Annotated in this window: 45 protein-coding genes and 1 riboswitch; of the genes, 9 read left to right on the top strand and 36 right to left on the bottom strand. The window is 48.2% G+C overall.

Annotated elements, in window-relative coordinates:
- The coding region (locus tag Q6A92_RS01510) for a hypothetical protein (RefSeq protein WP_332236807.1) at window positions 1–235 on the bottom strand (235 nt) is incomplete at its 3' end.
- Between the two features lie 1006 nt (window positions 236–1241).
- Between Q6A92_RS01510 and yidC the strand changes: the two genes are divergently transcribed.
- The gene (yidC, locus tag Q6A92_RS01505; RefSeq protein ID WP_274397895.1) at window positions 1242–1934 is read left to right on the top strand and encodes a membrane protein insertase YidC; all 693 of its coding nucleotides are present in this window, start codon (window positions 1242–1244) and stop codon (window positions 1932–1934) included.
- Between the two features lie 264 nt (window positions 1935–2198).
- Here the strand turns inward: yidC and Q6A92_RS01500 are convergent, their stop codons facing one another.
- Complete coding sequence (locus tag Q6A92_RS01500; protein WP_274397894.1) at window positions 2199–2468, bottom strand: phosphocarrier protein HPr; 270 nt, start codon at window positions 2466–2468, stop codon at window positions 2199–2201.
- A gap of 372 nt (window positions 2469–2840) precedes the next feature.
- Complete coding sequence (locus tag Q6A92_RS01495) at window positions 2841–3200, bottom strand: 3D domain-containing protein (protein ID WP_274397893.1); 360 nt, start codon at window positions 3198–3200, stop codon at window positions 2841–2843.
- 210 nt (window positions 3201–3410) lie between these two features.
- Here Q6A92_RS01495 and Q6A92_RS01490 point away from each other — a divergent pair, with 210 nt between their 5' ends.
- Both Q6A92_RS01490 and Q6A92_RS01485 read left to right on the top strand, forming a co-directional pair.
- Window positions 3411–3617, top strand: coding sequence for a hypothetical protein (locus Q6A92_RS01490; RefSeq protein WP_332236806.1), 207 nt, complete (start codon window positions 3411–3413; stop codon window positions 3615–3617).
- 780 nt (window positions 3618–4397) lie between these two features.
- Complete coding sequence (locus Q6A92_RS01485; protein WP_274397891.1) at window positions 4398–4601, top strand: hypothetical protein; 204 nt, start codon at window positions 4398–4400, stop codon at window positions 4599–4601.
- Between the two features lie 65 nt (window positions 4602–4666).
- Here the strand turns inward: Q6A92_RS01485 and Q6A92_RS01480 are convergent, their stop codons facing one another.
- The 26 genes from Q6A92_RS01480 to Q6A92_RS01355 all read right to left on the bottom strand — a co-directional run bounded on the left by Q6A92_RS01480 (window position 4667) and on the right by Q6A92_RS01355 (window position 27398).
- The gene (locus Q6A92_RS01480; protein WP_332236805.1) at window positions 4667–4981 is read right to left on the bottom strand and encodes a hypothetical protein; all 315 of its coding nucleotides are present in this window, start codon (window positions 4979–4981) and stop codon (window positions 4667–4669) included.
- 185 nt (window positions 4982–5166) lie between these two features.
- The gene (locus tag Q6A92_RS01475; protein WP_332236804.1) at window positions 5167–5529 is read right to left on the bottom strand and encodes a DUF4236 domain-containing protein; all 363 of its coding nucleotides are present in this window, start codon (window positions 5527–5529) and stop codon (window positions 5167–5169) included.
- Between the two features lie 217 nt (window positions 5530–5746).
- Window positions 5747–6562: a sporulation transcription factor Spo0A gene (gene spo0A, locus Q6A92_RS01470; protein WP_274400356.1), complete on the bottom strand. Its 816-nt coding sequence runs from the start codon at window positions 6560–6562 to the stop codon at window positions 5747–5749.
- A gap of 228 nt (window positions 6563–6790) precedes the next feature.
- Window positions 6791–8074 (bottom strand): SpoIVB peptidase, encoded by a 1284-nt coding sequence (spoIVB, locus tag Q6A92_RS01465; protein ID WP_332236803.1) that lies wholly within the window; start codon window positions 8072–8074, stop codon window positions 6791–6793.
- Between the two features lie 126 nt (window positions 8075–8200).
- Window positions 8201–9901 carry a DNA repair protein RecN gene (recN, locus tag Q6A92_RS01460; RefSeq protein WP_274400352.1) on the bottom strand — a complete coding sequence of 567 codons (1701 nt, stop codon included), beginning with the start codon at window positions 9899–9901 and terminating at the stop codon, window positions 8201–8203.
- Between the two features lie 125 nt (window positions 9902–10026).
- Window positions 10027–10854, bottom strand: coding sequence for a TlyA family RNA methyltransferase (locus Q6A92_RS01455; RefSeq protein ID WP_274400369.1), 828 nt, complete (start codon window positions 10852–10854; stop codon window positions 10027–10029).
- A complete protein-coding gene (gene dxs, locus Q6A92_RS01450) occupies window positions 10851–12767 on the bottom strand; it encodes a 1-deoxy-D-xylulose-5-phosphate synthase (RefSeq protein ID WP_274400368.1) in 1917 nt (638 codons plus the stop codon). Before dxs ends, Q6A92_RS01455 begins: the two co-directional genes overlap by 4 nt.
- Before the next feature lie 14 nt (window positions 12768–12781).
- Window positions 12782–13399, bottom strand: coding sequence for a hypothetical protein (locus Q6A92_RS01445; protein ID WP_274400350.1), 618 nt, complete (start codon window positions 13397–13399; stop codon window positions 12782–12784).
- A 750-nt stretch (window positions 13400–14149) separates the two neighbouring features.
- The gene (locus tag Q6A92_RS01440) at window positions 14150–15034 is read right to left on the bottom strand and encodes a polyprenyl synthetase family protein (RefSeq protein ID WP_332236802.1); all 885 of its coding nucleotides are present in this window, start codon (window positions 15032–15034) and stop codon (window positions 14150–14152) included.
- Window positions 15031–15288 (bottom strand): exodeoxyribonuclease VII small subunit, encoded by a 258-nt coding sequence (gene xseB / locus Q6A92_RS01435; RefSeq protein ID WP_274400346.1) that lies wholly within the window; start codon window positions 15286–15288, stop codon window positions 15031–15033. Before xseB ends, Q6A92_RS01440 begins: the two co-directional genes overlap by 4 nt.
- Complete coding sequence (xseA, locus tag Q6A92_RS01430; RefSeq protein WP_274400345.1) at window positions 15272–16636, bottom strand: exodeoxyribonuclease VII large subunit; 1365 nt, start codon at window positions 16634–16636, stop codon at window positions 15272–15274. Before xseA ends, xseB begins: the two co-directional genes overlap by 17 nt.
- Complete coding sequence (gene folD / locus Q6A92_RS01425) at window positions 16626–17498, bottom strand: bifunctional methylenetetrahydrofolate dehydrogenase/methenyltetrahydrofolate cyclohydrolase FolD (protein WP_332236801.1); 873 nt, start codon at window positions 17496–17498, stop codon at window positions 16626–16628. Before folD ends, xseA begins: the two co-directional genes overlap by 11 nt.
- Window positions 17499–17727: 229 nt before the next feature.
- Window positions 17728–18120 (bottom strand): transcription antitermination factor NusB, encoded by a 393-nt coding sequence (gene nusB, locus Q6A92_RS01420; protein ID WP_274400343.1) that lies wholly within the window; start codon window positions 18118–18120, stop codon window positions 17728–17730.
- Between the two features lie 186 nt (window positions 18121–18306).
- Window positions 18307–18714 (bottom strand): Asp23/Gls24 family envelope stress response protein, encoded by a 408-nt coding sequence (locus Q6A92_RS01415; RefSeq protein WP_332236800.1) that lies wholly within the window; start codon window positions 18712–18714, stop codon window positions 18307–18309.
- A gap of 18 nt (window positions 18715–18732) precedes the next feature.
- The gene (gene accC / locus Q6A92_RS01410) at window positions 18733–20085 is read right to left on the bottom strand and encodes an acetyl-CoA carboxylase biotin carboxylase subunit (RefSeq protein WP_274400341.1); all 1353 of its coding nucleotides are present in this window, start codon (window positions 20083–20085) and stop codon (window positions 18733–18735) included.
- A gap of 13 nt (window positions 20086–20098) precedes the next feature.
- The gene (gene accB, locus Q6A92_RS01405) at window positions 20099–20554 is read right to left on the bottom strand and encodes an acetyl-CoA carboxylase biotin carboxyl carrier protein (protein ID WP_274400340.1); all 456 of its coding nucleotides are present in this window, start codon (window positions 20552–20554) and stop codon (window positions 20099–20101) included.
- Between the two features lie 214 nt (window positions 20555–20768).
- Entirely contained in the window at window positions 20769–21314 is a 546-nt protein-coding gene (locus Q6A92_RS01400) for a SpoIIIAH-like family protein (protein ID WP_274400338.1), read from the bottom strand.
- 15 nt (window positions 21315–21329) lie between these two features.
- Window positions 21330–21989 (bottom strand): stage III sporulation protein AG, encoded by a 660-nt coding sequence (spoIIIAG, locus tag Q6A92_RS01395; RefSeq protein WP_274400367.1) that lies wholly within the window; start codon window positions 21987–21989, stop codon window positions 21330–21332.
- Entirely contained in the window at window positions 21989–22630 is a 642-nt protein-coding gene (gene spoIIIAF, locus Q6A92_RS01390) for a stage III sporulation protein AF (RefSeq protein ID WP_332236799.1), read from the bottom strand. Before spoIIIAF ends, spoIIIAG begins: the two co-directional genes overlap by 1 nt.
- Window positions 22631–22641: 11 nt before the next feature.
- Window positions 22642–23844 carry a stage III sporulation protein AE gene (spoIIIAE, locus tag Q6A92_RS01385; RefSeq protein ID WP_274400334.1) on the bottom strand — a complete coding sequence of 401 codons (1203 nt, stop codon included), beginning with the start codon at window positions 23842–23844 and terminating at the stop codon, window positions 22642–22644.
- Window positions 23844–24245: a stage III sporulation protein AD gene (gene spoIIIAD / locus Q6A92_RS01380; protein WP_332236798.1), complete on the bottom strand. Its 402-nt coding sequence runs from the start codon at window positions 24243–24245 to the stop codon at window positions 23844–23846. The genes spoIIIAE and spoIIIAD overlap by 1 nt, the downstream gene beginning before the upstream one ends.
- A gap of 14 nt (window positions 24246–24259) precedes the next feature.
- The gene (gene spoIIIAC, locus Q6A92_RS01375) at window positions 24260–24463 is read right to left on the bottom strand and encodes a stage III sporulation protein AC (RefSeq protein ID WP_274400331.1); all 204 of its coding nucleotides are present in this window, start codon (window positions 24461–24463) and stop codon (window positions 24260–24262) included.
- Window positions 24464–24503: 40 nt separating this feature from the next.
- Complete coding sequence (gene spoIIIAB, locus Q6A92_RS01370; RefSeq protein ID WP_274400329.1) at window positions 24504–25019, bottom strand: stage III sporulation protein SpoIIIAB; 516 nt, start codon at window positions 25017–25019, stop codon at window positions 24504–24506.
- The gene (spoIIIAA, locus tag Q6A92_RS01365) at window positions 25016–25966 is read right to left on the bottom strand and encodes a stage III sporulation protein AA (RefSeq protein ID WP_274400328.1); all 951 of its coding nucleotides are present in this window, start codon (window positions 25964–25966) and stop codon (window positions 25016–25018) included. The genes spoIIIAB and spoIIIAA overlap by 4 nt, the downstream gene beginning before the upstream one ends.
- A gap of 206 nt (window positions 25967–26172) precedes the next feature.
- On the bottom strand, window positions 26173–26730 hold the full coding sequence (gene efp, locus Q6A92_RS01360; RefSeq protein WP_274400327.1) for an elongation factor P: 558 nt from the start codon (window positions 26728–26730) through the stop codon (window positions 26173–26175).
- A 152-nt stretch (window positions 26731–26882) separates the two neighbouring features.
- Window positions 26883–27398, bottom strand: a complete 516-nt coding sequence (locus Q6A92_RS01355; RefSeq protein WP_332236797.1) for a YqhR family membrane protein — start codon at window positions 27396–27398, stop codon at window positions 26883–26885.
- A 235-nt stretch (window positions 27399–27633) separates the two neighbouring features.
- On the opposite strand from Q6A92_RS01355, the gene Q6A92_RS01350 reads away from it, so the two are divergent.
- Both Q6A92_RS01350 and Q6A92_RS01345 read left to right on the top strand, forming a co-directional pair.
- Window positions 27634–28596 carry a DUF1385 domain-containing protein gene (locus tag Q6A92_RS01350; protein ID WP_274400365.1) on the top strand — a complete coding sequence of 321 codons (963 nt, stop codon included), beginning with the start codon at window positions 27634–27636 and terminating at the stop codon, window positions 28594–28596.
- Between the two features lie 20 nt (window positions 28597–28616).
- Entirely contained in the window at window positions 28617–29018 is a 402-nt protein-coding gene (locus Q6A92_RS01345) for an SA1362 family protein (RefSeq protein WP_274400325.1), read from the top strand.
- A 56-nt stretch (window positions 29019–29074) separates the two neighbouring features.
- Here Q6A92_RS01345 and Q6A92_RS01340 read toward each other — a convergent pair whose 3' ends face one another.
- Window positions 29075–29962, bottom strand: coding sequence for a patatin-like phospholipase family protein (locus tag Q6A92_RS01340; RefSeq protein WP_332236796.1), 888 nt, complete (start codon window positions 29960–29962; stop codon window positions 29075–29077).
- Between the two features lie 107 nt (window positions 29963–30069).
- Window positions 30070–30501 carry a transcriptional regulator MntR gene (gene mntR, locus Q6A92_RS01335; protein ID WP_274400321.1) on the bottom strand — a complete coding sequence of 144 codons (432 nt, stop codon included), beginning with the start codon at window positions 30499–30501 and terminating at the stop codon, window positions 30070–30072.
- A gap of 201 nt (window positions 30502–30702) precedes the next feature.
- Between mntR and Q6A92_RS01330 the strand changes: the two genes are divergently transcribed.
- Both Q6A92_RS01330 and Q6A92_RS01325 read left to right on the top strand, forming a co-directional pair.
- A complete protein-coding gene (locus Q6A92_RS01330) occupies window positions 30703–31080 on the top strand; it encodes a rhodanese-like domain-containing protein (protein ID WP_274400320.1) in 378 nt (125 codons plus the stop codon).
- A 754-nt stretch (window positions 31081–31834) separates the two neighbouring features.
- Window positions 31835–33034 carry an MFS transporter gene (locus Q6A92_RS01325; RefSeq protein WP_332236795.1) on the top strand — a complete coding sequence of 400 codons (1200 nt, stop codon included), beginning with the start codon at window positions 31835–31837 and terminating at the stop codon, window positions 33032–33034.
- A gap of 300 nt (window positions 33035–33334) precedes the next feature.
- Here the strand turns inward: Q6A92_RS01325 and gcvPB are convergent, their stop codons facing one another.
- Genes gcvPB through gcvT form a run of 3 tightly spaced genes read right to left on the bottom strand, consistent with a single transcriptional unit; the run spans window position 33335 to window position 37263 of the window.
- On the bottom strand, window positions 33335–34804 hold the full coding sequence (gene gcvPB, locus Q6A92_RS01320; protein WP_332236794.1) for an aminomethyl-transferring glycine dehydrogenase subunit GcvPB: 1470 nt from the start codon (window positions 34802–34804) through the stop codon (window positions 33335–33337).
- Complete coding sequence (gene gcvPA, locus Q6A92_RS01315; protein WP_274400318.1) at window positions 34797–36152, bottom strand: aminomethyl-transferring glycine dehydrogenase subunit GcvPA; 1356 nt, start codon at window positions 36150–36152, stop codon at window positions 34797–34799. Before gcvPA ends, gcvPB begins: the two co-directional genes overlap by 8 nt.
- 13 nt (window positions 36153–36165) lie before the next feature.
- Window positions 36166–37263: a glycine cleavage system aminomethyltransferase GcvT gene (gene gcvT, locus Q6A92_RS01310; protein ID WP_332236793.1), complete on the bottom strand. Its 1098-nt coding sequence runs from the start codon at window positions 37261–37263 to the stop codon at window positions 36166–36168.
- A gap of 173 nt (window positions 37264–37436) precedes the next feature.
- Window positions 37437–37519: riboswitch (glycine riboswitch) on the bottom strand.
- Window positions 37520–37875: 356 nt separating this feature from the next.
- Between gcvT and Q6A92_RS01305 the strand changes: the two genes are divergently transcribed.
- Both Q6A92_RS01305 and Q6A92_RS01300 read left to right on the top strand, forming a co-directional pair.
- Complete coding sequence (locus tag Q6A92_RS01305; protein WP_274400316.1) at window positions 37876–39552, top strand: DEAD/DEAH box helicase; 1677 nt, start codon at window positions 37876–37878, stop codon at window positions 39550–39552.
- On the top strand, window positions 39530–40339 hold the full coding sequence (locus tag Q6A92_RS01300; protein WP_332236792.1) for a YqhG family protein: 810 nt from the start codon (window positions 39530–39532) through the stop codon (window positions 40337–40339). The genes Q6A92_RS01305 and Q6A92_RS01300 overlap by 23 nt, the downstream gene beginning before the upstream one ends.
- On the opposite strand, the gene comGB is transcribed toward Q6A92_RS01300, so the two are convergent.
- Both comGB and comGA read right to left on the bottom strand, forming a co-directional pair.
- A complete protein-coding gene (gene comGB / locus Q6A92_RS01295; protein WP_332236791.1) occupies window positions 40326–41387 on the bottom strand; it encodes a competence type IV pilus assembly protein ComGB in 1062 nt (353 codons plus the stop codon). The two genes, Q6A92_RS01300 and comGB, sit on opposite strands and share 14 nt — an antisense overlap.
- Complete coding sequence (comGA, locus tag Q6A92_RS01290; protein ID WP_332236810.1) at window positions 41332–42411, bottom strand: competence type IV pilus ATPase ComGA; 1080 nt, start codon at window positions 42409–42411, stop codon at window positions 41332–41334. The genes comGB and comGA overlap by 56 nt, the downstream gene beginning before the upstream one ends.
- Window positions 42412–42545: the final 134 nt, after the last annotated feature.

Below are 42545 nucleotides of genomic sequence, written 5' to 3'. Positions count from 1 at the left end.
GAGCCAGGATCAAACTCTCCATAAAATATCGCTTGCTTCGGATCCGCAGATCCGTTGTTTCCGTGTTTGATTCCTCAGCTGTTTGAATTGATTGAAGGGTGGGCCCCTTCTCAATTGCGCTTGGCTTTTGTTCAGTTTTCAAGGAACATTCCAAAAAGCTATTATTCTCGAAGACAGCGTTATAGATTTTAACAGAAAAATTAACTGCTGTCAACCGAGGCTTACGATGATACAAAGTAATTATACCTTCATAATCATCATCTGTCAATAAAGAGTAACAACAGCGACTAAAATAATATATCATCCTTATCAACAGATGTCAACAATTTTCATACGATTTTTATTCGTTTTTAACCCACTGGCCCTGGCAGAGCAAAATATAGAGCCGGCACAATACATCGTCGCCCCTGCATGCTCCGTCCCCTGCAAATCGGCTGCTCTTCAATATCCAGTTTCCGGGTGCAAAGGAAAAGTAACGTTTTTTCTAATCATTGACAGCCTCCGCATCAGTTTTCCTTCTTCAATCATCAACATAATTCATATTCCCGGGAAGAAAAGCGACGCCGGACCCTCCAGAAAGCGGCTTAATCATGAAATTCCACTGTGAACCTCCAAAAAATCCGGGACTGCAATCCAGCACTTCACGGCTTTTCGAAAATTATCCCTCGAATGAAAATCTGTCTGGAAGAAGATATATTTTTATCTTCAGCCTGGTACTTTCTTTTTTATATCGGCGGTATACCGATAATGATTGCCATCTTCGTTATCATCACAGACGTTTCCGGTCTGATTCACTGTCTGATGATCATCCGCAACATAAAAGGACAAGCCATATGATATAATGAAGAAAGTCTTCAATCGAAAGAAGGTGACAGCCATAATTGATTTACTGACCTATATGCTGAATGACCCCGCACTCCCGACACTCTTTCTTATTTTAGGGCTTTCGATGCCTTTTCTTCGCATTCTCCGTTTTGGTAAAGCCCGTCCGTGTTCGCTTCAGTATTGCAGCGAATATAAGCCGCACTTGCCGATCAGCGTCTTTTTTCGAACACACGTTCGCTTCATTGATTCTTTCCTTCTCTGGTTGTCACATATCATGTGCAGAAAAGAAAGCTCGGGCAATGACTCGAAACATCATAAATTTCCTTCTAAAACTCTGAGTGTATGATTGAGACTTTTTATACTCGAAGACTGACGAAGAATGAATGCCGTCAGCCGCATTTTTAGGAGGAAAAAATTTGGGACAGCTAGTCGCACCTTTTACAACAATGATTCAGTTTGCCGCTTCTTTATTCGGGAATAACTACGGTATGGCAATTATCACCCTGACCATACTGATCAGGCTTGTGCTCGCGCCGTTGATGATGAAACAGTATATTCAGCAATTTGATTTAAGAAAGAAAATGAAAGCTGTACAGCCGGAACTGGCAGACATCCAGGGAAGGATGAAAAAAGCGGACGATCCCGCTGAAAAACAAAAAATCCAAGCGGAAATGATGAGCGTATATAAAAAGCACAATATTAATCCGCTTTCTGCTGTCGGCTGCCTGCCGATTCTGATTCAGATACCGATTCTGACGGGTTTTTATTACGCCATAAGAAATTCACAGGAAATCGCTTCCCATCACTTTCTGTGGTTCAGTTTGGGACATACTGATCTTATTCTGACAGTTGCAGCCGGAGTCGTCTATTTTTTGCAGTTCAGAATCAGTCAGAAGCTGATGCCGGCGGGCGACGACAGCCAGCAGCAGTCGATGCAGTGGATCGGTCTGATCTCTCCGGTTATGATTGTCTTTGCTTCTATGTCTACTTCCGCGGCTCTTCCGCTTTATTGGATCGTCGGCGGTATCTTTCTGATCGTCCAGACTTTTGCGGCGCAGGCAATGCTTAAATACCGGGCAGGACACCAGCCGGAAACAGAAAATGACTAGTTGCCGTTTCAAAGCGCCGGATACTAAAATCAAACAATTATTCCTTGAGAGACTGCTTCGTCAGCCGACTCATCGAAAATAGCTGTTTTAATTTCAGCGGCCATAAAAATATTAATCGTCATGCTTTTTTAACAACCTGTCCAGATCGTGTGAATTTTTTAAAAAACAGCCCTGTCCAACAGAAAGCATGCAACTTAATCAAAAAAAGCGGGTCCCCGGGATTCTCCGGAGATCCGCTCTTTTTTGCTCGGCCTAACACGCTGCTTATTTTTCTTTGCCGATGCTCTGTGCGGTAATAACTTTTTCGATGGCTGCGGCTGCTTCGTCGGCATCGGAGCCTTCCGTCGTTACCGTGAATTCAGCACCCTGCATAATGCCCAGAGCCATTACACCCATAATACTTTTCAGATTGGCTTTTTTGCCATTGTATTCAATATTAATATTCGATTCGAATTTACTTGCTTCGCTTACCAGAACCGTTGCAGGACGGGCATGAATACCTGTTTCATCAGTGACTATAAACGTTTTCTCCATTTTCACTCGCTCCATTCCATATTCAAAATAAATTTAAATCAACAGGCGGCATCCGATTTAAAGAATGCACCCGCAATTAACAAAACAGCAATTAAAAGGCAGCAATTAAAAGACAACAATCAACAAAGCATGACTTTATTTTATCATTACTAAGCGGTCATGTCATGGAAAACAAGTAAAAAAATTTCTAAATCGACGAATGAAAAGATGAAACGGCTGATCATCATCCTGCAAAAAGCACGCTGTCTGCTCATCCAGGCCCTTCTCTATCACTTTTCCCTGTTTTTCCACGTTCATTCAGCCTGTTTCATCTTATGAAGAAACGCAAAAAAAACACCCATCCGATCCTTCGATCGTAAAGGGTGTTTCCTTTTATCTACGGTAAACGATAATATTCACTTTTTTTCTTCCCCATTTAATCGCCTGTGCGTGAGAACGGAGATGAACATCAATAATATGTCCTTTTATTCTTCCGCCGGTATCTCTGGCAACAGCGGTTCCGTACCCGGGAATGTATACTTTCGAACCGAGCGGAATAACACGCGGATCAACAGCAATCACCTTTGCATTCGGATTTTTTGAAAGATCGAAACCGGTTGCCGTCCGGCCGAGTTCACAGTAGGCCGTTGCCTGAACCGTTAATTTTACGGATGAACTCTTTGCCGAAGCGACATTTGAAAAACCCGACAGCAAAAACACGACTGTTATCAGCAACAGAATCATTTTCTTCATTATTATAAGCACCCTTTATTTTCTTTACTTTGGCTACTTTTTACTCTAACAGTTGAATATAACGGTTATATTTCAAGCAAATGCATGTTTCATTACATTTTTGATGAAGGCAGGATTTCATATATTCTTTTGAAAGTTATAGTTTTATTTTGAAATTTTAAGGGCTCGGCGATCTCCGTTTTATAATATATTTATACGAGGTGATGTTAGGTGGAAGCACACAGATATCACAACAGGGAAAAAAGAAAACCGTTTATTATCCGGCATTGGTTCGGCATCATTGCTTCCGTTTTAATTCTTGCCATTATATGTGCAGGAAGCTACACCATTTATTATGTTACAGAGAATCATCCGATTGAAAACCGTACAACTTCTGCACTATCCGCCCCGAATCCTGTTGCAGAGCGCCTGTCGTGAACGGATGCCGCTCTGATGTACAAGAAAATATCATTCGCTAAATGATTGCCGTTTAGCAAATGATTTTATTTTTAATGTCTTAGATTCTGCATCATTGCTTCACTAAAAAAATGAAAATAATTGACTAGCCTGTATTTTTCCCGAGACATGGAGATACAGAGTTTAATTGCCCACTTCGGCATGGCACAACAAACGGGAACCCTTTGTTTTTCCATGAAAGTGCAGGAGATGGGCCATTCATCCCTACACGAGCCGAAGAGATCATGATGTCCGTCTGTAATCAATGCCGACTCCGTTATTTTCTCCTTCATCCTGCTTTGCGTACGCCGCCGCTTACAAGAACATAGCCCTTCTTTAGCAAAATCAAGTTCGTCATTTTAGAGCGTTCGAAAATCCCGTATCTTCATAGATAACTTTTCCTTCAAATGCATCATCACAGATAATAGTCGTCATTTATTTATATTCTCCGGATAACCATATTTTTTAACGAGTGATCCTGTTTTTCACAGATGATGTTTCATTCAGATTCCATGCCGTTGCTTCCGCCAACGATTAAACGGACAGGATATTCTGTTAGTTTGGACACCTCCAAACTGATTTCTACACTGTCTGATTTTAGGGTTAAAACGATTATTTTATCCGTATATGTCAAGAGATGCCCAGTTTCTGATGAGATCGGTTTTTATTAATAAATTTCATTATTCTCTTTCTATTTATCGATTAATACATTCATAATTTCTGCCGAACAGGGTAAACCTATCTAAATAAGGAGATGAAAATATGTCAAGATCAAACGATGAAATCATGACCGAACTGGGAACCGAGGCCGTATTAAATTATGAACGAATCACAGCCATGCTATATATATTGATGGATAAAGGAATCATGACCCGGGAAGAGTTTGATGATAAATTTAAGGACATACATATACATTTTGAAGATCGCATCAAAGAAATATTCGGTGATGATGTTGAAGTCGAATAAAAGAAAGTACCCTTCACTTTGATGGGTACTGAGATTGACCGTCGATTACATCTCAGGAAGCCGTATCATTCCTCTCTCCTGATTTTATCAACGTCCTCAAATTTCATTTTCTCGGCATTGTATTCCCTTAATACCTGTTTTTCTTCTTCAGATAGCTCTTCATTTCCAAATACTTCGTCATAAGAAACTGTTTGGCCATTTTTAAGATCATCCTCAGCCTCTTTAATGGCCTGTTCTTCTTCAGCGGTCAACGGTTCATCATCATAAAGAATTAGTGACTTTTTATATTCAGTAATCATCTTATCGATTGCCTTCACTTGATCATTAGACATATTCAGAATATCCTGGATTAATCTTTCTTTCAAAGTCGGTTCATTCATTTTTCAATCTCCACTTTTCTCGACATTGTCACTTTCGCTTTTGAAGATGAAAAGTTAGGCCTGCCAAAGCGGCAGTTACTAAACCGGCAGCCTCCTTATTAACTGGACTATAGATCCAACCGATAGTCATAACCTTTATGCTTTTTCAGTATGGTTTTCAAAACAAGGAACCTTACCGTCATAACTCAGAAGAAAAATATTCTGATGATCCAATACAGAACAAACAGTAAAATTCCAATCTTTAAAAGCTGCCACCCAAGGCTAAGCAGCGCACTAATCAACCCAAAGATAGCCGCAATTGTACCCTTATTTCGCTCAGGTGTGGTTGATTGGACCGCCGTTTCTTCCTGCTTTTGTTTTGCGGAATATTGTTTGCTCCAGGAAAGCCCTTTAATAGGTGTCGAGTAGGATTGAGTCACTTTCTTTGTCGTCGGATTGTATGTAGTCCGTGCTGCTTTACCGCCTATTGTCCATGAATGTGATTTCTTGCCAAAGTTAATCTTAACCCCGGGGAATAATTTAATAGACCTCCTATAGCGGAACCCCATTTTGATCAAACTCCTTTAATCTGATTATAATCCATTACTAATTTATGGTAAATTAAAAACCGTAAAATAAAAACAGCCTCCCTTCACTAACTGCATCAGCTAATAAAGACAGGCTATTTATTAAATATCATTAATTAAGTTTATTGATTTATGATCCGTGTTTGTTGGTTTATTCGTCCGGCATCCATCTAATCCCAAATTTCAGAATCCCTCACTGTCAGTGAAAAGCGCCGCTGTGCTCGCGTTCTTCCGCCCGGTTCTCGATACGCAGTTTATCTGCGACCATGGCGATGAATTCCGAATTCGTCGGTTTTGCCTTGGAGATAGATATCGTGTAGCCGAACAAAGAAGAAATGGCTTCTACATTTCCGCGGCTCCATGCGACTTCGATGGCGTGGCGAATGGCCCTTTCTACCCGGCTCGATGTCGTTTTGTATTTTTTGGCAATGTCGGGATAAAGCACTTTCGTTATCGAACCGAGCAGTTCTATGTCGTTGTATACCATGGAAATGGCTTCCCGGAGATACATGTACCCTTTGATGTGGGCGGGCACGCCGATTTCATGAATGATGCTTGTGATGCTTGCGTTTAAATCGTGAGGCCTGCTCGGAATTGAGGGGGCGGGTATTCTGCCTGAGAATACGGGGTCCATCTCTTTCTTCCCTGCAACCTGTCGGATATTATTGGCTAAATTGGCCATATCAAACGGTTTCAAGATAAAATAAGAAACACCCAGTTCTACGGCCTTTTTAGTAACATCCTCCTGTCCGAACGCAGTCAACATGATGATGCTCGGTTTGGGGAGTGCCTGATTGGCACGGATCTGTTCCAATACGCCAATGCCGTCAAGATGAGGCATGATAATATCTAATAGGAGCACATCCGGAGTCACAGTTTTCAGCATCTCCAGGCATTCCTGACCGTTCTTCGCCGTCCCGATCACTTCAATGTCATCCTGGGATGTTAAATAATCGTCGATCAATCGTATTAGTTCCTGATTATCGTCAGTCAGGCATACCTTGATTTTCTGCAAAAGTAATCCCCCTTGTCATATATTCTCCATTAGTTTTTCGACAAGGAGGAATTTTTTCCTTTTATTTCTAGGTTTAAACCGTCTATTTTTATCGTGCATTTTTTTCATTTTTCCGTTTTTTTCTTTGCTATTCGCCCTTATTCGTCATATATCGACAATACTTTGTCGGACAATTTTTCAAATCGGTCTATTTTTTCCGATTGTACATCATAAAATCTTCGTTTTTTGTTAACCGGCTGCCTGTTTTAAATGATTTTTTTGATAAGCAGCCAATCCCGCTTCCTGAAGCATCCATTCAATGTGCACACCGTAACCGCTTGTCGGATCACTGACGAAAACATGAGTTACCGCACCTACCAGTTTTCCGTCCTGTATGATCGGACTGCCGCTCATTCCCTGGATAATACCGCCCGTGGCCTTCAATAGACGCGGATCGGTTATTTTAATAACCAGTCCCTTTGTTGCCGGATATTTTTGCGGAACCGAGTTCAGAATTTTGATGTCAAATGCCTGGACCTTATTGCCGTCGAGCACGGTCAGAATCTGGGCGGGCCCTTCTTTAACCTGATCGGCCAGTGCAATCGGAATAGCCTTCCGTTCTCCTGCGGAACGCGCTCCATAATTTCCCTGAAGGTGGCCATAAATTCCAAACGGCGTGTTTTTATCTACAGAACCGATGCTGAGTGCATTATCCGGAAAATAAGCAATTTTTTCTCCCGGTTTTCCCTCTGATCCCCTTTCAATCGCCTGGACCGTTGAACGAACGATACTCCCTTCCCGGATCCGAATCGGCTGTCCGGTATCCCTGTCGGAAATGACATGCCCCAGTGCACCGTACGAAGACGTCTTCGGGTCATAAAAAGTCATCGTACCGATACCTGATGCTGAATCACGGATATACAAGCCAAGCTGATAGTGCAGATTATTTCTGTCCCTGACAGGAACAAGCTTTTTATCGAGCAGCGTCTGCTGACGAAGGACGGTCAGCCTGACGGGCGTCCCTCCGCGGGAGTCTGTGATCACCTGCCGGATATCGCGAATGGAGACCATTTGCTTCCCGTTTATTTTCGTGATGACATCCCCTATATGGATGCCGGCAGATTCACCGGGCGAAGCCTGCCCTTCCGCACTATCCACAAGATGATAGCCGACAACCAGAACCCCGCGTGTATTCAATTTTACTCCAATGGACTCCCCTCCGGGTACTAGGAGAAGATCCGGACGAATCCGGGCATCCGTTCTCGGAGATTGCCGATTGAAAAAGGATATTGGCTCAATTTGCTCCCAATCCGGGCCCCGATCCGCAGAAGCCGCTATCCATTTTTGATTGCCGGCAGTCATCGGCGACCCGTCTGCCGGCCGGACATTAACGTCCGCTGTCCCCGTCTGAAAAGAAAATTTTCCCAAGGTGGATTTGTCGACCGGCCGATCGGACCTGATGCCGCACAGCCCGATCAGAAAACAGAGAAGAACAAATCCGGCCAGCATTCCGAACCATTTTCTATGTCTCATGACTCACTCTCCTCGCTCCATACGCACCCCTCTCTTGCAGTGCATTATTTAAAATGACCTGAGCGAAGAAGATTTATGAGTCACGGCCTTCAAGTATTGATTCCATAACAGGATAGCTGTTCCAACTTAAATTTTCACTTTTTCAGCCATTTTAAGCAGTTCCTCGGCATGTTTTTTTGTCAGATCCGTCACTTTCGTACCGGATATCATTCGTCCGATCTCACGGATTTTTTCCGGAGAGCTCAGCTTTTTTACAGTTGTTTTCGTCCGATTATTTTCGGTTACATGTTTTGCAATATACAAATGCTGGTCGGCCATGGCGGCAATTTGCGGCAGGTGGGTAATACAAAAAACCTGAGATGACTTTGAAAGGCTGAAAATTTTCTCCGCCATCGCCTGGGCGACACGGCCGCTGACACCGGTATCGACCTCGTCAAAAATGATCGACGTTAAACCGATGACCTGCTTAAAGTTTGACTTAATCGCCAGCATAATCCGCGAAAGCTCTCCGCCTGACGCAATTTTCGCGAGCGGTTTGAGCGGTTCCCCCGGATTTGTCGTGATATAAAATTCGGCTCTGTCGATACCGTCCGCCTGATAGCTGTCGAACGTATCCAAGGCATCCTGCTGCTCAAAGCGGACATCGAATCGCGCGTGTTCCATATATAAATCTTTAAGCTCATGATTAACGGACCGCGTCAGCTGCGCAATCGTTTTTTTCCGGGCCGCGGATACGGTCAGCGCTTTCTTTCTTAATTTATCCAGATGAACTGAAAATGCTTCATTAAGCTTGTCATATTTTTCATCGCGATGAGTCAGATCATCATATTCTTTTTCAATTTTCGTATAATAATCGAGAATCTCCTTGATATTGGCCCCGTATTTTCGCTTGAGCAGATGGATATCGTTTAACCTTAGTTCGATATCGTCGAGCCGATCGGGCGTATACTCCATTGTTTCCAGATAATTCCGTATCGAAGAGGCCTGTTCCTCGATGACGTAATAACTGCCGGAAACCGACTCATAAAACTCTTTCAGCTCCTTGTCCAGATCCTGAACCGACTGAAGCTCTCCTGCAGCACGTCTCAGCCAATCAAGGCCCTTGTTTTCTCCGTCCAGCGCTTCATAGCCCGTTTTCAATGCCTGAAAAACTTTTTCGAAATTAACAAGTTTTCGCTTTTCTTCGAGAAGCTGGGCTTCTTCGTCCTGTTTTAACTGTGCATTCCCGATTTCCTTTATCTGAAATTGAAGAAGATCGACACGCTGTGCGATCTGCTTTTCGTTTTTATTAAATTTGGCACATTGCCCGGCCAGTTCTGCCGTCTTCCGATATTCTTCCCGATAGGCCGACATCGGCCCGGCAATCCTGTCGCCGCCGAATTGATCGATGAGCGGAAGATGGCGTTCAGGATCCAGCAAAAGCTGATGTTCGTGCTGGCCGTGTATATCGATCAATTTCTGCCCGATTTCATGAAGAGAGGCAAGAGTCACTAATTTGCCGTTTACCCTGCAGATGCTTTTTCCCTTTTCGGAAATTTCTCTTTTTAGGATAATCATGTCCTCATTTTTATCGATTCCCAAATTATCGAGAAGCTGCAGGACTTCGTGGTGATCATTGATTTCAAACAGACCTTCAATTTCTGCTTTTTTTGTTCCATGGCGGACATATTCCGAAGAACCCCGCCCGCCCGCAAGCAAAGCGATTGCGTCGATAATGATCGACTTTCCGGCGCCGGTTTCCCCCGTGAAAACGGTCAGACCGTTCTCAAATGTGATTTTAAGCTTTTCGATGATCGCAAAGTTCAGAATCTGCAGTTCAAGAAGCATCGCAAAAACTCCTTTCTGGCAATCGAACGTAGGTTCTGTATTTATTCTCTCCCCTTTTTGCTTTTTCGTCAACGATCACATGAGATTTAAATTATAAAAAAAGAGCCGTTTATCCGCTCTTTTTTTCACCGATCAGATTTAGAAAATGCCCGATGTGCGCCTACGACAATTTCCCGGACAGAGACGGATAGTTTGTTATCCGCACTGCCCGGATCCGCGTTCAGATGGGCAAGAAATTCAATATTTCCGTCTCCTCCCGTTATCGGCGAATAATCGAGCCCTAAAACGCTGAATCCGGTTTGCAGAGAAAATTGCAGAAGATCGCGCAAAACATGCTCATGAACGCCCGGATCGCGAACAATGCCTTTTTTCCCGACTTCGCTCCTCCCTGCTTCAAACTGCGGCTTGATCAGCACAACAATATCGCTGCCGGGAAGCACGATGCTTTTCAGCGGAGGAAGAATTTTTTTTAGAGAAATGAAAGAAACATCAATCGTCGCAAAGTCGGGCGTCCCTTCGGGAAAATCCTCGGGTGTACAGTAGCGGAAATTGGTTCTCTCCATAACGACAACGCGGGCATCGTTCCGCAGTTTCCATGCCAGCTGATTATAGCCGACATCGAGGGCATACACTTTAGCCGCTCCGTTCTGAAGTGCACAGTCGGTAAACCCGCCTGTCGAAGCTCCTATATCCAGCATCCGTTTGCCGGCGACGCTGATTGGAAAAACGTTCAAAGCCTTTTCCAGCTTAAATCCGCCGCGCCCGACGTACGGCATCGGATCGCCCTTAATGTTCAAAGACACTCCGCTGTCAATCCTGCTGCCGGGCTTGTCGACACGCTGATCGCCTATATAAACCGTCCCGGCCATTACCGCGCGCTGCGCTTTCTCCCGGGAATCAAACAGCCCTTTTTTGACGAGCAGAACATCCACACGTTCTTTCTCCCTCATTATGATGAAATCCTCCGCTGTCCGCGCCTGTCGGCCTTTTGCTCCTTAATCATCTGTTTTATAACGGTACAGACATGATCGCTTGTCAGGCCGAGTTCTTCAAGCAGTTCCCTGACACTTCCGTGTTCAATAAACCGGTCGGGTATTCCCATCCGCTTGATGGCCACGTCGTGACAGCCGTGATCATGGTAAAACTCCATAATGCTTGAGCCGAATCCCCCGGCAAGGGTGCTTTCCTCAAGTGTCAGAATCGGCAGCCCGCGTTCCATCAGCCGATTCAGCATGTCACCGTCCAGCGGTTTAAGAAAACGGGCGTTGACAACTGCAACCTGGATGCCTTCAGACTGCAGGTGTTTGGCCGACTCAAGCGCTACCTGAAGCATCGGCCCGAAAGACAGGATACAGGCATCCGCCCCTTCTCTGAGCAGTTCCCACTTTCCGATCGGAATCTGCGACGGTTTTTCGTCGATAAGAACCCCGAGGCCGTTTCCGCGCGGATAACGGACAGCCACAGGCCCTTTGTCATATTTAATGGCTGTATAAACCATATTGCGCAGCTCATTTTCATCTTTGCCCATCATAATCACGATATTCGGCAGACAGCGGAGAAAACTGATATCAAATACGCCCTGGTGAGTCTCTCCGTCTGCGCCGACCAGCCCGGCACGGTCAATGGCAATAAAAACATTCAGATTCTGCCTGCAGATATCATGGATGATCTGATCATAGGCACGTTGCATGAACGTCGAATAAATGGACAGCACAGGTTTCATGTTCTGGGTTGCCAGCCCGGCAGCAAATGTTGCCGCATGCTGTTCGGCAATTCCGACATCAAAAAGCCGGTCGGGGAACTCTTTAGCAAATCCCTCCAGCTTCGAACCGACAACCATTGCTGGTGTGACAACGATGATGCGGTCATCCGTCCGTGCAAGATCCTGAAGCATATCGTTGACGACCTTGCTGTAGGATGGTGCCGATGTGACGGGTTTAATGAAGGCGCCCGATTCGATCTTATAAGGACCCGGGCCGTGCCAGGTTCCGACCGCATCCATTTCTGCCGGCTTATACCCTTTTCCCTTCTGTGTCAGAACGTGGATCAGAACCGGCCCTTTCCTTTTTTTAGCAAAATTCAAATTGTCGATCAGCGCATTGATATTGTGGCCGTCGACGGGACCCATGTAGGTGATTCCGAGTTCTTCAAAAAAAACACCGGAAACAAGCAAATATTTCAGACGGTCCTTCACTCTCTCAGCAACAGAGGCAAGCTTTCCGCCGAAAGCCGGTATTTTTTTCATCAAATACTCGATATCTTCTTTTGCCCGGTTGTATTTTTGAGCGGATCTCATGCGGTCCAGCATATTATGCAGGGCGCCGACATTGGGAGCGATGGACATTTCATTGTCATTTAATACAATAATCATATCCCTTTTTTGATGGCCGATATCATTCAGCGCTTCCAGCGCCATGCCGCCGGTCAGCGCCCCGTCGCCGATGATCGCAATGATATCGAAGTGCTCCTTTTTCAGATCTCTGGCAACCGCCATGCCGAGCGCTGCGGAAAGCGACGTCGAACTGTGCCCCGTTTCCCAGACATCGTGCTCGCTCTCATTTCGTTTGGGAAATCCGCAGAGGCCTTTATATTGCCTCAGCGTGTCGAACTTATCCCCTCTTCCCGTCAATATTTTGTGAACGTAGGATTGGTGCCCGACATCCCAGATCAGTTTGTCTTTCGGGCTGTTGAACACTTTGTGCAGAGCCAGCGTTAGTTCAACGACTCCAAGATTCGGTGCCAGATGCCCCCCCGTTTTTGACAGTTTCTTGATTAAAAAAGAACGAATATCGCGCGCCAGATTATTCATTTGCGCGACAGACATTTTTTTAAGAAACTTCGGATTTTTTATCGACGTCACATCCATTTTAATCACACACCTTATTTTCCCTTTCTTTTTCTTGCTTTGCCGTCCGTTTTTTTATCGAGGATACGCAGGATCGGAATATGAAGACGGTGCTCGGCAAAGTAAAATAGATAACCTACTTGATACATGATTTGAACCGAGTAATTGATCGCATAGGTTTTTCCGAGTGCTTTTACATATACTGTAAGCGCCGCCACTAAACTGGTAACCAAAACGGACATGACATAATCCATCAGTCCCCCGTTTTCCTTGGCGAACAGGGCAACCAGTTCGACCACCACGACAGCTGCCGCCGTTCCGCTGATGATGCCGCAAATATCACCGATCACATCGTTGCAGAAACTGGAGACTCTATCGGCATTTTTGGTCAGCCACACGGCGTATTTCGCTCCCCTGACTTTTTTCGAAGCCATCGCATGGAACGGGACTTCGCTTGCAGCCGTTGCTGCCACTCCGATTATATCAAACAAAAGATGAATAAAGATAATGACAAGCACGACCAAAATGCCGCTGAACACACCGACTCCGTTCAGGACAGCAGTCGAAATAATTGAAAAAATAGCCGCTAACACCAGCGTGATAACGGCTATCGAAAAAGCCCATTTCAAAGACTTCATAATTTCATTTTTCATTCAATCCCTGATTTCGGGAAAACATCCGCCCCGATCAAGTCTTCACATCCTCGCTGAAAATCATATTCGCCGATGTGCAAAATTATGTAAAACAGGAGGTCATCTGTAAAGTAAACATTGCGCCTTAGGTCCAGTAGGTTTTCCCGTCAGGCTGCCCTCTGTTGCCAGTCGGGCAGTTTCCTTTTAAAGCCGGACCGGCGGCGTCGCCAACCGCCGAACTGGAACACCACTCAGCACGCACCGTAATCCTTTACAGATGTTGTACAAACAGTCTAGGAGATTTCCTCAAGCACTCCGATACTCTGTTCTAGCCTCTTTTGCAGAATTGATTTCAAGAAAGCGCACGCCCGGAACGCCGGCCAAGCAATTCACGGGTTACACGCCTCTATCCCCTCTTTTCCACTCAAGGCAGGCTACGCTGTTCGCTTTTCTCTAATCAAGTACTAACGAAACAGGTTTTCCACATAGTCATTTTGCTGAAAGCAAACAACGTTACGTGTCTCCACAAGCGCAGGGTCTTCGCCCACATGCCGTTGCGGATCGCCCTACGCTCTTTACTCCCAGCACCGACCCAAAGCTGGGCGCCTTAAGCCGGCACCAGGAACTTCATCGATGTGCCCTTTGACGGATTTTTAGCCCCGTCTTCAAACAAAGCGGAGTGACTAGAATACTGCACCACCTGTACTATATACACACTTTATTTTAACATATGTCTCTCATTTTCTCAAACAAACTTTTGCCCTTCCGCGCTTAAAAAGTTCTGTTTAAAACGAACTCGGCAATTTGGGCAAGCAGGCCGTTTTCGAAGCCCGATTCGCGTAAAAATCCGACTGCATGGTCGACATGGTCGGCCATTTTTCTTTTGGCTCCCTCTAGTTTGAGCAGGCTGACGTATGTATTTTTATGATTGTCGAGATCGCTGCCGACCGGTTTGCCCAGTTCATCTTCATTTCCTGTAATATCAAGAATATCATCGCCGATCTGAAAGGCAAGGCCGAGGTGGTCGGCATAGCCGGTCAGAGAATGTGTCTGCTGCTCCGTCGCACCTGCGATGACAGCCGCCGCCTCCAGAGGAAATCTGACAAGCCTGCCCGTTTTCCGCCCGTGCACGGACATCAGCTGGCCTAAGGTCAGGGTTTTTTCTTCAGCTTCCAGATCATCCTCCTGCCCGCCGACCATTCCTTCCGGCCCCGCTGCGCCGGCAAGAAGGGCGACCAGTCTGCTCCTGACTTCACCGTCCAGTATAGGATCCGAGGCAACGATCTGAAAAGCAACGGTGAGAAGGCCGTCGCCTGCCAGTATCGCCGTCGCTTCCCCGAACATTTTGTGATTGGTCGGTTTGCCGCGCCTCAGGTCATCGTTGTCCATTGCCGGAAGATCATCGTGAATCAGCGAGTATGTATGGATCATCTCCAGAGCCACCGCAGTTGAAAGCCCCAGGTCTTCTTCTTTTCCCAGGGTATCCAGAGCAGCGAAAAGAAGGATCGGGCGGATCCGTTTCCCGCCCGCGGTCAGCGAATAAAGCATGGATTCTTTGAGTTTGCCGGGAATAGTTCTATCTTGTAAAAAGAGCGGAAGCTGACGGTCGATCCACGCCTTTTTTTCTTGCATATAGGCATCCAGGCGCACAGTCATTCCTTATCATCTCCCTGCACAGAGAACGGACGGGCTTCGCCGTTGCTGTCAATCAGTTGATCCATCTTTTTACCGACGGTTTCTAATTTTTCATGGCAAAGCTTGGAAAGCGACATGCCTTCCTGAAACAAATCGATCGCTTTTTCAAGCGGAACGTCGCTCTCTTCAAGCTGCCGGACAATCGTTTCCAATTTTTCCATCGCTTCTTCAAAAGTCGGTACCGCGTTTTGATCGGACTCACTTGCTTCGCTCACTTGCTTTCGCCTCCTCAATTCCCCAAATCTGGCAATCTATTTTACCGTCGTACATCTGAATAGTTAACGGATCCCCGGGAGAAATCTCCCTGACGGATTTAACCAATTGATCATGCTGATTATACGCCAGATTATACCCGCGCGCCATAATTTTAAGCGGACTGAGCGCATTCAGCTGGCGGATGATCTGATCAAAATCCGTACTTTTTTCTTTGAACAAACGGTTGAAGGCTTTTTGCAGCTGTCCGGAATGCTCCTGAAGCAGTTTCCGGGAACGCTCGAGCCGGGCGGCAGGCTGATTATTGCCCAGCAGCCGGTCGGCCATAACCAGCCGATCTGTTTTTCCGCCCAGCAGCCGGGTCACAGCCTTTCGCAGATGCTCGGTCGCCTGATCCCGCTCCTGTTCTTTCTGAAGAAGCAGCTGTCCCGGATATTTAAATGCGTAGGCCTGCCGGATCTGTTTCAGGCGGTCCGTTCCGCGAACCAGTCTCGCATTCATCGATTTCTGGAGCCTGCCGGATAGATCATCGATCCGCCTTCCGAGCTCCCGTCTGTCCGGAACGACAAATTCACCCGCCGCAGTCGGCGTAGGCGCCCGCTTGTCCGCGACGAAATCCGCGATAGTAAAATCGGTTTCGTGGCCGACAGCGGAGATGACCGGAAGCCGCGACTGAAAAATCGCTTCGGCGACAATTTCTTCGTTGAAAGCCCAGAGATCCTCAATGGAACCGCCGCCGCGGCCGACAATCAGGACTTCAAGATTTTTCATTCCGTTAGCCCGGCGAATGGCTGCAGCAATAGACGGAGCGGCATCGGCGCCCTGAACAAGCACAGGGAAGACGGTAATTCTCGCTGCCGGAAATCTTCGCTTGATCGTTGTAAACAAATCTCTGATGACGGCTCCGGTCGGTGACGTGACAATACCGATTTCATAGGGAACATCTGGCAGCGGCTTCTTTTGCGACGGGTCAAACATGCCAAGCGACTCAAGCTTTTTTTTCAATGCTTCAAAAGCAAGGAAGAGCCGTCCCAGTCCATCCTGTTCCATCTCTCGGATATAGATTTGATACTCTCCGTAGGGTTCATAGAGGGAAATCGATCCGCGAATCAGTACCTTCATTCCGTCTTCCGGTTCAAAATCCAGATTTTTTGCATTGCCGGCAAACATCACGGCACGTATCCGGGCGTTTTGATCTTTAATCGTCAGATACAGATGCCCGCGCGAGTGTCTTTTGAAATTGGAAATCTCGCCTTTCAGCCACACATCCTGCAGCCTGCCGTCCGACTCCATCAGCTGTTTGATATAGCGCGTCAGCCGGGTGACGCTGACATAGCGGTCATTCAGCATGGAGGTCCCGTTCCCTGATAAAGTGATTCGCGGCCTTCAGCGTATTTTCCAGCAGCATGACACGGGTCATCGGTCCGACGCCTCCGGGAACGGGCGTTATGAAACTCGCTTTTTCTCTGACTTCTTCGAATTCAACGTCCCCGGCCAGCTTGCCGTCGGCATTGCGGTTCATGCCGACATCAATGACGATTGCGCCCGGCTTAATGTCTTCCGCTCCGATCAGGCCCGCGTGCCCCACCGCGACCACGAGGACATCCGCTTGTTTTGTGTACTGAGAAAGAGGTGTCGTTTTCGAATGGCAGAGGGTCACGGTCGCATTGTTATTCAGGAAAAGCAGCGCGGCCGGTTTGCCGACAATATTGCTTCTGCCGACAATGACCACATGTTTTCCGGCAATTTGTACATTGACGGCGTGAAGCATTTCAATAATGCCCGCCGGCGTACAGGGTACAAAACTGCTCTGACCGGTCATCATTCTGCCGAGATTGATCGGGTGGAAACCGTCAACATCCTTGGCCGGGCTGATCGTCTGAATGACCTTTTGTTCGGATATCTGTTTCGGGAGCGGCAATTGGACGAGAATGCCGTGGACGGATGCTTTTTCATTCAGCTCTCTGATTTTATCAAGCAGTGCTTTCTCCGAAACCGATTCCGGAAAATGAATAAGTTCCGAATAAATGCCGACTTCTTTGCAATCTCTGATTTTTCCCTTTACATACGACTGAGATGCCGGATTTTCTCCGACCAGAACAACCGCCAGCCCGGGGACCGCACCTTCGGACTTCATTTTTCCGACTGCCGCCTTCATCGCGAGCCGTTTCGCACGTGCGATTTCTTTTCCATTAATCAGTTGTGCCGTCATATCATCATTCCGCCTCTCTGGAATCACTAACGAAGTTATTATAGAAAAATAAATGATCTGTCCGACTCGGTTTTCAATGGCTTTCTGCCGACGGGTCCCCTACGCAAATAAAAGGCTGCCGCAAAATGTCATTTTCGGAAATCGGGACAACGGGTCCCGAAAAAATACGGCCTTTCACAAATCCGCGCTTGAGCCCAAAACGATTTTTGTATTTGTACTTCAGGATCTTCTATATTTCTTTGGAAATGCCGGACAAAACCCCGTTTACAAATTTCCGTGTCTCCTCATCGCCATATTTTTTGCACAGCTCAATGGCTTCATTCATCGTCACTGTTTTTGGAACATCGTTAAAGAAAAGCATCTCGCAGACGGCAAGACGTAGAATCGTTTTGTCTATGTTTCCGATACGGCCGAACGACCAGTGAACGAGGTGTTTGCCGATCAGCTGGTCAATTTCTTGCTGATGAGCGATCGTTTCGTTCAGCAAGCGATCGACAAACGGGTCGACCGGCTTGCCGTCCTCTTTTTTAACGGCTTCAATGGCCGTTTTTTTGTCCGTATCGCTCAGCGTGATCTGAAACAGCGCCTGCAGCGCCATTTCCCTTGCCTGTCTTCGATTCATCCCTTCCTTACTCCCCCTCTGAATTCGATTTGCTGCATCGGATGAACGATCTCTCTTGAAAACCGGCATTCATTTACCGGCGCTTCGCTCTCTTCTGTTTTTTTAAATGGATAAAAACTTTCGGGACTCTTTTTCATAAATAAGGAAAGAAGCAAAAGGGTCCCGCCCGCTTCTCCCCCTTGCTTCTCAGTAGTCTTCCGGCATTTTCTTGTCCTTCTGGTCAAATCGAATGCCGACGACATGAATCTTGATTTCATGAATATCCAGTGCCGTCATCCGTTTCAACGTCTGAGCGATATTTTCCTGGACCTTTTCCGCTACTTCCGGAATCGATACGCCGTAATTCATGGTCAGCTGAACATCAATCACGATACCTTCGTCGGTCAGATCCACCTTAACGCCCTTCCGGAAACTTTTTCCGCCAAGCTTTTCAACGACACCGGCAGCAAAATTTCCGTGCATATCGCTGACACCGACCACTTCGACTGCCGCAAGGCCCGCAATGACTTCGATGACCTCGGGAGAAATTTCGATCTTGCCCAAACCTTCCTGCTGTTCTTCGACTTCGACCGGCCGATTTTCTTTTTCGGACATGTTTTCACACCTCCATGCTTAACCTTGTTCGTTCAGAGGATATTTTTCAAGAAATTTCGTATTGAACTTGCCGCTGGTGAAAACGGGATGATTCAAAAGGCGCAAGTGAAAGGGGATCGTCGTGCTGATTCCCTCAATGACATACTCTTCAAGAGCACGTTTCATAATCGCAATCGCATCATCCCGGGTTTTGCCGTATGTGATCACTTTCGCTACCATGGAATCATAGTAAGGCGGAATAAAATAACCTTGATAAACAGCCGAGTCGATCCGTACCCCCGGCCCGCCCGGCGGAAGATACGTTTCCACGCGTCCGCTGGAAGGCATAAAATTTTTCTCCGGATTCTCCGCGTTGATCCGGCACTCAATAGCGTGCCCGGTTAATTGAATATCCGCCTGTTTAACGGAAAGCGGCTTTCCGGAAGCTATTCTGATCTGTTCCTTGACGAGATCCACGCCCGTAACCGATTCCGTGACGCCGTGCTCGACCTGGATGCGCGTATTCATTTCCATGAAATAAAAGGAACCGTTCGGCTCATAAATAAACTCGACCGTCCCTGCCCCGGCATAATGAACGGCCTTCGCCGCCCTGACAGCGGCCGCTCCCATCTCCTGCCGCTTCTCTTCCGTCAATGCCGGCGAAGGGGACTCTTCCAGAAGCTTCTGCAGACGCCTTTGAATGGTGCAGTCGCGTTCGCCGAGATGAATCGTATGGCCCTGCTTATCCGCAAGTATCTGGATTTCAACATGGCGGAAGTCGGTAATGTATTTCTCGATATAGACCCCGGGATTGCCGAAAGACGTATCCGCTTCCCGCTGAGTAATCGCAATTCCGCGGCGCAGTTCCTGATCGTTGCGGGCGATGCGGATCCCTTTGCCTCCGCCGCCCGCCGTCGCTTTAATCAGTACCGGATAACCAATGTCCCCGGCTATTCTTATACCCTCTTCCGCACCGGCAATCACACCGTTTGAACCGGGCACGACGGGAACACCGGCACTTTTCATTGTCTGCTTGGCCGCGTCCTTAATTCCCATCTTGCCGATCGCATCGGCAGAGGGGCCGATAAAGATCAGATTGCATTCTTCGCACATTTCGGCAAAATCGGCATTTTCCGCAAGGAATCCGTATCCCGGATGAATGGCGTCACAGCCCGTCAGGGAAGCGATGCTGATGATGTTCGTATAATTCAAATAGCTGTCTTTCGCCGCACTCGGTCCGATACAGTAAGCTTCGTCGGCCAGCTGCACATGCAGCGCATCTTTATCCGCCTGCGAATAAACGGCAACGGTTTCTATATTCAATTCTTTGCAAGCGCGGATAATCCTAACCGCAATTTCTCCTCTGTTTGCTATGAGCACTTTTTTTATCATGAATGACGGCTCCTTAATCTTCCCTGACCAGGAACAGCGGCTGACCGTATTCGACAAGCTGGCCGTTCTCGACAAGTACATCGACAATGGTGCCCTTGACTTCCGCTTCGATTTCGTTGAACAGTTTCATGGCCTCAACGATGCAGACAACCGTTGCTTTGTCGACCTTGGAGCCTGCTTTGACAAAAGGCTCCGCGTCCGGAGAGGATGACGCATAAAAGGTACCGACCATCGGGGCCGTAATTTTGTGAAGTGAAGAATCGGAATCCCCTCCGCTCGTCGTCTCGCGGGCCGGAAAAGCTCCCGCAACAGCGGCCTGCGAGGCAGGCTGAACAGCCGGATTTTCCGAAGAAAACGCCGCAGCCTTCCGCAAAGTAATCTTGCTGTCCTCCGACTCAAATTTCAGTTCGCTTATTGAGGATGCATCCATCTCCTTCATTAAAGCCTTAATATCTTCAATACTTAACAAATTCAGCACTCCCCTTGTCCCAATCGCTTTCATTAATTATATCATATCCTCATTTGTTGTCCGCGCCGGACGACAGGACTGATAAAACGATGCAGCGATAATATGAAATAATGACTCTCTTTTTTCTTCAAAAGAAAACTGCTGCGTCCGTCCGCAACAGTCTCTATTGTACCTAATTATCTTCAAAAAATCTTCAAATCCATTCATTTTCTTACTAATTTTGGGCCAATGCGTAATTGACACTGACGATCTTCCCGGAACCGAGATACTGATTGGCAAGCCTGATCATTGTATTCGCCTGCTGCCCGCTCAGCTTATTTTGTTCAACAAAAATCTGGATCTGATTCCCGCTTGTTTTGACAACGGCATTTTTAAATCCCTTTGCCTGGATAACATCTTCAAGCATCATTTCATTATTTGACAGCGTGCTCATGGATTGCATGGCATCATAAGCCGCACTGACCTCGGACGGGGAACTCTTCCCCGAAGCAATGACGCTCTGATATTTCTGCTCCTGCTGATTTCTTTCATCCGCTTTCTGCAGTTCGATCTCTGCCAATTTATTATCCGCGGCGCTGACGGTGGCAACCGGCTGCCCTTTGCCCGCCGTCGTTTGTTTTGATGAACTTGCCTTTGATGAACCTGCCGAACTTTGAGAAGCACTATTGGACGGCTGACTGGGAGAAGTCAGCGCATAGACTGAGAGGACAACGATTAAACTGAGCATGGTCAGCAACCAGATAGTCTGTTTCTTCAACATATTCAAACTGCCTCCTCATTCATTTTTTTGCAACACTTTAACTTTATAGGAAGGTATGTCCAGAACCGTTGCGACAGCATCCATAATTTTGACCTGAATCGCCGGCTGATCCGCACCGCGGGCTACGACGACTACGCCGCGCACACCCGGCTGTTCTTGTCCGATAACCACCGGTTCTTTGACTCCGTTTTTGTCGACCATAACGACCTGGCTGTCCTGACTATGATCGTTCACCTGGCGCGTGCCCCCTTTTTGATCAGTCTCTTTTGTCTGATTGTCCTGCGTCTTGACGTCATTCTGGTATATTTTTTTCTCTGTAGTAGAAAATGTCACCATGACGGAAACATCGGAAACACCTTGGATCTGCTGAAGAATATTTTTCAGATTCTGATCGACGTAAGATTCATATTTTTCAATCGGGGTCATCGTGCCCTGGCTGATGTTTGACTTTATTTCCGATAAGTTTTTGGCATCCTGGTTACTGAACACCTGGGTACCGGCCGCTTTATTCGTTTTCTGATTTCCGGTGATCATCTTGTTTCCCGCAAGAAGAGCGATGCCGATTAAAGCAATAACCCCCAGCCTGACGAGTATTTCTTTCTGCGTCCTCACGCGTTTGCCGTTTCCGGTCCGTTCACTGCCGAGCCATTCCTTCAGTTTCATTATCCAGTGCATCACGGGACTGAACTTCCTCCTTCCATGTGAAGTGTGATGAGATTTTTATCAATCTCCCATCGCCCGGCAAGGAAGGAGCGAATTTTCTCGATCTGAGCGTTTCTCTTTGCGGAACCTTGATCGGGCGTTCCTTGTCCCACCCTGATGGACACTTCTTTAACAGGACGGACGGTCCGGTCTGAAGCGTCTGAGCTCTGACCTTGGGTTCCCGTCTTTTCAAGGACCACTGCGGCGCTCTGAAGCAGCAGGCCCTGCTTCCCTCCTTGTTTCATCGATAATGTCAGATCTTTAATGCTCACTCCGTACCGCTGATTCAACTCCTCCTTCACAAGATCCTTCATTTGGACAGCTACCTGTTCTTGAATATATGCCGTCTGTGCGCTTTCTATCTCTTTTTTTTGCCCGTCCGTTTCATTTTGTATTTGAACGTTTCCCTGTCCGGCCTTCAAACCGCGGATCAAATCGACAGGATCCAGCTGAAACAGGCGGATAATCGGATCCATAAGCGCCACAATCAGGACAAGTCCGATGACGAACTTCACATATCTCTGAAAGCTGCGGGCCGGCAGCAGAAGTTCCAAAATCACGGCGAAAAGAACGATCACGACCAGCTGAGAGACCCACTCTCCGAGATAGTTCATTGATCCCCCTCCTAACGCACCATCAATGAAAGATTTCCTGCGGTAATGATAATCGTCAGAGCAAGGAAAAACATCAGTGAAACGATGGCAAGAGCGGAGAACAGATAGAGCATGCTTTTCGCCATGATGCCCAGGCAGTCAATGACAGGCCCTCCTCCCAGAGGCTGAAGAACCGCCGCGGCCACGTTGTAAATAAAAGCAAGAGACAGGACTTTTAAAAGCGGAAAGGCCGTGATGCACAGCAGGATCAGCAAACCGGCAATACCGATTGTATTTTTTAACAGGACGGAGGCCCCGATCACCGTGTCCGCTGCCTCCGTAAACATACGGCCGACGACGGGAATAAAATTACCTGTGAAAAATTTGGCCGATTTGGCGATCAGACCGTCGGAGATTGCCGTAGCCGCCCCCTGCACCGACATGACTCCGAGAAAGACGGCGAAAAAAGCGGCAAGCGTGAAGACGGCAACATTTTTCATGAAATCGCCGAGTTTGGTTAATTTATAGTGATCCGATAAAGTACTCACGATGCCGAGCAAGGCGGACATAAACAGAAGCGGGAGGATAAATTTTGAAACAAGCCAGCCTGCGGTATTGACAAGAAAGATAATCAGGGGATGGAAAAAAGAGACCGTGGCGGCGCCCCCCGAAGCAGCTGTCAGGGCAAAAATCAGAGGAATGAGGGCAACGAGAAACTGGCTCATCGCACTTATCGTACCCGTAATATAACCGAGCGCCACTTTGAAACTGTCGAGGAGCAGAATCAGCAGAGCCAGTGTGACAACCATATAAGCTACTTTTGAAACGGTCTTATTTTCAAAAGCAGATTGAATCGCCTGCAGCAAAGTCGAGAAAATGGAAAGCAGAATCAATGTGCCGAGCAGGCGGCCGTTGATCAGAAGCTCATTCAGGAAAAAGCGAAGCAATCCGTCGAACAGTTTATTCATAAATCCCTGCTTGTTCGAGTGGAGGAAACTTTTAAAATCGGGATCGCTTTCAGGAAGAAATCCGTGATAGTCATTCACGACCTTATTCCAATAGGCTTCGATCTGTCCTGTATCGATGTTGTTCAGCTGGGTATCCGACCAGGTCTGCGGCGTCTCTCCCGACTGGGCGGCAAAAGCGGGAGGCCCCTGCGACAGAAGAATACAAAACGCAGCCAGGACCACCGGCAGCAGTTTCATAAAAAAAGGCATATTCTGTTTTATTCGCATTACCCTCCCCCCACCTGCGGCATCAGATTCATGACGGTTTCGACAATCGCCGTCAGTATCGGGATCGCCATCACCAGAATGACGACTTTCCCTGCCAGTTCAATTTTGCCGGCCAGAGCGCCCTGCCCGGCATCCTTGGCAATTTCCGCTCCAAAATCGGAAATATAAGCAACACCGATGATTTTCAGAATGGTGGCCACATAAACATTGTTCAAATGGGCCGTTTCCGCCATTTTGCTGAGCATATTCAAAATGAGCTGGATCTGGTCGACAAGCATGATAAAAATGACAATACCGGCGATCAGGGACAGTAAGAGTGCAAAAACAGGGCTTCTTTCCTTAAGGATGAGCACGAGGAAGGTCACCGCCAGTCCTAAACCGACGATTTGCAGAATATCCATCGTCTTGTCCTTCTCTACATGAAAAGAAAAACGCTTTTAATTTTGTCAAACAAATTGCCGATCAGAGTGGCAGCCATGTACAGAATCACAACAAAGCCGATCAGCGTGACCCACTGGGCCCAGTCGTCTTTTCCCATCTGTTTAAGAACCGTCTGGATCATGGCCACAATGATACCGATGCCGGCTATTTGAAAAATTGTGTTGACGTCCGGTGACATAAGGCTCCTCCTCTCCCGCAAGCGAACTCTGCCCGTTCATTCAAATGAAAAGAAGTACAAGCAGCAATCCCGTTAAAAAGCCTAAATTTCTCATCAATTTCTCATTGGCCGCCTGAGCATTTCGTGCTTCCGCTTCTTCCCGTTCGAGATGGGCCAGCGCCAATTGAATATGTTTTTTCTGGTTTTCCGTATCCTGCGTACCCAAGGTCGCCCCGAATTGCAGAAGGACTTCTTTTTCCGCTTTCTTCAGCGAAGTCTCCGGCCAGAACAGTTCAATGCTCTCGGTCCATGCTTCCCGGAGAGACGGACCGTCCGCATTCAGTTTCTTGTGAAGCCGATCAAAAAATGAAGCAAGCGGCTGAGGAAGCTGGCCGGAAAGATGGCCCGCCAGTTCTTCAATCGGCACCCGTCCGTACACAATTTCCGCCTCGATAGACTGCAGCGCGGAACGCCACTGCCTGATTTCCCGCGGCCGATTGCGGTATTTACCGGCGATCAGCATGCCGGACGCCGTCGACGCGAACAAAATCATGCACGCCCCGAGGATGTGAATCATTGCCACTGTTCCTCCGTCGATGCGATCGAGCGGCCGAGCTGATCGCAGACTGTCAATCTGCAGCCCGATTTTCCCGCCTTTTTCAGCCTTGAAAGGAGGACATACCGTTCAAAAAGCCTTGAGTCAATCAACGGCCTGAGGGTCGGCCTCCTGTTCAGTTGTTCCAGTGACGAGCCGTGAGCCGTGGCGATAACGGCCACACCTGCATTCATAGCTTCGAACAAGGCCTCTGTATCATCTTTCCGGCCGATTTCATCGACGACCAGGACATCCGGACTCATGGATCGGATCATCATCATCATCCCCTCCGCCTTCGGGCAGGCATCAAGGACATCTGTCCGGTCCCCAAGCCGGTTCTGCGGAATCCCCGCCACACATCCGGCGATCTCCGAACGTTCATCGACAATTCCTGTTTTTTGTGCCGCCATATATCTGTCAGGTATGCCTTCACTGATGATCCGTGCCAGATCGCGAAGCAGCGTTGTCTTCCCAGTCTGGGGCGCGCCGATGATCAGCGAACTCCTCCAATGTCCGCTCCAATACAGATAGGGAACCAGCGGGAGCGCAGCGCCGATCTTTTGTTTGGCGAGCCGGATATTGAAAAATGTCACATCGCGAAGGCGCAGAACGCGCCCGTTTTCCGTAATCACGCGGCCCGCAAGCCCGATTCTGTGCCCCCCCTGGACCGTAATGAATCCGCGCCTCAGCTCTTCTTCCAATGCATAAAGCGAATACCCGCTTATTTTCTGAAGCATTTCTTTTGCCTGTTCAGGATGAAAAACCGGCATGTCTTCGTCCCCGGTTTTCAGAACGGCACCGGACACAATCAGTTCGAGCGGCCGGCCGGCCCGGCACCGGATTTCTTCAAGGTTCTTCTTTTCTTCCTCGGACATCTGCAGAATCACTTTTTGAAAAGGCTCCGGCAAAAAAGACAGAATTTGTTTCATTGCGGACCACCTGCTCTTAATCTCTGGGATTCTTTCGCCGAATGATTGGAGTGTCATCCGGCGTTTTCCGGCACATAACCGGGCGGCCGGGCTCCTTTCCCAAAATATATGCGGGCCTGTACGCAATATGCTTTTCTCGCCGATTTCCATAAAAAAGCCAAAAAAAAGAAGCACCTCCGAAGAAGGTACTTCTGTCTCTCAGTCAATCAGGCCCGCGAAACATAGAGACCCGAACGTGTATCAATAACGAGTTTATCGCCCTCATTGACAAAGAACGGAACGTTGACCACATAGCCCGTTTCCAGAGTCGCGGGTTTCGAGCCGCCCGAAGCCGTATCGCCTTTGATACCCGGCTCCGTCGATGCTACTTCGAGGACAACCGTATTCGGCAGAGCGACACCGAGCGTTTCGCCCTGATAAGACTGGATATTGACTTCCATGTTTTCTTTAAGAAAATTCAGCTGTTCTTTTATCTGGCTTGCATCCAGATCAAACTGCTCAAAAGTCTCCATATCCATAAAAGTATAAGTTGAACCGCTTGAATACAGGTACTGCATCTTGCGGTTGTCGATTCGCGCCGTGTTGACCTTTTCTCCTCCGCGGAACGTTTTCTCCTGAATCGCTCCCGTCCGAAGATTTCTCAGCTTGGAACGGACAAAAGCCGCTCCCTTTCCCGGCTTTACATGCTGAAACTCAATGACGGATAATATATCCCCATCGACTTCAATCGTTAAACCTGTGCGAAAATCATTGACTGAAACCATCGTCTTCCTCCTTTTAAATTGCGCCGCGCCTGACACAAGGACGGGAATCCCCGATGCCTGTCTTCTTGATTCATATCATTGCGGAAACACGCGCCCAAACGGCGCAGACAGGCCGTTTGAGCCAAAGCCACTTTAAATATTTTACCACAGCGCTATTCATTTGAGTAGTTCTCGGAATTTGAATTTTCCTCGATTTTAAAAGCAATCGAATAGCCGATAAAAAGTCCATATAATACAAAGAGGCACAGCGTTGTCGTCATTGTGTTCCAGCCGATTTTTTTAAGCGGCGGAAGGCCCGGAATCCAGGGCTGCAGCGCGAAGAAGACCATGCACCAAAGAAAAATCCCGAAAGCGATGCCAATCCAGATTGTCTCAAACCTGCTGAGCGTCAGCTGATAGAGAAGCGCGAAAGCGATGGAGATCAAGCCGATACAGGCAATCGCGATAAACTGGACATAGAAATGCTGCTTCCAGGATCCGAGAGGAAGAGGAGCAAAGAGAAGAGAAGGAGCGACCGATGAAAAATTCAGCAAATGGCAGACGAGTCCGACCGAACTCCAGATCAGCCCGCTGAAAACACCGATGACCGAGGCCCGCCCGAACGATTTTCCCAGGTTTTCCTGTTTGTTTTTTTTTCCTTTTTTCGTTTTCTTTATCCGTCTTGCCATCCTGAATCCCCTTCAAACATCAACTTGAGTTTTTATTATACCCAAAGAATGGGCGATCATGTGCATAAACAGACGGCAAAGTGACCAAACTTGTATAAATGCCGGCTAAAAGTGCAAAACTATTTTTGAAAATGGGTCGCCAGCCTAGAGGTTTTAGGCTATTTCAGGTAGAATATTATTAAGAGGGGTAATGTTTGCCCTCTCCATTATTTGTAGAATCGGGCTGATCATGATTATGAAAAAAAGTCTTCCCGGATACGGCGGTCAGGCAGTTATCGAAGGTGTCATGATGGGCGGCAAATATACAACCGTCACGGCCGTTCGCAGAACAGATCATTCAATAACTTTTTTTGAATGTCCCAAAAATGAAGATCCGTCGCTGACCCTTTTTAAAAAGATTCCCTTTGTCCGCGGCATCATCTCTATTTTTGAAGCGAGTGCCATCGGAACAAAACATTTGAATTATGCCTCCGGAGTTTATGAGGAAGATCCGAATGCCGCAGAAACAGCCGATGCCGCCGCAAAAAACACGGAGAAACTTCACGGTCATGGAACCGTTATCGGACTGGCCGCAATCGGCATTCTGTCCTTCCTTTTCGCCAAATTTGTTTTCACACTCGTCCCGGCGGTTGCGGCCAGTTTCTTTGAACCTTTGATCAGGGGCGGCGTCGGCCAGGTTTTGCTCGAAGGATTCTTTAAAATTATGCTGCTTTTCGGCTACATCTATTTCATTTCTCTGACTCCGATGATCAAGCGGCTGTTTCAATATCACGGAGCGGAGCATAAAGTAATTAATACATTCGAGGACGGCATGGCTCTCACGGTAGAAAATGTAAGAAAACATTCAAGATTCCATTACCGCTGCGGGTCCAGTTTCATTCTCTTTACGGCGGTTATCAGTATATTTCTTTATTTCTTTGTCCCGACCGATCCGCTCTGGCTCCGGCTTGTTTATCGGCTGCTGCTGATCCCGGTGGATCTGGGACTTGCATACGAGATTCTCAGGTTCACAAATAAGGTACGCCATGTTCCTGTCCTTCGCTGGCTCGGCTACCCCGGCCTTTGGGTGCAGCTGCTGACGACAAAAGAACCCGACAGCGACCAGATGGAGGTCGGCATTCGGGCTTTCGAAAGGATGCGGATCCGCGAGACCGCCATTGAAAAAAACAAACCTGTGCTTGTTCATCAAGTGCTTTAATCTTTTGGAGGTGAAGGTCAGTGAAAACGTTCCTGTATTCCCTTGTGTTTTTTCTGATTGTTGCCCTCGGTCTTTTCGGTTTGCTCGCTTCTTTTCTGAACAATTCGACGGCTCTTCTGGTCCAGCTGCTGATCATTGCCGCCATCGCCGCCGCAGGACTCTTTTTTTTCCGACGTCTCGCAGGAGGATCGCGCAATGAAGATCGGGCACGCTACAGAAAAGCGGCAAAACAATCGATAAGGCGCCGCAAGCTGTCCGCATTGAGCCGGAAGGTGCGCGGCATTCATCCGTCAAAGCTGAGAGTTATTTCAAACCGATCGCGCAATTTGAAAGAAGTCTCCCGGCAGTCGATTAAGGATCACGGGCATCTCACGGTGATTGACGGTAAAAAAAATAAAAAGAAAAAACGAGTGCTGTTCTAAGGGCTGCCGGCGGGCCCTAAAAAAGAGAGAAGACGATCCTTCTCTCTTTTTCTGCGCTAATACGACCACTTTTTCAGGAAACGGCTCGTTTCCTCGGCTCCGATTCTGAAAAGCCGCTCCCTTTCCTCCCGGGAAACTTGAAAGTCTTTTGTATTTACCTTATTTACCGGAATAAAAACAACGTTTGATTCCTTCAGTTTTTCAATAGTTTTTTCATCGTGCGCTTCGCCCATGGCGGTAAACAGCCCATGAAACAGCTCCACGGCATTTCTTATTTTCTTCGGTTCCTGGACATAGGTTTCCCTGCTGAGAATCTGTAAGCCGATAAACGGACGCACCGGTAATTCGTTTCCCGGATCAAAGATCCAGAGCGGAAAATTACTGAGAATGCCGCCGTCTACCATCAATGATCGCTCGCCGTTGCCGTCAAATAATGAAACAGGTTCAAAAAAGAACGGAAGGCCGGCGCTCATGCGAACGGCTCTGGCCACCGAGAATGAACCGGGATTCATTCCGTAATCCTTCAGATCGTCGGGGAGAACAGCCATTTTTCCTTTTGAAACATCGGACACGATGATCTTCAGCGATCCCTCGGGAAGATCGGAAAATTTGGCAATACCCTTGTCGGAAAGCAGTTTTTCCAGCCATCGTTCGAGAAAATCTCCGCTGTACAGGCCCATCTTAAAATAGATTCTGAGCCATTTGTAAAACGGGAAAACCATCCGGTCGGGTACCCCAAGCAGTCGGTGCGGATTCAACTGTTCCATAATTTTTTTCATTTCCGCCGATGAATAGCCGGCCGCAAGCAATGAAGCTACTATGGCTCCGGCACTCGTCCCGGCCGCTCTTTTAAACCGGTAGCCGGATCGTTCAAGCACTTCCAATGCACCGACAAAGGCAAATCCCTTGACCCCTCCGCCCGAAAATACAACATCGATCCACATCGCCTTCGCCCCCTTTTCATATTACATTAAATGACGGGGCATAAAAAAAGAGACCGGAAGGACAGACTCCTTCGGTCATTTCTGTTCAAAAACTATTCATTTTTTATTTATTCGCCGATGTCTTCGCTTCTTTCCTTGATCTCAAGCAGCTGCTCGACCCGTTTCGGATCTTCTTCAAAATACTGAACGACATCGCCGATCCGGTCAATCGAATCCCAGCTAAGATGATGCTCAATTCCTTCGACATCTTTATAGACATTCTCATCGTGAACACCGATCAGTTTCAGAAAATCTTCAAGAAGCTCATGTCTGTAGACAAGACGCTTCCCCATTTTTTTACCCTTCGGCGTCAGGATGAAGCCCCGATATTTTTCGTAGACGAGATACTGATCCTTATCTAATTTCTGCACCATTTTCGTGACTGAAGAAGAGTGGACGTCGAGCGCTTCGGCAATATCGGAAACCCTTGCATAACCTTTATCTTGTATCAGCCAGTAAATCCGTTCAATATAATCTTCCATACTTGGAGTAGGCGACATCATTGTCTCCCCCTAACAAAGGCACCCATTATCACTTCCTCCATGTTACTATAACAGCGCTTAAAAAACAAGAATATCACAGCTTTGAGATCAAATGCACACGCATCCCGGCCGGCACCTGTTTCCGCCGCTCTGCCCGCTTTTAAAAAAAGGCACAAAAAGTTATAATGAATGTGAAATCGGTTGGGGGGAAGAGTCGACATGGGTTGGATTTTACTGATTGTCATGATCGCTGCCTATCTTGCTTACACTTTTTTGTCAAGATACTTGCAGCACAGATATCTTACGACTTTAAATGAGGTTGATTTTCGGGCCGGATATCGGAAGGCACAGCTGATTGATGTCCGGGAACCCGATGAATTTAAGAGCGGCCATATTCTCGGCGCGAGAAACATTCCGCTCAGTCAGCTTAAAATGCGCAAGTCGGAAATTCGCAACGACATGCCGATTTACCTTTATTGTGCAAACGGCGTCAGAAGCGCAAGGGGAGCGGCTGTTCTGAAAAGGCTTGGTTTCAAAAATCTCTATCAGCTTCAGGGCGGTTTTAAAAAATGGGAAGGAAAAGTAAAAAAAGGCTGAGGGCGAACGGTTCATGATTCATATCCGGTAGCCGAAATGCACTGATACCCTTATATGGAAACCCTCGTTTTCAGGATGATTGCTGAAAAACGGGCAGCCCTTCCCTGCAGGAAAATCGCTCGATCTCTTGCAGCGCCTGGATATTTCCAATGTTTTTTAGAAAAGAGAGCGTCTCATCGGCTGCATCAGCAACCGCGAGACGCCCTTTTTAGTATGACTTTATTCGGCTGGGCACCTGTCACGTGCGAATCGCAGACCAGACAATGCTGGGCCCACACATTCGGAAGGCATCAAGTTTGTCTCTGGTCGGCACAATTGAACCCTGAGAAACATTTGCTTCAATCGGACTCCCGGCCCTGCTTTTCTTCCGGTTAGCCGTCAGTTTCAGCCGTTTTTTTAGAAAGTGTGAACGGTTTCAGCAAACGTGCTCCGGTACACCGTCGGGCGTAAAAGACTTGCGGTCCAAAGTTGCCCGGAACGGAACTGATATTTAAAACGTTTTTATATACAATTGCTTTTTCTGCCGCAGTTGTTATAATAAGTTTATTCTGATAAAGGGGGCGCGCTCAATGGGATGGAAACTTAATGTCTTACTCATCTCAAAAGGCAACGTTTTAGCCATTCCGTCTATAAGTGCGCCCTTTTACAGATAAAGCAGTACTTCGTAAAACGTAAGGCTGTGGCGTTTTGCTGCAGCCTTTTTTGTTTACCATCTGTAATCTGTAAAAGGAGATCGGATAAGGAATGGTAAACAATGAACATCGAAAAACAAATAAAAAAGCTGTATCTCTTTCAATGTGTAAATGCGCTGAACATTACGGATGCTGTTTGGGTGCTATTTTTGCTTTCAAGAGGCTTCACTCTTGCAGAAATAGGCATTGCCGAGGGATTTTTCCACTTGGTCAGCTTCTTATGTGAAGTACCCGGCGGTGCAGCAGCAGATCTTTTGGGCCGTAAACGCGCCATGGTTGCAGCCGGTATTTCCAGCATGATTTCAGCTCTTCTTATGGCATTCAGTACGAACTTTGCCTGGGTTTGCGCCTCTATGGGTTTCAGTGCACTAGGCTACAATCTTCTTTCCGGTACCCTTCAAGCTCTCACCTATGACAGTTTACTTATTGCAGGACAAGCTGACCGGTATGTAAAAGTCAGTGCTGTTCAAAACACGATTTATCGGATCGTACAGGCGCTATCAGGTATCAGCAGCTTGATAGCTGTGACTTTGGGATATATGGGAGCCTATTTGGTCACCGCTTTACTCGCAATGGCTTCTGCAACAACAGCACTTTCCCTTGTAGAAGCGCTGGCCACTCAGGCTCAGAAACACCGACAATTGAACCCCTTTGACAATCTTTCCGGCAGACTGCAACAGCAGATTCACGCAAGCAAAGCATTCTTTATTCATCGTCCGCGTACAGTATGCATGATGATTGCGGACTGTTCCGTAGCCTGCATCGCCTATCTTACCTACATGTTGCTCCAGCAGCATTTAGTCGCGATTGGTGTACCTAAGGCTATTGTCGGTCTGCCGATTCTTCTTATACAATTGGCCGGAGCTTTCGGTGTCGCCGTTGCTGCGCGGCTGAAAAACAGCTTTTTCAAAATAGCTTTAGGGTGTGCAATGGGTGCCGGCCTCGGTACTTTTTTTGCCGGCAGCAGCATCTTACCTTTGGCGGTGGCAGGCGCTGCATTAACTGAAGCGATGGACGGGGCAATCGACCTTCAGACAGACAACCACTTAAACCAAGGGTTCCCCAGCGACCAGCGGGCAACCCTCGTTAGTACAAACAGTATGCTGTACAGCCTGATGATGATTTTAGCAAGTCCCGCAGTAGGCTGGATATGCAGTATACTGTCAGTAACCGTGGGCCTTGCAGTGTTGGGAGTGACCCTCGCACTCTCTGCCCTTGTCTTTGGCACCATTTATAGAGGCATAAACGTTAAACGTTGCTAAGCTCAAATTGTCTATACACAATGGTGAAAAAAAGAAAATCATAAATGGCTCTGCTCTTTTCAGCTCGGCACATACGCCAGCGTATCTTATCGGATGAGCACGCAAAAAGGCCGGCGCTTTGTGGCGCCGGCCGGTTATCCAAGGTTTACAGTCTCAGAGCAAACCACCCTTCATCAAAGGGTGGTTTTGACTTTTTCTAACAATTAAGAAGCAATGGAGGGTTCAGTACGCACTTCGCGGCGTCCTTCCCTCGTCATATCCGTTCCGTCCTGCGGTTTGAAGCTCCCCCGCTGCACCGGATCATTTCGTTTCCTGCGGATCCTTGTAGCGTAAAATCGGATGCCTGGCTGCCCGCGTCTCATCCAGCCTGCGTACAGCCGTGTTGTGCGGAGATTCCTGGACAATCTGGGGACGGCTCACGGCTTCGCGGCTGATCTCAATCAGATGATCGGCGAAAGCATCGAGTGTTTCCTTCGATTCTGTTTCCGTCGGTTCAATCATCATCGCTTCGTCAACGATCAATGGAAAATAGATGGTCGGCGGGTAATAGCCGAAATCAAGAAGACGCTTCGCCATATCGAGAGTCCGCACACCCATTTTCTTTTGGCGGCTGCCCGAAAGGACAAATTCATGTTTGCAGAAACGTTTGAAAGGCACCTCGAAATCTGCAGAAAGACGTTTTAATAAATAATTTGCATTCAAGACGGCGTCTTTTGAAACCCGGCCGAGCCCTTTCCCGCCCATCGTCCGGATATAGGCATAGGCCCTGACATTAATGCCGAAATTACCGTAAAAAGCTTTCACACGGCCTATGGACAAGGGCCGGTCGTCATCGAAGCCGAAACTTCCGTCTTCTTTTTTAATAATGAGCGGCTTGGGAAGGAACGGAGCCAGCTCCTTCCTGACGCCTACCGGTCCGGAACCCGGTCCGCCGCCGCCATGGGGTCCGGTGAATGTTTTATGCAGATTCAGATGGACGACGTCGTAACCCATGTCGCCCGGGCGCGTGATACCCATGATCGCATTCATGTTGGCCCCATCGTAATAGACTTTTCCGCCCGCAGCATGGACGATTTTCGCTATTTCCTGAATATGAGTCTCAAACAGGCCGAGGGTGTTCGGATTCGTCAGCATCAGCGCGGCTGTTCTGTCGTCAGCCACGCGTCTCAGATCCTCCAGATCGACCAGACCGTTTTCATCGGATTTGACGGTCACGGCTTCAAATCCGGCAACCGACGCCGATGCCGGGTTCGTTCCGTGGGCCGTGTCCGGAATAATCACCCGGGTCCGCCGGCTGTCATGATTCGCTTCATGATAAGCACGGATAATCATCAGACCGGTCCATTCGCCGTGTGCTCCGGCTGCAGGCTGCAGTGTCATTTCATCCATGCCGGTAATTTCCTTCAGATTTTCCTGCAGGCGGAAGAGCAATTCAAGAGCACCCTGAACCGTTTTTTCATCCTGATAGGGATGAATGTTCGTCAGCCCTTCAAAACGGGCAACTGCTTCGTTTACTTTCGGGTTATATTTCATCGTGCACGATCCGAGCGGATAGAACCCGTTATCCACGCCGAAATTGCGCGCGGACAAAGCTGTATAGTGGCGAATCAGCTGCAATTCGGACACTTCCGGAAACGCCGGTTCCTTTTTGCGAAGATAGTCCTTTTCGATCAATTCGTGAAGCGGCCTGGACGGAACATCCAGTTCGGGCAGGCTGTAAGCGACGCGCCCTTTTTTGGACTGCTCAAAAATAAGCGGCTGATCAGCCATGAATAATCCCCTCCAAAATTTCGGCAAATTTGTCAATCTCTTTTTTTGTCCGCATTTCAGTCACCGCAACCAGCATTTTGTTTTTCCGCGCGTCTGATTGAAGCCCGAGATCATATCCGCCGATAAACCCTTTTTCCAGAAGTTTGTCGTTCACCTCATGCACCGGTCTTCCGCAGTCAATGACAAATTCATTGAAAAATGATCCGGACGTTTCCACACGGATACCTAGGTTTTGAAATAAATCGGCCGCATAATGCGCTTTCTGAACGTTCTGCTCGGCAAGTTCGCGAATCCCTTTTTTCCCGAAAGCAGCCATTGCCACGGAAGACGCCAGGGCATTGAGAGCCTGGTTGGAACAGATATTCGATGTCGCTTTATCGCGACGAATGTGCTGTTCGCGCGCCTGAAGAGTCAGAACATAACCGCGCCGTCCTTCCTCATCGACCGTTTCACCGACAAGCCTTCCCGGAACCTTGCGCATCAGCTTTTCAGTCACCGCAAAGTAACCGCAGTGCGGCCCGCCGAACGACTCAGACAGACCGAGCGGCTGACAATCGCCGACGACAATATCCGCATGAAAGGAACCGGGGGGCGTCAGCAGACCGAGCGCAAGCGGGTTGCTGGAAACAATCAGGTGGGTCTTTCCCGCTGCATGAGTCAGCGATTCAATCTCTTTAAGCGGCTCAATCCGGCCGAAAAAATTGGGATACTGGACAATCACACAGGCCGTTTCACCGTCAATGGCCCGGCCGAGCGCCTCAAGGTCGGTCGTCCCCTGCTTAACCGGAACAGTTACAACATGCAGACGTCTGCCGTGTGCATAGGTGTCCAGCACCTGACGATATTCCGGGTGCACCGCCTCTGAAACGATCACTTTCGTTTTGCGCGTTGCCCCGCTGCTGAGCAGAGCGGCTTCGGCAAGCGCCGTCGAGCCGTCGTACATCGATGAATTAGCCACACTCATACCTGTCAGTTCACAGATGAGCGTCTGGAACTCGAAAATGGCCTGAAGCTCCCCTTGCGACACTTCCGCCTGGTAGGGCGTATAAGCCGTATAAAACTCTCCCCGCGAAATCACACTGTCTACGACTGAAGGAATATAGTGGTCATAGACCCCTGCACCCAGAAAGGAAGGAAGATCAATAGTTGAAACGTTTTTTTTGGCCAATTCAGAAAAAAGACGGACCAGTTCCGGTTCGGACAGCGCTTTTTCTGTCTTAAGCTCCCCTTTAAAACGGATATTCTCAGGAACATCCGAGAAAAGTGCTTCTTCAGAATCTGCACCGATTGTTTTCAGCATCGCCTGCCGGTCATCTTCCGTCATCGGCAGGTAGCGGAATTCTGCCATCCCATTTACCTCCTCATTTTCTTTTATAAAACGGTGTCTTGACAATTTTTGCCTTTTTTCGTTTGCCGCGGATATCGATCTCTACTTCTGTCCCAATGGCTGAAAAGTCGGAATCAATCAATGCCAGCCCCAGATTTTTTCCGAGCGTCGGCGACTGTGTTCCCGTTGTCACGGCGCCGATTTCCGCTGATCCCGAATAGACGCCGTAATGGGTGCGCGGAATGGCACGCTCAATCATTTCAATGCCGACAATTTTACGCGGCACTCCTTTTTCTTTTTGAGCGGCCAGGGCGCCTTTACCTATAAAATCGGACTGCTTTCCCAGTTTGACTGCAAAACCGATGCCGGCCTCGAGCGGCGATATCGTCGGGCTCAGCTCCTGTCCGTACAGCGGCAGCCGTGCTTCAAAGCGCAGCGTGTCCCGTGCGCCGAGTCCGCAGGGCAGCAGCCCGTCCTCTTCACCCGATTCTAACAAGGCATCCCAGAGCTGCGGTGCCCGTTCCCACGGACAATACAGTTCAAATCCATCTTCGCCCGTATAGCCCGTTCTTGAAACCAGAGATGAAATCCCGTCCAGGATCACGTTATCCTTGAAATGAAAATGGCGGATCTCCTTCAGATTAAAAGCCGCGATCTTCTGCAATATTTTCTCGGCTTCAGGCCCCTGAATGGCCAGCAGGGCCGTTTTTGCAGATTGATTCGTCAGTTTTGCACCGCCTTCCAGATGACGCGAAAGCCATTCAAAGTCTTTGTCAATGTTGGCCGCATTGACAACGAGCATAAAAGCTGTCTGCGATAAGCGGTAAACCATCAGATCGTCTACCGTGCCTCCGTCCTCATAGCACATGGCCGTGTATAAAGCGTCGCCCGGCTCGGTCACGGACACATCGTTCGTCACCATCCGCTGGAGAAACGTCTCTGCACCCGTTCCATCCAGCCGGAATTCTCCCATGTGCGATACATCAAACAAACCCGCCTTGGTTCTGACGGCCTGATGCTCCTGTTTGATTCCCGAAATCTGAACGGGAAGCAGGTAGCCTCCGAAATCGATCAGTTTCGCTCCCATCTTTCGATATGTCTCGTAGAGAGGCGTCGTTTTGCTTTCAGACATTTCTTTTTCTTTCCCTCCCGCTTATTTTTTTCAGGGGATAAAACAAAAAAGGACAGAGAAAAATACCGGTGTATTTTTCTCTGTCCTTAGACCTGAAAGTTTATCATCCGAGCAGCCGGCCGGCCGATCAGACGGTATCCCCTTTGGTGGCTTAGATGCACTCTCCAGAGATGCGTCCCGCATGAGTCTTTTTGCCTGAGAGATTCACTGTTGTTTGCTCCTTCGGCGCCGCTTGACAAAGAGTTCAAAAGTTCGGGAAAAGAAGAAAAGTCTTTTTGCTGAAAACGTGCAGACGCCGCGCACAGCGCCGAAGCTGCCGCATCCGGCAAGTGCGGACCGCAGAATCCTTCACAAATCCGCGCTTCCTCCTGCGACGCCCGGAATACCGGCACTGCCTCAAAGCCTCAGGGCCTGCCGGCACCTCGTCTCTGTTCCCCTTTTTGAACACGCTCTTTAGACGTTCTCTCCCCATGCTGTCATCCGCAAGACATTCAATTATTTTTCGTTTATCCCATGATTTTTTGTCTATACTAACAATCATTATCCTACCATTATCACCGACATGAAAGCAATGCTTCCATTCACAAAATTTTAACAATATCGGGTGTAAATATGGAACCTATCATCCATTTTGATCGATCATGGCAAAGTGAATTTTCAAAACGTATTCTTGAAGACGGACCATGGGCCAAAGCGGGTATGTTCACACTGGCCTATCAGGCTGAAAAAGAGCGGCTTATTCCGTCATTTCACGGGCTGATCGCCCCCGGCCGGCTGCCGCACCTCTCCCTTCATCCCCATCAGATCGAGACCGCCAGAATCGTTATTGAAGAAATGCACGGAAAAGCCATACTGGCCGATGAGGTCGGATTGGGGAAAACGATCGAGGCCGGATTGATTATCAAAGAATATATGATCCGCGGGCTCGCCGGAAAAGTGCTTGTTCTGGTTCCTGCTTCTCTTGTCCTTCAGTGGGTTTCGGAATTGAATACTAAATTTTCGATTCCCGCCGTTCCTCAGCGTAAATCCTATGTCTGGAGCCGCTGCGACGTCGTCGTCTCTTCAATCGATACGGCCAAACGCGAACCTCACCGCAGCCTGGTGCTCGAGCAGGATTATGATCTTGTCATTATTGACGAAGCCCATAAATTGAAAAACCATAAAACAAAAAACTACCAGTTTGTCCAGCTGCTTAAGAAGAAATTCTGTCTGCTGCTGACGGCAACGCCGATCCAAAACCGTCTGAATGAAATCTTCTATCTTGTTTCATTATTAAAGCCCGGCTACCTCGGCAATGCAGAGAATTTTACGAAAACGTTCAAATCCGGCCAGCGTGCCGTAAGAAATGAAGCAAGGCTAAAGGCGCTCGTCAATCAGGTGATGGTACGCAACCGCCGGGAAAACACGGGACTGCATTGGCCGAAGCGGATCATCCAGTCTTTCGACATCCCGTTCTCCAGAGAAGAGCAAATTTTCTATCAGTCCCTATCAATGCTGCGAAACAGCGGGATTATTCAAGGCTTTTCTCTGCTGACTCTGCAGCGCGAAGCCTGCAGCAGCAAGGAGGCCGCTTTTATGACACTCAATAAGATCTATCGGAGCGCCGCCGTTCCGGGGTCGGAAGCCGTGTGGCAATCCGTTTTTGAAAAACTCAATGCCGTCAAGCAAAATGCCAAGGCGGAAAAGGCACTGGAACTGATCCGTCAGATCAAGGATAAGGTGATCATTTTTACCGAATATCGGGCAACCCAGCTCTATCTTCAATGGTTTTTAAAACAGCACGGCATTACATCCGTCCCTTTCAGCGGCGGGTTCCGGCGCGGGAAAAAGGACTGGATGCGCACGCTGTTTCAGAATCAAGTACAAGTGCTGATCGCGACCGAAGCGGGCGGAGAAGGCATTAATCTGCAGTTCGCCAGCCATCTGATTAATTATGACCTTCCATGGAATCCGATGCGCATTGAGCAGCGGATCGGCCGCATTCACCGGCTCGGTCAGGAAAGCGATGTACACATTTACAATTTTGCCGTCCGCGGAACCGTCGAAAGCCATATCCTGCATCTGCTTTACGATAAGATTCACTTGTTCGAACAGGTCATCGGCGAGCTGGACGCGATTCTTGCCAGGATCGAACTCCGCGATGTCGACAAACAGGTTCAGCTCATTTTTGAAGAATCCGAATCTGAAGGAGAGCTGCGTGTTAAGCTGGATAACCTGAGCAGTGTGATCAATTCGGAGCAGGAACAGGCCGGAGAGGAGGTCCATCATGCAGCAAGCGGCAATGCTTGAATATCTCGCCCGATTCTTTACCGTGTCCGGCTGTACGCTTTTGCCGGTCCCGGACGACAGCGCTGTTGTTCTGAAAGTCAAACTGACTAAAGAAATGGATAAGCTGCTGATGAACCGGCCTTTTTACTGGCACTATATAGAGCAGATCGGCGGCACTCCCGAAACGGCCACGCTTGTCTTTCGCACAGACGACCGATCGGAAGAAGGAGAGCTGATCTATTTCGGTTCGCCCCGTCTTCATCAGATTTTTGATGCCGCCAAAAAGCTGGCGCCTTATATCCGTTTGTATCAGGACCTCCCGCCGCAGTCTTCTTCCGCCCTTGAGCCCTGGCTGGGAATCAATACAAAAATCAGCTATACGTGCGACCTCAAGAAGGACAGAATATGTTCCATCGGCCTGCAGCTGATTAACGGAACACTGATCGACGGGTTTCAGGACATCCTTGATAAACTGCCGCTTCTAGCCAAATTGCCGGACTATTGCTACACACTGAGTCCCCTGATTAAGATCGAAAGCGGCATCAAAAGAATTGAGACTTTTATCGAGTCCACGCTGAAAAACGAACCCACCGGCTGGGCGGACAGCGCGGGGAAAAGATGGGCGCGCGATCAGGAACTGCTTGATTCTTTTTATGAACAGGAGGATTCAAAGCCCGAGACCTATTTTCAGGAAAAAGAGGCAATCCGGGAACAGTATCAGCCGCGTATTCTCGTTCAATTTATTAATGCCGGCCTTTTTTATTTACATTCATCTACTTTTCTTCCCGGCCCGATCAAAGACCGTTGACGATATGAAAAATCGGAAGCAGGATCGAGGCGAACAGAAAGAGGACAAGCCCACCGACAAAAAGAAGCAGCGCCGGCTGGCAGAACGACAGAAGAAGCCGCGTTTTCTCGTCTATTTTCGTCATGACAAGGCCGCTGTAGCGGCACAGTGAGGCGCCGAGCATTCCGTTAAGCTGCCCCTGATGGATGACAGTGACGAGTTCCGGCATATAGTAACGGGGCTGCGACATAATTTGTTCAAAGTGCCTTCCCTCAAGCAGTTCCTTCTGCAGACGGTCTGCCTCAAACTTAAGAAAGGGGGTTGTCCCTTTTTGCGATAAAGCAGCGACGGACTGGCGGATAGGCAATCCTGAACGAAGCAGGCTGCCGAAATGAAAGGAAAAGACGTGTGTCAGATAAAGCCGGGTATAATGGCCGACCAGGGGCATGTGGATCATGAGCCTTAATTTTCGCTCCATCGTCATTCGCCGAAAATAGATGGTGCCGGCAATCCCTGATAAGAAGAGAAGCGGGAGAATAAACAAGAGATAGTAAATGTGGTTTGCCGAGAAGAGCAATATTTTCGTAATCAGCGGAAGATCAATCGAAAGCGAGCGATACAGCCTGAGAAAATTCGGGAGCAGAAAACGGCCGATGAGAAACATCATAAGCCCGAACACCCATAGCAGCAAAACCGGATAGCGAAGCAGCCGGCGCAAGGTTTCCTTATGCTGCTCGCGCCTGCTCATCATCCGGCCGCTTTCAATCAGTCCCTTTGCCAGATTTCCGCTCTCTTCGGAAAAATATATGAAACTGGAAATTTCCTCCGGAAAGTGCAGATCCGCAAGTGCTTCGTACAAGGTGCGGCCGCCCTCCAATTTTTTGATCATGACCTCGAGATCGTGTTTCACTTGTGCCCGCTGCCGAAAGAGCAGCAGCCTGACCGCCAGGGCCATCGGATAGCCGTCGTTCAGACACTGTCCCAGATGAATCAGCAGTTCGGCCTGCTCTTTTTTAGTCCAGCTTTTTCGGAAAATCATACACCCGTTCACGACCTTTCGAAAGCCCATCCGGAATCCATCCTTTGGCGATTCCTTCCCGGAGGTAGTCCTCTATCGTTTTATAATCGGGACGATGATTATTGCGCGATGTCAGCAAATCGTGCAGCGGCATACCGGCCAGGATTTCGAATAGAGCTGTCCTTTTCGGATGGCTGCGATTCTTACAGCCCGGCCGGCATACGGCACCGCAGGCCGGGCACTGGACACCGACCAGACGTTCGGCAATGACGCCGACCAGCGTTTCTTTCAGATCAAAGCGCGGAATGCCGAGTTCCAGCAGCCGCTGAATCGTCCCCGCGGCGCTGGAAGCGTGAACGGTCGAGAGAACCAGATGTCCCGTCAAGCTTGCCCGTATAGCGATCTTAGCGGTTTCTTCATCACGGATTTCGCCGATCATGACAATGTCGGGATCATGGCGAAGGATCGCTTTAAACCCGTCTGCATAAGTGAATTTTGCTTTTTCATTGATCTCCATCTGCAGGAAAGCCTCATTTTCTTTCTCGATCGGATCTTCGAGCGTAATCACGCGGGCATTATAGCGCTTTTGCAGGGCGGAGAGCATCGTGTAGAGCGTTGTTGTTTTTCCGGAACCGGTCGGCCCGGAAATAAGCATCAGGCCGTTTTCATAGTTCAGCAGCGAAGACAGGCTTGCCGTGACTTCTTTAAAAAGGGATAAATCATCAAGGGTGAGATTTTTTCTTTGCGGCAGCAGCCGGATGACGAGACTTTCGCGGTTCGGGGTCGGTAAAGTGGACGTGCGGAGGGAAACGGGATCATGGTCGATCATGGAAAGCAAGGCACCGCTCTGCGGCAATCTGCGTTCTCCGATATCCATCCCGGAAAGAAACTTAAAATGATTGATAATCCTCTCTGCTTCTTCCCTGGCCAGAATCGCCAGTTCATAAAGATAGCCGTCGATTCTCAGCTCGATCAGCGTATCCTTTTTCCGGGGAATAAAATGGATGTCGGAGGCGTCGGCCCTGTATGCATGCTGCAGCAGTGTCCGGCTTCTTTCTTCGACGTCATTTGTCAGGTCCTGCAAAAATGCACCTTCTTTCTGCCTTATCGGCTATCAATCGGTCTGCGGGAAAAGGCGACCGAATAACTTATTCCATACACGGAAAGCAAATTCCTTCTCGGCCGAGAAAAAAATGTCGGATTCCGGCA

It is taken from the genome of Sporolactobacillus sp. KGMB 08714 (assembly GCF_036598985.1).
GTDB lineage: Bacteria > Bacillota > Bacilli > Bacillales > Sporolactobacillaceae > Sporolactobacillus.
The sequence above is the reverse complement of the archived record's forward strand: the minus strand, read 5'-3'. Positions and strand labels throughout refer to the sequence as shown.

Coding starts and splice junctions, on each gene's coding strand:
- Q6A92_RS01500 (WP_274397894.1), bottom strand. CDS start 2,468: ATGGAGAAAACGTTTATAGTCACTGATGAAACAGGTATTCATGCCCGT.
- Q6A92_RS01495 (WP_274397893.1), bottom strand. CDS start 3,200: ATGAAGAAAATGATTCTGTTGCTGATAACAGTCGTGTTTTTGCTGTCG.
- Q6A92_RS01485 (WP_274397891.1), top strand. CDS start 4,398: ATGTCAAGATCAAACGATGAAATCATGACCGAACTGGGAACCGAGGCC.
- Q6A92_RS01480 (WP_332236805.1), bottom strand. CDS start 4,981: ATGAATGAACCGACTTTGAAAGAAAGATTAATCCAGGATATTCTGAAT.
- Q6A92_RS01475 (WP_332236804.1), bottom strand. CDS start 5,529: ATGGGGTTCCGCTATAGGAGGTCTATTAAATTATTCCCCGGGGTTAAG.
- spoIVB (WP_332236803.1), bottom strand. CDS start 8,074: ATGAGACATAGAAAATGGTTCGGAATGCTGGCCGGATTTGTTCTTCTC.
- recN (WP_274400352.1), bottom strand. CDS start 9,901: ATGCTTCTTGAACTGCAGATTCTGAACTTTGCGATCATCGAAAAGCTT.
- dxs (WP_274400368.1), bottom strand. CDS start 12,767: ATGGATGTGACGTCGATAAAAAATCCGAAGTTTCTTAAAAAAATGTCT.
- Q6A92_RS01445 (WP_274400350.1), bottom strand. CDS start 13,399: ATGAAAAATGAAATTATGAAGTCTTTGAAATGGGCTTTTTCGATAGCC.
- Q6A92_RS01440 (WP_332236802.1), bottom strand. CDS start 15,034: ATGACTGTGCGCCTGGATGCCTATATGCAAGAAAAAAAGGCGTGGATC.
- xseA (WP_274400345.1), bottom strand. CDS start 16,636: ATGCTGAATGACCGCTATGTCAGCGTCACCCGGCTGACGCGCTATATC.
- folD (WP_332236801.1), bottom strand. CDS start 17,498: ATGACGGCACAACTGATTAATGGAAAAGAAATCGCACGTGCGAAACGG.
- nusB (WP_274400343.1), bottom strand. CDS start 18,120: ATGAATCGAAGACAGGCAAGGGAAATGGCGCTGCAGGCGCTGTTTCAG.
- Q6A92_RS01415 (WP_332236800.1), bottom strand. CDS start 18,714: ATGTCCGAAAAAGAAAATCGGCCGGTCGAAGTCGAAGAACAGCAGGAA.
- accC (WP_274400341.1), bottom strand. CDS start 20,085: ATGATAAAAAAAGTGCTCATAGCAAACAGAGGAGAAATTGCGGTTAGG.
- Q6A92_RS01400 (WP_274400338.1), bottom strand. CDS start 21,314: ATGTTGAAGAAACAGACTATCTGGTTGCTGACCATGCTCAGTTTAATC.
- spoIIIAG (WP_274400367.1), bottom strand. CDS start 21,989: ATGCACTGGATAATGAAACTGAAGGAATGGCTCGGCAGTGAACGGACC.
- spoIIIAF (WP_332236799.1), bottom strand. CDS start 22,630: ATGAACTATCTCGGAGAGTGGGTCTCTCAGCTGGTCGTGATCGTTCTT.
- spoIIIAE (WP_274400334.1), bottom strand. CDS start 23,844: ATGCGAATAAAACAGAATATGCCTTTTTTTATGAAACTGCTGCCGGTG.
- spoIIIAD (WP_332236798.1), bottom strand. CDS start 24,245: ATGGATATTCTGCAAATCGTCGGTTTAGGACTGGCGGTGACCTTCCTC.
- spoIIIAC (WP_274400331.1), bottom strand. CDS start 24,463: ATGTCACCGGACGTCAACACAATTTTTCAAATAGCCGGCATCGGTATC.
- spoIIIAB (WP_274400329.1), bottom strand. CDS start 25,019: ATGATTCACATCCTCGGGGCGTGCATGATTTTGTTCGCGTCGACGGCG.
- spoIIIAA (WP_274400328.1), bottom strand. CDS start 25,966: ATGAAACAAATTCTGTCTTTTTTGCCGGAGCCTTTTCAAAAAGTGATT.
- efp (WP_274400327.1), bottom strand. CDS start 26,730: ATGGTTTCAGTCAATGATTTTCGCACAGGTTTAACGATTGAAGTCGAT.
- Q6A92_RS01355 (WP_332236797.1), bottom strand. CDS start 27,398: ATGGCAAGACGGATAAAGAAAACGAAAAAAGGAAAAAAAAACAAACAG.
- Q6A92_RS01350 (WP_274400365.1), top strand. CDS start 27,634: ATGAAAAAAAGTCTTCCCGGATACGGCGGTCAGGCAGTTATCGAAGGT.
- Q6A92_RS01340 (WP_332236796.1), bottom strand. CDS start 29,962: ATGTGGATCGATGTTGTATTTTCGGGCGGAGGGGTCAAGGGATTTGCC.
- mntR (WP_274400321.1), bottom strand. CDS start 30,501: ATGTCGCCTACTCCAAGTATGGAAGATTATATTGAACGGATTTACTGG.
- Q6A92_RS01330 (WP_274400320.1), top strand. CDS start 30,703: ATGGGTTGGATTTTACTGATTGTCATGATCGCTGCCTATCTTGCTTAC.
- Q6A92_RS01325 (WP_332236795.1), top strand. CDS start 31,835: ATGAACATCGAAAAACAAATAAAAAAGCTGTATCTCTTTCAATGTGTA.
- gcvPB (WP_332236794.1), bottom strand. CDS start 34,804: ATGGCTGATCAGCCGCTTATTTTTGAGCAGTCCAAAAAAGGGCGCGTC.
- gcvPA (WP_274400318.1), bottom strand. CDS start 36,152: ATGGCAGAATTCCGCTACCTGCCGATGACGGAAGATGACCGGCAGGCG.
- gcvT (WP_332236793.1), bottom strand. CDS start 37,263: ATGTCTGAAAGCAAAACGACGCCTCTCTACGAGACATATCGAAAGATG.
- Q6A92_RS01305 (WP_274400316.1), top strand. CDS start 37,876: ATGGAACCTATCATCCATTTTGATCGATCATGGCAAAGTGAATTTTCA.
- Q6A92_RS01300 (WP_332236792.1), top strand. CDS start 39,530: ATGCAGCAAGCGGCAATGCTTGAATATCTCGCCCGATTCTTTACCGTG.
- comGB (WP_332236791.1), bottom strand. CDS start 41,387: ATGGGCTTTCGAAAGGTCGTGAACGGGTGTATGATTTTCCGAAAAAGC.